This window comes from Pelotomaculum schinkii, assembly GCF_004369205.1.
GTDB classification, from domain to species: Bacteria; Bacillota; Desulfotomaculia; order Desulfotomaculales; family Pelotomaculaceae; genus Pelotomaculum_C; species Pelotomaculum_C schinkii.
Window position 1 is genome coordinate 2,306,858 of sequence record NZ_QFGA01000001.1, and the last position, 45,480, is coordinate 2,352,337.

The 45,480-nt window shown below is 46.7% G+C and carries 38 protein-coding genes, 5 tRNA genes, 3 rRNA genes and 1 other annotated feature; of the genes, 15 read left to right on the forward strand and 31 right to left on the reverse strand.

Translation table 11 applies throughout. The features are described from left to right. Window positions 1–27 precede the first annotated feature (27 nt). From Psch_RS10765 to Psch_RS10785, 5 genes are read right to left on the reverse strand one after another with little or no spacing between them, the layout of a single operon-like run. Window positions 28–426 (reverse strand): hypothetical protein, encoded by a 399-nt coding sequence (locus Psch_RS10765; protein WP_134217424.1) that lies wholly within the window; start codon window positions 424–426, stop codon window positions 28–30. Next, a complete protein-coding gene (locus Psch_RS10770) occupies window positions 410–2,380 on the reverse strand; it encodes an AAA family ATPase (RefSeq protein WP_134217425.1) in 1,971 nt (656 codons plus the stop codon). Before Psch_RS10770 ends, Psch_RS10765 begins: the two co-directional genes overlap by 17 nt. 5 nt (window positions 2,381–2,385) lie before the next feature. Further along, window positions 2,386–2,589: a hypothetical protein gene (locus Psch_RS10775; protein ID WP_134217426.1), complete on the reverse strand. Its 204-nt coding sequence runs from the start codon at window positions 2,587–2,589 to the stop codon at window positions 2,386–2,388. Further along, window positions 2,589–2,873: an excisionase family DNA-binding protein gene (locus Psch_RS10780; protein WP_134217427.1), complete on the reverse strand. Its 285-nt coding sequence runs from the start codon at window positions 2,871–2,873 to the stop codon at window positions 2,589–2,591. Before Psch_RS10780 ends, Psch_RS10775 begins: the two co-directional genes overlap by 1 nt. A gap of 2 nt (window positions 2,874–2,875) precedes the next feature. Continuing rightward, window positions 2,876–3,088 (reverse strand): helix-turn-helix domain-containing protein, encoded by a 213-nt coding sequence (locus Psch_RS10785; RefSeq protein ID WP_134217428.1) that lies wholly within the window; start codon window positions 3,086–3,088, stop codon window positions 2,876–2,878. Between the two features lie 102 nt (window positions 3,089–3,190). Here Psch_RS10785 and Psch_RS10790 point away from each other — a divergent pair, with 102 nt between their 5' ends. Continuing rightward, entirely contained in the window at window positions 3,191–4,009 is an 819-nt protein-coding gene (locus tag Psch_RS10790; protein ID WP_134217429.1) for a hypothetical protein, read from the forward strand. Between the two features lie 14 nt (window positions 4,010–4,023). Then, window positions 4,024–5,535, forward strand: a complete 1,512-nt coding sequence (locus tag Psch_RS10795; protein WP_134217430.1) for a tyrosine-type recombinase/integrase — start codon at window positions 4,024–4,026, stop codon at window positions 5,533–5,535. A gap of 380 nt (window positions 5,536–5,915) precedes the next feature. On the opposite strand, the gene Psch_RS10800 is transcribed toward Psch_RS10795, so the two are convergent. Beyond that, window positions 5,916–6,905, reverse strand: a complete 990-nt coding sequence (locus Psch_RS10800) for a hypothetical protein (protein ID WP_190240144.1) — start codon at window positions 6,903–6,905, stop codon at window positions 5,916–5,918. Between the two features lie 123 nt (window positions 6,906–7,028). On the opposite strand from Psch_RS10800, the gene Psch_RS10805 reads away from it, so the two are divergent. The 8 genes from Psch_RS10805 (at window position 7,029) to Psch_RS10840 (ending at window position 14,017) form a co-directional block, all read left to right on the forward strand. Beyond that, window positions 7,029–7,226, forward strand: a complete 198-nt coding sequence (locus Psch_RS10805) for a helix-turn-helix domain-containing protein (protein WP_190240145.1) — start codon at window positions 7,029–7,031, stop codon at window positions 7,224–7,226. 37 nt (window positions 7,227–7,263) lie between these two features. Then, window positions 7,264–9,129 carry a bifunctional DNA primase/polymerase gene (locus Psch_RS10810; protein ID WP_190240146.1) on the forward strand — a complete coding sequence of 622 codons (1,866 nt, stop codon included), beginning with the start codon at window positions 7,264–7,266 and terminating at the stop codon, window positions 9,127–9,129. 795 nt (window positions 9,130–9,924) lie between these two features. After that, on the forward strand, window positions 9,925–10,563 hold the full coding sequence (locus Psch_RS10815; RefSeq protein ID WP_190240147.1) for a hypothetical protein: 639 nt from the start codon (window positions 9,925–9,927) through the stop codon (window positions 10,561–10,563). A 79-nt stretch (window positions 10,564–10,642) separates the two neighbouring features. Then, complete coding sequence (locus tag Psch_RS10820) at window positions 10,643–10,939, forward strand: hypothetical protein (RefSeq protein ID WP_190240148.1); 297 nt, start codon at window positions 10,643–10,645, stop codon at window positions 10,937–10,939. Between the two features lie 14 nt (window positions 10,940–10,953). Beyond that, complete coding sequence (locus Psch_RS10825) at window positions 10,954–12,900, forward strand: phage tail tape measure protein (protein ID WP_190240149.1); 1,947 nt, start codon at window positions 10,954–10,956, stop codon at window positions 12,898–12,900. Window positions 12,901–13,037: 137 nt separating this feature from the next. Continuing rightward, window positions 13,038–13,433 (forward strand): helix-turn-helix domain-containing protein, encoded by a 396-nt coding sequence (locus Psch_RS10830; protein ID WP_190240150.1) that lies wholly within the window; start codon window positions 13,038–13,040, stop codon window positions 13,431–13,433. A gap of 37 nt (window positions 13,434–13,470) precedes the next feature. Continuing rightward, window positions 13,471–13,740 carry a hypothetical protein gene (locus Psch_RS10835; protein ID WP_190240151.1) on the forward strand — a complete coding sequence of 90 codons (270 nt, stop codon included), beginning with the start codon at window positions 13,471–13,473 and terminating at the stop codon, window positions 13,738–13,740. 37 nt (window positions 13,741–13,777) lie between these two features. Next, on the forward strand, window positions 13,778–14,017 hold the full coding sequence (locus Psch_RS10840; RefSeq protein ID WP_190240152.1) for a hypothetical protein: 240 nt from the start codon (window positions 13,778–13,780) through the stop codon (window positions 14,015–14,017). 704 nt (window positions 14,018–14,721) lie between these two features. Here the strand turns inward: Psch_RS10840 and Psch_RS10845 are convergent. Beyond that, window positions 14,722–14,892, reverse strand: coding sequence for a hypothetical protein (locus Psch_RS10845; protein ID WP_190240307.1), 171 nt, complete (start codon window positions 14,890–14,892; stop codon window positions 14,722–14,724). Window positions 14,893–14,905: 13 nt separating this feature from the next. Then, window positions 14,906–15,088, reverse strand: a complete 183-nt coding sequence (locus tag Psch_RS10850; RefSeq protein WP_190240153.1) for a helix-turn-helix domain-containing protein — start codon at window positions 15,086–15,088, stop codon at window positions 14,906–14,908. A 138-nt stretch (window positions 15,089–15,226) separates the two neighbouring features. On the opposite strand from Psch_RS10850, the gene Psch_RS10855 reads away from it, so the two are divergent. From Psch_RS10855 to Psch_RS10870, 4 genes are all read left to right on the forward strand, one after another. Next, the gene (locus Psch_RS10855; RefSeq protein WP_190240154.1) at window positions 15,227–15,394 is read left to right on the forward strand and encodes a hypothetical protein; all 168 of its coding nucleotides are present in this window, start codon (window positions 15,227–15,229) and stop codon (window positions 15,392–15,394) included. 65 nt (window positions 15,395–15,459) lie between these two features. Beyond that, window positions 15,460–15,786, forward strand: coding sequence for a hypothetical protein (locus tag Psch_RS10860; RefSeq protein WP_190240155.1), 327 nt, complete (start codon window positions 15,460–15,462; stop codon window positions 15,784–15,786). Window positions 15,787–16,243: 457 nt separating this feature from the next. After that, entirely contained in the window at window positions 16,244–16,453 is a 210-nt protein-coding gene (locus tag Psch_RS10865) for a hypothetical protein (RefSeq protein ID WP_190240156.1), read from the forward strand. Window positions 16,454–16,560: 107 nt separating this feature from the next. Beyond that, on the forward strand, window positions 16,561–17,814 hold the full coding sequence (locus Psch_RS10870) for a site-specific integrase (protein ID WP_190240157.1): 1,254 nt from the start codon (window positions 16,561–16,563) through the stop codon (window positions 17,812–17,814). A 125-nt stretch (window positions 17,815–17,939) separates the two neighbouring features. Here the strand turns inward: Psch_RS10870 and Psch_RS10875 are convergent. Then, window positions 17,940–18,016, reverse strand: a tRNA-Arg gene (locus Psch_RS10875). A gap of 223 nt (window positions 18,017–18,239) precedes the next feature. Between Psch_RS10875 and Psch_RS10880 the strand changes: the two genes are divergently transcribed. Continuing rightward, the gene (locus Psch_RS10880; RefSeq protein ID WP_190240158.1) at window positions 18,240–19,142 is read left to right on the forward strand and encodes a glycosyltransferase; all 903 of its coding nucleotides are present in this window, start codon (window positions 18,240–18,242) and stop codon (window positions 19,140–19,142) included. A 12-nt stretch (window positions 19,143–19,154) separates the two neighbouring features. On the opposite strand, the gene Psch_RS10885 is transcribed toward Psch_RS10880, so the two are convergent. From Psch_RS10885 to Psch_RS10990, 22 genes are all read right to left on the reverse strand, one after another. Beyond that, on the reverse strand, window positions 19,155–20,612 hold the full coding sequence (locus Psch_RS10885) for a hypothetical protein (RefSeq protein WP_190240159.1): 1,458 nt from the start codon (window positions 20,610–20,612) through the stop codon (window positions 19,155–19,157). Further along, window positions 20,605–21,996 (reverse strand): sensor histidine kinase, encoded by a 1,392-nt coding sequence (locus Psch_RS10890; RefSeq protein WP_190240160.1) that lies wholly within the window; start codon window positions 21,994–21,996, stop codon window positions 20,605–20,607. Before Psch_RS10890 ends, Psch_RS10885 begins: the two co-directional genes overlap by 8 nt. Beyond that, a complete protein-coding gene (locus tag Psch_RS10895) occupies window positions 21,996–22,706 on the reverse strand; it encodes a response regulator transcription factor (protein WP_190240161.1) in 711 nt (236 codons plus the stop codon). Before Psch_RS10895 ends, Psch_RS10890 begins: the two co-directional genes overlap by 1 nt. Window positions 22,707–22,863: 157 nt before the next feature. After that, on the reverse strand, window positions 22,864–24,747 hold the full coding sequence (locus Psch_RS10900; protein ID WP_243124012.1) for an acyltransferase family protein: 1,884 nt from the start codon (window positions 24,745–24,747) through the stop codon (window positions 22,864–22,866). A 490-nt stretch (window positions 24,748–25,237) separates the two neighbouring features. Then, window positions 25,238–25,897, reverse strand: a complete 660-nt coding sequence (locus Psch_RS10905; RefSeq protein ID WP_190240162.1) for a hypothetical protein — start codon at window positions 25,895–25,897, stop codon at window positions 25,238–25,240. Next, window positions 25,894–29,121 carry an N-6 DNA methylase gene (locus tag Psch_RS10910; RefSeq protein WP_190240163.1) on the reverse strand — a complete coding sequence of 1,076 codons (3,228 nt, stop codon included), beginning with the start codon at window positions 29,119–29,121 and terminating at the stop codon, window positions 25,894–25,896. Before Psch_RS10910 ends, Psch_RS10905 begins: the two co-directional genes overlap by 4 nt. A gap of 51 nt (window positions 29,122–29,172) precedes the next feature. Further along, complete coding sequence (locus tag Psch_RS10915) at window positions 29,173–29,619, reverse strand: MerR family transcriptional regulator (RefSeq protein WP_190240164.1); 447 nt, start codon at window positions 29,617–29,619, stop codon at window positions 29,173–29,175. 443 nt (window positions 29,620–30,062) lie between these two features. After that, window positions 30,063–30,156 (reverse strand) — tRNA-Ser (locus Psch_RS10920). 51 nt (window positions 30,157–30,207) lie between these two features. Further along, a tRNA-Ser gene (locus Psch_RS10925) sits at window positions 30,208–30,297 on the reverse strand. A gap of 389 nt (window positions 30,298–30,686) precedes the next feature. Then, the gene (locus Psch_RS10930; RefSeq protein ID WP_190238768.1) at window positions 30,687–32,186 is read right to left on the reverse strand and encodes an ISLre2 family transposase; all 1,500 of its coding nucleotides are present in this window, start codon (window positions 32,184–32,186) and stop codon (window positions 30,687–30,689) included. 159 nt (window positions 32,187–32,345) lie between these two features. Beyond that, window positions 32,346–33,614, reverse strand: a complete 1,269-nt coding sequence (gene serS, locus Psch_RS10935; protein ID WP_190240165.1) for a serine--tRNA ligase — start codon at window positions 33,612–33,614, stop codon at window positions 32,346–32,348. A 269-nt stretch (window positions 33,615–33,883) separates the two neighbouring features. Next, window positions 33,884–35,464 carry a phosphoglycerate dehydrogenase gene (gene serA / locus Psch_RS10940; RefSeq protein ID WP_190240166.1) on the reverse strand — a complete coding sequence of 527 codons (1,581 nt, stop codon included), beginning with the start codon at window positions 35,462–35,464 and terminating at the stop codon, window positions 33,884–33,886. Between the two features lie 2 nt (window positions 35,465–35,466). Further along, entirely contained in the window at window positions 35,467–36,615 is a 1,149-nt protein-coding gene (locus Psch_RS10945) for a pyridoxal-phosphate-dependent aminotransferase family protein (RefSeq protein WP_190240167.1), read from the reverse strand. 89 nt (window positions 36,616–36,704) lie between these two features. Next, window positions 36,705–36,928: a binding site (T-box leader), on the reverse strand. Window positions 36,929–37,054: 126 nt separating this feature from the next. Continuing rightward, window positions 37,055–37,621 (reverse strand): pyridoxal 5'-phosphate synthase glutaminase subunit PdxT, encoded by a 567-nt coding sequence (gene pdxT, locus Psch_RS10950; protein ID WP_134220411.1) that lies wholly within the window; start codon window positions 37,619–37,621, stop codon window positions 37,055–37,057. Between the two features lie 224 nt (window positions 37,622–37,845). Then, window positions 37,846–38,730 (reverse strand): pyridoxal 5'-phosphate synthase lyase subunit PdxS, encoded by an 885-nt coding sequence (gene pdxS, locus Psch_RS10955; protein WP_134220410.1) that lies wholly within the window; start codon window positions 38,728–38,730, stop codon window positions 37,846–37,848. A 183-nt stretch (window positions 38,731–38,913) separates the two neighbouring features. Continuing rightward, complete coding sequence (locus Psch_RS10960) at window positions 38,914–39,594, reverse strand: methyltransferase family protein (protein ID WP_190240168.1); 681 nt, start codon at window positions 39,592–39,594, stop codon at window positions 38,914–38,916. Window positions 39,595–39,669: 75 nt separating this feature from the next. Beyond that, on the reverse strand, window positions 39,670–40,485 hold the full coding sequence (locus Psch_RS10965) for a MerR family transcriptional regulator (RefSeq protein ID WP_190240169.1): 816 nt from the start codon (window positions 40,483–40,485) through the stop codon (window positions 39,670–39,672). Window positions 40,486–40,775: 290 nt separating this feature from the next. Beyond that, window positions 40,776–40,892 (reverse strand): 5S ribosomal RNA (gene rrf, locus Psch_RS10970). A gap of 124 nt (window positions 40,893–41,016) precedes the next feature. Beyond that, window positions 41,017–44,488: ribosomal RNA gene (locus Psch_RS10975) — 23S ribosomal RNA — on the reverse strand. Window positions 44,489–44,706: 218 nt separating this feature from the next. After that, window positions 44,707–44,782, reverse strand: a tRNA-Ala gene (locus tag Psch_RS10980). Window positions 44,783–44,896: 114 nt separating this feature from the next. Then, window positions 44,897–44,973: transfer RNA gene (locus Psch_RS10985), tRNA-Ile, on the reverse strand. A 278-nt stretch (window positions 44,974–45,251) separates the two neighbouring features. Further along, window positions 45,252–45,480, reverse strand: a 16S ribosomal RNA gene (locus tag Psch_RS10990); the annotation flags it as partial.

Genomic DNA, 45,480 nt, shown 5'->3' on the forward strand with positions numbered 1-45,480 from the left:
TTTTTGCAAACCAATTCATGTTGTTTATCAACACTCATTATTGTAGTCCTCTTGATATGTAGTAATTATTTGAGATAAAACCCCCTCAAAAAGAGCCGCTGCCTCTCGCACCTCGTTGATATCTCTTTTGTGGAACACTTCAGTATATCTATCGCCTATAGCGTTTAGTTTCTCAATTAAATCTGGCCTTTGTCTGTTACACCATGGGAGCGCGCCGGCAGGGTATACCACCCTCATCCTATCCAGCATTTCCTGCCAAATGTTTAAAGCTTGTCCACCATCCCAGGTATCCGCTTGAGAGAGTTTCAACTGCCGTAATAGCGGAATAGCTTGGGGGTTAATTTTCCCGGGGAAACATACCTTAGCGCCATTAACCGTAATGCCATAATCCGCTAACTGCTTAATTAGTTCAGAGCGGGAAGTCATTTAGATCCACCTCCTGGCCGGCAAATTCATTCAAAATACTTTCTAGATTATCTCTGCTCACACCGTTCACACTGTTCACACTTGCCAGTTTTCCGCGCCGTTGCTGGATTTCTGCGTTCACACTTCCGTTCACACTTGCATCACACTCGTTCACACTTCCTTCATTTTCGTTAGTGTGAACACTGTTACCAGTGTGATGGCTGTGAAGAGTGTGAACACTGTGAAGAGAAAACTCATTATTTTCTTTATTACTAAATCCTTGTTGAGATATGTAATACTTACCGTAACCAACTTTATTAATTAAACCTTCATCTAATAGAGCTTCAATAGTTTTTCTAACGTTAGGGCCTTTGCGCCCAACTACTTCAGCGATTTCTTTTGGCGACATGGCTTCCTTAGCTTTTCTTAAAACCTCTAATATATCTCTGCGCTCTTGGCTCAAACGGTATTCTGCCGCATCACCTAAAATGGCCCATGTACCTATTGTCTGGTCAAAATTCAAAGCTAACTCCTGTTCCTCAACATCACGACCCGTGATATAAAGGCTCGCCCCTGATGCTCCTCGTTCCCGCTTTAATATGAGGATGCCGTCAGCAGCGCCGCTTATGCCGGTACTGCCGCTAATAGTCTCAAGAGGATCATCGCTTCCCATCTTGCGAAGGTGGTGAACAAGTAACACACTAACCCCGTAACTATCTGCAAGACGCTTCAGGCCATCCAATGCACCATAGTCCTCCTGGTATATAGACCCGCTTGAACTAATTTTCCCTCGTATCTTGCCAAAGGTATCAATCACCACCAGCTTACAGTTAGGGTGTACTGTCAGCCATTTATCCAGCAGTTCCAGACCACCCTGATCAAGTTTCTTCCACTCGGTGAAAATATGGAATCCTACCGGTGCTTGTCCATTCTGCAGGATCTTCTCCAATCGCCCTTTAAGTCGCCTTGGTGTATCCTCCAAAGCAAGATATAATACCTCAGAACGTTCAACCTTTTTACAACCCAGTGCCCACCCTCCAGCTGCAACAGCGGAGGCAATGGCTAAGCATAACCATGATTTGCCCATTTTTGGCCGGCCGCATAGAAGGCTTAATCCTTCACAGAGTAGCCCAGGTATCAACCATCGTGGCTCTGGAAACTCCGTCTCCATGATCCCTTGAGCAGTATAGCCAATAGGAAGGTTGTCCTTCTCCTGCCCGGACTCTTGCAGTCTAAATTCCTGTGTCCGTTCTACCAATACCAGCAATTCTTCCTTAGTACCCCCGGAACCTAACCAATCTGAGACATCGCCTTTTTCCGGTAAATCGGGTAATTCAACGAGCTTCACATGGCAACCCCTGCCAACTAATTGAATAGCAACCTTATGGGCATGTTCCCGGCCCGGTTCATCGTTGTCCGGAAGGATCACCACTTCAGAGCCAGAGGGAAAATACTCACTATGAGCTTCATTCCACTTACCTGCGCCCCCATGGTTCGTGGTTGCGACCAATCCCTTGACTAACAGATTATCAACGTCTTTCTCGCCTTCAACGATAAAAACCGTTTCTCCCCGCTCCAAGGCCGCCAGTAGTTCCGGTAATCGATAAGGGAGCGGTTTCACACCTTGCATATTCCATAACCACCCGCCCCGACCTTTAGGCCGCCGTTGCCGGAAGCTTTTCGGGCTCAGCCGAACAACCTGGTAAGCCAAATTACCTTTAGTGTCTTTGTAGTTGTACTCTTCTACAATATCCATCGTTGATTTCCTCGCCGGCTCATCTAAAAACAGATCGCTAACTTTAAGCCCCAGAGCAGTAACAATATCTTCGACACTGCATCCAGCATGACAATGTAAAAGAATTTTTCCGTCTTTAACGCTATGCGAAAGACTACGCTGCTTATCATCATGAGCCGGGCAAAGTGCTGTTTTGCCGCGGACGCCTTGAAGTTTAGATAGAAAATCTTCGTAGGTCATTATTGCTACCTCGTTACTGAGAGAAAAAATTCCTGCAGCCCTTCATGTACACCCCTGTATAACGCCCGACCCTCCGTCCAACGAAATACAGCGGCCAATGCTGTGAAAGGGTCAGCTCCGCTTTCGAGCGTAACGGCAATTAGACGGATCGAGTCATCAAGGGATTCCTGGGGGATAAATGTAAGTGCTTCAAAAATAATGTCAATCACTATCGTAACTTCCTCAACGTACCATATCCCGCTTTATCATCATCATTACTAATACTTGCGGTTTCCTGCGAGGCCATCCATGCGTCAAGTGTCTCTCTTCTGCAAAGGATTCGATTTCCAACTTTCAGGTGTGGAATCCGTTTTGCCTTAACTCCCTCTAGAAATTTCCAGTAGGAGCAGCCAATATAGGCGGCGCTGTCCCTTGCATTCATCGTTGCACGCGGCAGAACTGGCCTAATAGCGTTTAGGGCATCTTCTTTAAGCTGTTCCCCTATTCTGGTCATCTTTACTGAGCCTCCTTGATCGGGTAATCCTGAGCTAGTTGGTCCAGGGGAGTATTTAACACTTTCGATAGCTTTTGTAGGACCATCAATGATGGTCTTGCCTTCCTATTTTCTAAACGGCTAAGTGTCGTTATAGCAATCCCTGTAGCGCTGGATACCTCATTCTGCCGTAATCCCGCTTTTATCCGTGCGAGTTTTAAAGCTGTTGGACGCATTTTCTAAACCTCCCATTGCAATTTCTTACTTATCATGGTAAACTTTTTATGTACCACTGATAAGTACATAAAAAAGGTCACATTAGGTTTGGAGGCTATATTATGCGGCCAGATTCGCCAAAAGAAGAAGAGTTCTTACCCCTTCAAACAACATCATGGTATCATTCAAAATACACGTTAAAAGAAAATAATGGCATTGTGTATTTGGTTGCTGAAGGAGGAACTAAACCGGAGCCCTATCAGCCCCTTGAAGCACAACCACCTAAAAAAAACAACCGAAATAGTCAGCCGTACTACCCTGAGGAATGGAATTGCTTACCGCACATCAACCTAGCAAGACTCGATTTAAACAACCAGAATGATATTCTTGATTTTGTTAATCGTTGGGGATTACTTGGGTTATGGGAGGTTAAAGATTACAGGTATTGGTCATTTTGGCCTTATGAGAGGTTTATAATGATTCACAAAGACAACCCAGTAGTAAAAACATTTTCTTACCATTATATAAACCCTGATTTTATGGATGGACGGAGTAGGTCCCATCACCAGCGCTACAGGGAACCGTTGGACGCTTTCATCAAGGCTGCCCAAGAGTACCAAAATTGTATAACTCTTCTCGAAGGGGATGCAGATGATAAAAGCGATGCTCAGGACCTACTTAACAAATATATTTCGGATTGTCATCCAACTGCATGGTATATAACAGAGCCAAAAGAACAGTGGACTAGCCACTGGCAAAGCCCTTCTTTGCTTCACACCTGCTACCTAATCCGTTGGATGGACCTAATATCCCTAAGGGATTATAAACGCTGTAAACATAAAACTTGCCGGAAAATCTTCATAGCAGAAAGACCAAACGAAAGATATTGTTCTTTTAGATGTAAAGAGAATTCAAAGAGATTAAGAAATTATCATAAATAAAGGAGGTATAACTCATGGCCGGCAAAGGCTCAATTGAAAAACGGGGAGCCAACACCTGGCGGCTTATTGCCAGCTGCGGAATGAAGGGCGATCAACAAATTAAGAAAACGAAAACCGTTACTGTAAAGGTTTCCTGTGAACAAAAATCATGTAAGAATTGCACCCGAATAGCACGCTGCCAGGCGCGGCGGGAAGCAGAAAAGTTGTTGGCTGAATTCGTGCTTGAGATCGAAAAAGGCCTGTTTCTTGAATCCAGCAAGCTTACCTTTTCTAATTTCGTGGATCGCTGGATAAAAGATTATGCTGAATCTAACTTAGCACCAAAAACATTATCAAGCTACCAAGATATGCTCAGGAAATTTATCCTCCCTGCTTTTGGCCATCTAAAACTTGAACAGATTAAGCCTGCACATTTAATAGAATTTTACGCAAACCTACAAGAGGATGGCATAAGGCTTGACGGCAAGCAAGGTGGTCTTTCTGAAAAAACCATATCTTACACACACCGGATTATTTCAAGTGTCCTTCAAGACGCCGTTCAATGGCAAGTTATCGCCTCAAATCCCGCCAGCAGGGTAAAGCCGCCAAAGGTCACAAAGAAACAGACCGCCTGCTATGATGAAGAACAAACAGCTGCTTTGATGGAAGCGATTGAAAATGAAGGATTAAAGTACAAGGTAATAATACTCCTGGCAGTATTTACCGGCCTGCGGCGTGGTGAATTAATGGGCTTGGAATGGCAAGATATAGATTTCAACAAGGGCACGCTACTAGTAAGGCAAGCCAGTCAATACCTTCCCGACAAGGGTACATTCACAAAAGCCCCTAAAAACGAAAGCTCAGTACGGTTAATGGCACTCCCTGCATCGATTATGACTCTACTAAAACAGTACAAGGTAAATCAGGCTGAAGAACGATTAAAGGTGGGAGATTTATGGCGTGGGACAGGAGTACTAAGTAATTTTACTGAATTGCTTGATTCTGTCACGTCTAAAGATGTGTCTGCAGCACAACTTCTCAAAATCCTACGTAGCCAGGACGGAATCATTGAAAAATGGGAAGATAATCTCCAGGCTATAGCTGTCCGGATAAATAACGAAGAGATTATTCAGGAGCTTTGCAAGTTTGGAGAGAAAGCTGCTCCTGAGATAGCCGCCCTAAACACCTTATCCGATATGCAGTTAAAAGAGTTCATATCTTTGTGGAAAAGCAAAAAATCAAGCGGGGGCAGGTTATTTGTAACCTGGGACGGACAACCCATGCACCCGGATACTATCAGTAAATGGTTCCCGAAATTTCTAAAAAGACACGAGCTCCCCCCGCTCCCTTTCCACGGCCTTCGTCATACGGCGGCCACAATGTTGATTAACCAGGGACTGCCAGCCAAAAGTATAAGCGGACGCATGGGTCACGCCGATATAGGAACAACCTATAATATTTATGGCCACTACTTAAAGAGCGCCGATAAGGAAGCAGCAGACCGGCTGGAGAAGGTCTACCAAAACATGAAGGGCAACGTAAATTAAGAAACAAAACAGGACAGGTTTTAGCGCCTGTCCTTAGTGTTTTATTGGTTACTTTTTGGTTACTTAGGATACCGTTTTTATAAGACTATCCCCAAATTATCCCCAAGAGTATAAAAAAGCTTCCGGAGGAAACCCCGGAAGCCTTGTTTTTACTGGCGCGCCTGGGAAGATTCGAACCCCCGACCTTCTGATCCGTAGTTTCAAGATGCACAATCCAGCTTATTTCAAACCGTCTTAAACTATACTATTTATGCGCCTTCCCAGGATTTTAGAGCTTTATTTTTCAGAGGTCTATCCCAGTCTATTTTATACTAACCCACCTTGTTCGCAGTATTTATTACAGTAATATAGTAACCCACCTAAAGGGGCAAATTACTGGGCTATACCTCTATTTGTATGCACCGCTGATAAAACTTCTCTGCTTCTTCTAGGCCCCTATTTTTTAAAACATAAAGTAAGTTTTGGTATTTATAATCATCAATCTTTTTTCTGGTCTTTGCCTGCCTTGCTTTATCCAAGAATCTCTTTTCTCCCGTCCGGATATTATGGTTTGTGAAGGCCTTCTTGCACTCTGGATCAGGGCATGTGCTCTGGCTGTAGTTGCCCTTTCCCTTTTTGCCGCCGAGAACAAAAGTCCTTCCACAAACAGCGCACAACCCAAGGCGCAGATTAAACATACGAGCAAACATAATTTCAACCCAGGCGGCGCTTATTATATCTTTAATTTGAGCAATTAAAACTAGTTTAGCATTATGTGGTCCTGCGTGGCGCAACGTTAAAACTTCCATATCATAATCATCTCCAGTAAAGGTCGGATAGAATTTCACTTCTGAAACTCTATCATAGCAAGCCTGATCCTTGATTAAAAATGAGCGATGCTGAATGAAAAGATCGTTAAAAAACGAATTACTTTTCCTTCGTCCGGGACCAAGGTTATATATTACTTCACCAGCCAGTGCTAGTAATTCTGACGTTAAAGGGTTAGTATGCGGCGGCGCACCCGGTTTCCGGGGCGGATCAAATTTTGTTGACCAGTAATCTCTTAGACTTTTATCGTTTTGGCGAAGTTCAGGATATGGTAAATTAATTTTTAACTTTTCTTGAGCGCTCACTATTAACCTAGGAATAATTGTTTCATCAGGATTGTTTTCGTCCTTCAAATTATCTAAATCGGGCCCCGAGATAGTTTTAAATAACTCAGTGGTTAGTGCCCTTACTATTGGTAAGGGTTTTATTTTTTCTATCTGACCACTTGAAAGCTTCATCATTTCTCCATCATTACTAAAAAAATTCTCGGTGTCTTCTAGAAATATGAGTCCATTTGTCACAACCTCAGATGTAGGTAAAAAAATCTTTTTATAATGCACCATAACCCATCCTCTAAAAGCATTTTATACTTTGTCACAAAATGAATAGTTTTGCTTATTATACCATAACAATCTAAAATTAAACAAGAAGATTGGAAACGAGAAAATATAAAGGAGGTTTGTACAATGCAAACAGAGTTGAATCCTGAACAGTTCCCGGCACTATTAAAAGTGCCTGAGGCTGCAAAACTGGCACGAACTGGTAAGCAAACTATTTATAACTATTGTCATGTTAAAGGTTTCCCTTGTGTGAAACTTGGAAGAAATATTCGAATTCCAAGGGAGGCTTTTATGAGGTGGCTCGATCAGCAGGCCGGAGCTTAAAATAAAAGCCCACATAGGGGAGCAATCGGGAGCAATCATGGACCAGAAAATCGTAGTATTGGAAGCAGCTTTAGCGCATGCCGGGCGCGGGTACCCGGTATTCCCTCTCTGGTGGCCGCTCTCAAATGGCCGGTGTGTTTGTGGGGATCCAAAGTGTGCCAGCGTAGGCAAGCACCCAATAGAAAAAGGCTGGCAGGAGTTGGCTACAACCAGCGAGGCGACAATTCTAAAATGGTGGCAGCGGTGGCCTAAGGCGAATATAGGCATACCCACCGGCGAGAGGTCAGGAATCCTTCTCCTGGATGTTGATCTTAAAGGAGACGGACCGGATCATCTGGCCGAGTTGGAGGCCATGAATGGAGCATTACCTGAGACAGTCGAGGCCATAACCGGCAGCGGTGGCAGGCATATCCTGTTTAGGTACCCAACAGGCCGGGCAATCCCGAACAAAGCTCGCTTCCATAGTGGGTTAGACACCAGGTCTGACGGTGGCTTGTTTGTTGCTCCCGGGAGCCTACATGTTAACGGCAGGCGCTACGAGTGGGAGACAGAACACCACCCGGACGATGTGCCACTTGCAGAGGCGCCGGAATGGCTCTTAAGGCTGATGGAGGTCAAGCCAAAAGGTAACGCTGCCCCGCCGGTAGACGAATACATAGCTGAGGGCTCAAGGAATGCCGTATTAACAAGCCTTGGCGGTACAATGCGGCGGCGGGGAATGTCGCAAGAGGCAATTGAGGCGGCACTGATGGCTGAGAATGAAAAACGGTGTTTACCTTCGCTTGGTACTGATGAGGTCCGTAAGATTGCCGAGAGCGTTTGTCGTTATAATGCTGAGGTTAAAGGGCAACCCACTTGTGAGTCTAGCGATAAAGCAAAGTCAATCAACCTGAACCTCCTGCTTACAAAGCCTGACCTAAATAAAAATGTTGAGATCCCTATGATTTTACCGGGTATATTCCCCAGGGGTTATGTGACTTTACTTGTTGGTGATCCAAAAAGCGGAAAAACATGGCTGGCGCTAAGGCTGGCGTGTGAATTGTCGAAGGGCGGTTCTATCCTTGCGGGTTTTTCAAGCGTCGTTCCCTGTAGGGTGCTTTATCTTATGGGTGATACCGGTCCGCAGCTTGTAAATTACCGTCTGCGAAAAACTAAATTTTGCTTTGACCCTAATAACTTGAGATTTACCTACGCTGAGGATGTTCGACAGCAGGGGGCAGACCTGGACCTGGGAACCAGTGAAGGCTTTACCCTGCTTGAAATGCTAATGGTCTCATGGGAGCCGCAGGTGGTATTTATAGACACCCTAACGTCATTTCATGCTGTTGACGAGTCGGACAACAAGGAAATGAAGCCTGTTGTTTCAAAAATGCGAGACCTGGCAATGCGGAGTAATGCGGCCATTGTCTTACTACACCATACGAGGAAAAAAAAGAGGTCTGAGCTGTCAATGTCAATGACACAGCATGACTCAGTAGGGGCCGGGGTCCTGGCCCGGTTAGTAGGTAATGTGGTAGGGGTTGAAAAAAAATTAGGTGAGGACGGGAGCCCATTTTACCTGGTTCGCAGTTTGGCAAGTTGGTTCAAGGAATTTAGCCCGTTCAGCTTCACCCTGGAGGATGAAACCGATGAATCCGGGCAGGAGTGGGTAAGGATGCCCATAGACTTAACGCCAGAGGTTGGCAAGGATGCTCGGGAGACTATTCAAAGGATAATTGATTTAACCTACTGGGATGGTAGCAGTTTTACACGGCAGGACATTTGTAATAAAACAGGTCTTTCGCATGGACCAGTTAGTCAAATACTAAATGAGCTGGTTAAAGAGGGGAGATTAATCCCCCGTGGCAGCACAAGAAACAAGTCTTTTGCTGTCCCGCTGGACATTGTTGACATGATTCCATGATTCGTCTACTGGAAATTTTAATTCGTCTAGTGTTTTAATTCGTCTAGTGGGGGTGTTGGTAGACGAATTACCCCTCAGCCCAGTAACGGCGCGAAATAATTCGTCTAGTAGGTGTAGACAAATAGTAGACAAATTAGTTGAGGAAAATTCAATTCGTCTAGTATTCGTCTAGTAGTAAAAGACGAATTAAACCCAGTAATACCAAGGGTTTAAAGCCAATTCGTCTAGTGATTCCCCCCACTTAAGGGAATTCGTCAAGTTGGAGGTAAAAACAATGGGAAAACCTACAAAAATTCCAGTGGTAAAAAGGAGCTCAAGCCTAGGTCTGAGAACCGCTGTATGGCATGTATCAGGTCATCCAAGGAGAACGGCTTAATTTTTGATTATCGAAAGTGCCAGGTCCCGAAATGAGCAAGCGCCAATTCATTGAAGTACAACTGACCAGTTGCAAGCTATTTTTGACGGAGCAAGAGTTTGTCGGGTTACTGGCAAAGGACGCTATTGCCAGAGGCAAGGCGATTATGCGAACTAGGGCAGCCAGAGAGCGGAACAGTAAGACCCCTCCAAGGTGTCGGGGACCTTCACCAATACCTTAGCCCCCTTGATTCCTTGTCAGGAGTCACTCTCTGAGCCCGCGCTGCTTAAGGGTTTAAAACAAACTACTGCAGATCAACTGCAATATTAAAGATAATAAAATCAAGGTAAAACTACACTCCTTACCTCGCTATACCAAGGGATGGTAATAAAAAGTAGCCGGCACTGGGCCGGTAATATAAAAAAAAGGAGACCAGGAAAATGCCAAAAAGAGCTATGGACGACATTATCAACGAAATCAGGGAGAACAAAAAGAAGGTGGATGCTGAGCTCAGTATCATTCGTGAAGAGCAGGACTTATCAGAGGCTGGCCGAGCTAAATGGGCAGCAAAAGCCTGGGGTAAGGCTATGGCCAAACACAGAAAGCTTGTGGCTGAGTTAAACGCTACCCGTGAGGAAACCAGGACAGCTTTACGCAAGGCAGCCTTCAGTCCGCGTATTGGTTACACTGCAACCGTTGGCGACAAAGCCGCTATAAGGCAGGCGTTCAATACGGCTATGTTCTCACTGCAGGAAGCCGATTCCAAGGGGCTTATGCGAGCACTGGAAAGAGCGCAGCGCACCGGTGACGACCTTTACGCCCTGGCCGTTGCAAACATAGCCGCTGAAAAAGGTGACAGCAAGGTATTGCAGCGTTATCGTGAATTAGCTGGTTCTGAACGGGCAGAGGACATGGACAAACTAGTGGAATTTGAGAAAACATTTGGCGACAGCAGAGACACCTCTACCAAATTCGCCGAAAAAATTATTATAAGTGCCCCGTCACAACCAAAGGAAATAAGCATGTACAGTGAGGCTTGGGAGATAGCTAATGCGGCTATGGATGGGGCCGAGGTATAACATACAGATGGCAGTAAAACGCTCAGCATGGGCGCTCCCCGCTCTAAATGCGGGGAGCGCTACGAAAAGGAGGATATCAATGGCAACATTCCAAGGGTATAAACTTAATGCTAGCATTGAAGCCTGGAAGCGTATCAATGAACAATTCGGCTCATTAAAAACTGCCATTAATGAGCTTAAGGTGGGAAACTATTGGGCAATAATTATCTTTCTCTGGTCTTTCATGGCCGACAATGAACCCACCATTACCCCGGAGAAAGTAGCACGTATGTTAAATACTTACAATGTGGTAACAACAGCAAATGCTATAGGACAAGCGATTGATAAAAGTCATAATAAAGAACTTAATAACCTGATTGGGTTTATTAAGCATTAAGGGAGGGATAATCAGTGAACGTTGGCGAGTTAATTGTATCAATGAGACTTGATCGTAGCGAATTAACCAACGGTATGAGGCAAGCTGTGGCAGGACTAAAAAGCATGTTGAATCCGGCCACTATTGCCGCCGGCGCGGTTGCTGCGATTGGAGCTGCAACTGTAGGGGTAGCGGCTAAAGGGATGACTATGGCGCTGCAGTTTGAAGACGCTAACCGCCGGATGGCAGCAGCAACCGGGTTACCTATCGAGGCTATGCAGGCTTTTGAGCTTCAGGCTGAAAAGATGTTTGCCGCCGGCCGTGGTAGTGTGGAAGAAATCTATGGCACAATGACACAGATTCAACAAGCGTTTCACGGGACGGCAGAGGAAACCGGAGCCCTGGCTGACAAAGCTCTGGTGCTGAAAAAGGTTTTTGGCTATGAAGTAAGCGAGTCAATCCGTGCCGTGGATGCTATGGTTAAAAACTTTGGTGTTGATGGCAGCGCAGCCTTTGACATTATCACGAAAACAGCGCAATTGGCCGGTGATAAAGCGGATGACCTATTGGACACCTTTAATGAGTACTCTGTCCAGTTTGCCTCTATGGGCTTTAGCGCCGAAGAATTTGCCGGGATTTTAGTAAAAGGCGCACAGGAAGGCGTGTTTAACCTTGATAAAGTCGGCGACGCCATGAAGGAGTTTAACATAAGGGCACAGGACGGCAGCAAGCTCACAGCGGAGGGTTTTGCTGCTATTGGCCTCAATGCTGAAGAGATGGGCTCAGCTATTGCCCAGGGTGGCGAATTGGCACAGATGGCCTTTGAAGCTACCATTGCCGGGTTAGCTGGTATGGAGGATCCTCTGAAACGGGATGCTGCCGGTGTGGCTTTGTTCGGCACAATGTGGGAGGATGTGCGGGCTAATGTTATTACAGCTATGAATGACGGCAAGAATGCATTGGGTGAATTTGCAGGGGCAACAGATGAAGCAGCCGGTAAAATGGGTAGTGGTTTAGGTCCTACTCTTGAGCGAATTCGGAATCAGCTTACCCTTGTTATGAAACATGTGGGAGAAAAACTGTTACCCACATTTATAAGCCTGGCCGATTGGGTAGAAGCAAATATGCCTGCAATAGAGAAAACCATTAACACAACCTTTACGATAGGCGCTAAGGTTATCGAAGGAATCACCTTACCTATCAGAAACCTGATTGCTCTGCTTAAAGGCGATTTCAGACAGGTATTGGAGAACACACTTAACTTCTTCGGTTTATCGCTTGAAAGTATGGAAAAGAAAGCGTCTGAAGTATGGAGTGAGATAAAACTTAACACTAAGGCCGTCTGGACGGATATCAAAACCTGGCTGTCTAACACCTGGAATAATATTCTGCAGCAAGCACAAAGGACCTGGAGCGATATAGGAAATTTTATCAACACTATTACCGAGAATATCACCAGCAGCTTCCAAAACCTTGTTGATAGGGCCTTAAACTGGGGCCGCAACCTGATAAGTAATTTCATTAATGGAATAAAAGCTGAGTGGGACGACCTCAAGGAAACTGTCGGTGATGTTGCTGGACTTTTTGCTGACTTCATCGGTTTCCACAGCCCGACAAAGGAAGGCCCAGGCCGTGACGCTGACAAGTGGATGCCAAACCTGGTAAAAATGTTGAGCAAAGGGGCAGAGGATGAAAGGCCACTTCTGCAGTTAGCCTCAGAACAGCTATTGGAAGCATTTAAGGCGCCCATAGTTGAGATAAATAATAAGTCACAAGAGAACAGGCCCCTGTTGCAGCCGTTTGATGGGCAATTAATAAGTGCTATCCGTACCCCGGTGGCGGATATGATGCCTTCTGCACCGGCAGTTGCCGCCGGTGGCGGTGGGGTATACATTGACACACTCAACCTTTATGGATCAACTGCAGGGGAGCTGTGGGAGCAGTTAGAGCGTAAATTACACCGTGTTGGTGTGAGATTGTAAGGATCGGGATTTACCCGGCCCCTATCCTAAAGGAGTTTAAATAGCAATCAAGAGCTGTACAGAAAGACCGCTTATAGCAAGGCTCATTAGACTGATACTGCAAATCTACTGTAAAAATGTTTAGGTGGTGATAACCAATGCTGACCTCAGGTGGAAAGCCTAAAATAACCCGCAAAATGGAAGCTGCTATAGCTGCCCTATTAACTGCGCCAACCATCGCAGAGGCAGCCGCCGCAGTCGGTGTTCATGAGCAAACCCTCTGGCGTTGGCTCCAGCAGGAAGAATTTCAAGGTCGGTACCGGGAGGCTAAGCGCCAGGCGGTAGCTCAAGCGGTTGCCCGCCTGCAGCAAGCTACGACAAAGGCAGTTGATACCTTAGAGGAGGTAATGGATGATGATCTTGCAACTCCCTCTTCCCGTGTTACAGCGGCAAAGACTGTCCTTGATGCAGCATTCAAAGGGATCGAACTTGACGACCTGGCTGCCAGAGTTGACGAGTTGGAGAGACTTGCTGGACAGGAAAGGGACAACTGATAGCAAGGGGCTTTATGCATTTGAAAGGAGAGTTGCTGTGCTAAAAAAGCGAATTGCTGCACTGGAACGGTTGTTCCGGGGTGAGCCTTATACAATAACTTTTGAAGATGGTAGCTCAATCACGATAGGTCTAAACGAGTGGGATCAGGCCTGGAAGGATGTCGCCGCAGGTCAACCCAATTGGATATATGACCGTCTTAAAACTGAGAGGGACCGGGGAAATATTGATGCGGGTGGGATCATTTACTTGATGGAAGCATTTAGTCCAAAAACCGTTAAAGAGGTGTGGGCAGATTTTGTGGAGTAAGATGAAAGGTTGAAATATGATCAAAGGGGTGAATTGTTTGTTAAAACAAAGAATTTTGAGACTTGAACAAGCAGTCTTAAACCGTAATACTTTTAAATTTTTTGTTGCCCATGAACAGGATAACTCTGTAAAGATAACAGGGCCGAACTTTGATTTCTATGGCCCTATTAGCGAAGGTGAAAAAAAGCTTGCGAGCTTAGATGAACTTGGCTATTTTGTCATTAAAATAAAACGCACTACCAAGACACACCTAAACTTACCGGCAGTTGGGCCGTAGCCTTACCTGGTTGCCCTTTGATATCTAATCAAGAGGCACTGTCTGAAGCCTTGCAGTAAAAGGTTCTCAAGTGCCATACTGCAAGGTTACTGCACTTATTCAAAAAGGTGGGGCTGTTATAACCCTCCCTTTCTCCGGGGACGTAACGTCCACCGAAGCCGATAAGTAATAAAGGGGCAAACCGTTATGATTCTCCCTTTATCGGCGCAAAATTGCGCCGATAATTTTAAGGGGTACATTATAACGAGTACCCCAACAGAAACTATCTGTAAAAAAGGGATGGATGTTTTGGTCACCCCCTCTTTTCTTAGTTCCTCTCTCAGCGGAAGTTTTTAACATCATACCATAACCAGAAAGATAAGAGACTTTTATCCCGACTTCGAGGAACTAGGAAACTTGGATGAGACATCCAAGCATACCGGAGGTAACCCCACTAGATTAAATAGGACGGCACAATATTGCGCTACCGAGAAGGTTTTTCGATTTTAAATCGTTAAACCCCCGACCCGTCACTGCTTTTGGCTCCTCAAAATTGGGGAGACCACGATCTCACTGAATCTAGAGTGGACTCAGTGAAGAATTTGGACGGCTGAAATTCCGACAGACCACCTGTTACCATAAACGTCAACATAGCCGTATAGAACAAGCCGCCCTATCCTTGTCCACATCCAATAAAATAACGATTCCGGAACACGAATACAATTTTACTTAAACAGCTTACCCAGCAGCCTGCCCGTGGCTTTGCCCGCTGCTCTCCTGGCTATACGTTTACCTACGGTCCCTTTCTGGACGGCTGAAACGTCCCCCAGGAGTTTAGCAAGGCCGTAGAGCAGGCCTCTGGTTTGGCTGATGGGGGCCTTCTTCCTACGGGCCAATGTGATACCTCCCTCATTTTTTTGTATCCTTGACCATTCGTTTCTCTATGAATTTTTCTAAATCACTTGGGCGAATGCGCCAATTATCACCAACCTTAGCGGCGGGCAATTCACCTGAACGCAAGTAGATATACACGGTCCTAAGATGAACTTTTAAAAGATTAGCTGCTTCTTGAGGTGTAAGTAACTCTTGCATATTTCAACCCCTCCCACACCATACAATATCATATAACACCATAAACATCAATAGGATCCCCTGTAAACCCCTTGACATTGTATGGAGTCATATGATATCCTATGGAGTGTAAGCAAAAAATTTTTTGGAGGGGTTCATATGGGTACCAAAACAAAATCACGGCTCTACCTAGTGGTTGACAACACCAAGAGGAAGCCGGAGCCGGGACCAAGAGATCCCGCTGTAGCTGCAGCAATCAAGCCCATTACATTTACCTGGGCAGTATCCCTGCAGGTGATAGAGGCCAAGCAGGTGATGGCGGCTTAAAGAGTTACTTGTATTATTACAACCACCCGGGGGTGGAAATTCAAAAACACAAGGGAGGTATTTTTATGCCCGCAATGCCTAAAGACGATTTTCAAGAAGCTTTTTATGGGTTTGTGTTTGAGCGTGCTTTTAAAGTTGCCTCTTATGCAGCGCAACAAGACCCCAGGTCAATTGAACTTCACAAAGAGACACACCAAGCATTTGACAAAATCAAAGAATTTCTCGGCGGTGATAATTCTCTCCTGCTTGATTTAGAATCAGCAATGAATGCGACTGCTTGTATCGTAACGGAGTACGCATACAGGCAGGGCTTAAAAGACGGGGTAGCTCTTAAGGCTGAATTAGGCATGGAACAACCCTTATGGGCTGGTGGGCTGAATGAAAGGTTCTAAAGCGGTAATCATTGTACTTAGCTTACCCCTAGGTTTAGAGCGTCTTGAGTTGAAAAACATGATTCTAATTACAATGGACTACGCGAAAAGATGCGCGGCAAGTTATTTAGAATTTAAAAGGGGTAGTGAGCACAAAGCGACCAGTTTAGCCAGAGAGGGGCTAGAGCAATGAAAGGGGTTGTTATCGTACCAGGCTTGCCAGTTGATTATATCGAACTGGAGTATGTTGTATTGGTGAATGCAGAGTATTATAACGACTTGCTGGACAGTTAGTTTTCAAAAATGGAGGGCAAGCAATGAAGGATTATATTATAATGCCCGGGCAGGTAGCAGACATGATTGAGTTGGAGGATGTGATTTTGATTAGCCTGGATTATGTGCTACAAATTATTTAAAGTTGTCCCTAAGGCCAACAGGCGGGCACTTGTTGACATGATTAATGTTTTAGGTGAGCTGAATGATCTTACAGCGTAAAATTAGAGATTTTATGGATGAATTTGAACAACTCGGAGAGGTCGGTTTTGAGAACAGACCTTTGCCAAGCGGTCAAAAGCAGAAGATTTATTTCCTGAACGAACCGCAAGCTACTTTCCTGTTAACTCTACTCAGAGACAGCCGGCAAGTAGTACGTCACCCTAAAACCAAGGTTTTGAGACTGGCTGGGTGAGTCAAGGCCAGAGTGAAATGCTCTAGCTGGTTATTGAAATTCCGGAGTCAGTCCCGCTACAGTGGGGCTGACTCTACTAGAAATAATTGGAGGTGTAAGTATAGACCATGGTTAAAAAGTCTGATCAACAAAAAGACAAAAAGAAGAAGGCCCATAAGCGCGGACACGGTGAGGGGACTATATACCAGCGCCCTGATGGCCGTTGGACTGCTCAAGCTACAATAGGGCGGGATTCGGAAGGCAAACCAAAGAGGGTTACATATTACGGCAAAACCCGTCCGGAGGTCCTTGAGAAGCTTGATAAAGCCAGGGCAGAGTTAAAGGCCGGCACCTTTGTAGCCAATACTAAGATGAGCGTCAGCCAATGGATTGCCACGTGGCTGGAAACCTACGCAAAACCAAGGGTAAGACTCTCCACCTTTGAAAGCTACCAGGCCCTATTAACTCAGCATGTTACACCCGTCATTGGTGGCATATACCTAAAAGACCTGCGGCCTGAACACCTGCAAAAATTAGTTAACCAAAAGCTTGAGTACGGCAGGATAAATAAAAAAGGCGGTCTTTCTGCCAGAACTGTACGTTATATACTTGCCTTGATAGGCCAGGTTTTGAAGCAGGCGTTAAAGGAGGGCCTGGTCAACCGAAATGTGGCCGATTCTGTCAGTAAACCAAAACGCAAGCAGCATGAAATTGTTCCCTTGACTATAGACCAGACAAACAGCTTCTTAAATGCTGCGAGAGATAGCAGGCACTTCCCCGCCTTTCTATTAGAGTGGGCAACAGGCCTGCGCAGGGGGGAACTCCTGGGGTTACGCTGGAAAGATGTGGACTTGAAAAAGGGAGCTATCAGCGTCAGGCAGTCACTGATCAGAACCAAGTCCCAGGGGTTAACCTTTACAGAGCCCAAAACCAAAAAGTCCAGACGTACAATCCCGATCCCACAGGAAGCCCTAACAGAACTAAAGGCTCACAAGGCCCGGCAGAACCAGGAGAAGTTACTCCTGGGTGGGGAAACTATAGATGGTGTTTATGTCCCCAATTACAAAGATAATGACTTAGTATTCTGTAGGGGTGATGGTCTACCGATGGACCCGCGGGGATTCACCAAAGCCTTTGATCTGATACTCAGCAAAGCAGGCTTGCCAAAGGTGGCCTTTCACGATATGAGACACGGCCACGCCACAATGCTCCTGCTGCTGGGGGAACATCCCAAGGTAGTACAGGAACGGCTAGGCCACAGCACTATAACGATGACCCTGGACACGTACAGCCACATACTGCCAGGACTTCAGGAAAAGGCTTCATCGAAGTTAAGCACGGTATTAGATATAAAAGAAAAACCTTCCCATCAGGAAGGCTAACGCAGAGATTTACAACCAAAACCGTCATCGTACCAGGATGGCGGTTTTAAAATTCTTATGCAGTAAGATTGCAGTAAATGAGTGTTTTCAGTAAGGCTCCGGTTACCCGGAGCCCTTGGTATCTATGGCGCGCCTGGGAAGATTCGAACCCCCGACCTTCTGATCCGTAGTCAGACGCTCTATCCAGCTGAGCTACAGGCGCATAATGGACCACCTCGTTTGCGGTGGCAAGTTATATTGTAACAAAATCGGGATTGCTCGTCAAGTCGTTGTTGGCCGGGCACATTATTCCCGGCATGTTCATTATAATCCAAAAGCTGTCAGAAGCCTGCGGGAAAAACTTACCAGATTAAAAATAATCCGGTGCAGCTCTTTTTTCCCGCCTTTTTAATAAACTGTTAAAAACTCTCCCGGCAGGTGTGCAAATGCAAACCCTGGCTCACTATTTTAAGCCCGATGCCTCAATCATTATCCCCTGTAAAAACGAGGGCGGCAACGTCAAAATGACTGTGGATTCGTTAATGGCTGCCCTGCCTTCCAGCGGAACCGAAATTATAGTTGTTGACGACTTGTCCCAGGACGATTGCTGCCGTTTTCTGCAAGCAGACTCCCGTTACGCCAACATCCAATATATCTCCTTGCCCGGCCTTGGCGCGGCGCAGGCCAGGAATTATGGCGCTGCTGCAGCAAAAGGGGAATACCTGGTCTTTTGCGACGCCCATATCACCGTTCAGGAAGGATGGCTGGCAAGCCTTCTAAGCACCTTTAACCGCCCGGGCGTAGACGCCGTTTCCCCGGCTATAGGCTCCATAGCCAACCCCCACGCAGTGGGCTATGGCCAGACCTGGAATGCCCGTCTGGAAACAGCCTGGCTTCCAGCCCCTGCCCGGATGGAGACAACCAGGGCGCCCCTCCTGCCCGGCGGGTGTCTGGCCGTGCATTCCAGTGTATTTCAACAAGTGGGCGGTTTTGACCGCGGCTTTATCGTTTGGGGCCACGAGGACGTCGAGCTGTCACTGAAACTGTGGCTTTTTGGTTACGGGCTTTACATCAACCCCGCAGTCAAAATCCTTCACCTCTTCCGCCAAAAACATCCTTACCGGGTAACTTTTGATTACGTTCACTACAACCTTTTACGCATGGCCTATTCCCACTTCAATAACAACCGTGTTGATAAGGTCATAGCATTGGTAAAACCGTACGGAAAATCTGAAAGAATCATCAGAAATGTTTTAAAAAGCGGTGTTTTAGACCAGCGCCAGGATTATTTTAAACGCCGCCAACGTGACGACGACTGGTTCATGTCCGAGTTTCAAATACCTTTTTGAAAAGAGAGCTCATCATGGTGCATTCTCCGCAACTTGGGCATCATTGACCAGAAAAGCCCTCTCCCAAATATCCACATAAGATCCTGTTGCCCACTCAGCCATAATAACGGTTTCGCCTTCCCTTATCTCAATTTCCCCCATGGGTAAACTGTCTAACTTTTCGTCGCTTATTCCGTAGATATACAGTTTGTTTTTCGTTTCAATAATGGCTATATCCTTATTCGGCGAAGTAAAGGCATCCAAAGCGTTCGGAACCCGGTCTTTAATATTCTGCCAGCTAAGATATAACGTATCGTAAAGAATCAAATTGGCGGGCGGAATGATGTTGATAGGAAACTCCCTCGTTTCGGCCATGCCGTTACTTTGATAATTTATCCTTCCCTGAAGATACCAGTGTCCGTTTTTTCGTGTCAGCCCAAAATTCTCCTCGTCCGCAACTTCATTGAGCAAAGTAACACCTTCATCACGCAATGACCGAAGCGCTTGTTCCCTGGCGCTGCGATAAGCTGTTAAGCCCTTGGCTCCCAACAGATCTGAAACCTTGATACCGATCTGAGACGACAATTTGTCAACCGGCAATACCTGCAGAATACTTATACCGGCGGTAATATTTTCTATGGCAATATAATCGTTTCCTATATAGTCAATGGCTATTGCTGTATTCCTTTTTTGCGCTTGCTTTAAAGAGGTCTCCCCCGACACTCTTTGAGTTGCCGAATCCTTCACCGCTGTATCGTGCGCGAATAATTCCGCAGTCCCATTATTCAGAGCGCTGCGTACCTGAAGCTCCCAGAAACCGCTATTACGCGGGAAAAAAATATTGTTCCTGGTCAGAACCGGACGGAGCTTTTTATCGTCCGAAGCAACCCAAAGGGTTTTATAGGTATAGCCATTATCCGATGGTATTTTCACTCCTATAAAAATCCCGGAGGTTCCTATATTGCTTTCATTGTTTGTATCACGAATATTCGTGTCCGCAACCGGCAGGGGGCTGTCCGCCTGATCAGATATTTTCCGAAGCAGCAGTACTTTGTTTTGTACAAAAGCTATAACCGTTGCATCATCGATTTTCATAAATTCGCCCAGGAAATTTAAATTTGCATATAGCGTAACGACGTCGACTTCCTTATTCATAGACACAAGATAGTTGTTAAGTGCAATATATCTGGTCATCAAATAATCGGTTGAATTTACCTTCTTTATTTTATAGGAGGGTTTGTTCCAGACATAACCCCCTAATACCGCAAGTTCCCTGGTAAACTGGGCAGTACCACCCTCTGCCGGAAGGTTTGCCTCGCCGGCGTATCCTTCGGGAGCCAAATTTTGCGTCACCGTCCATTTCCCTTCCAATGGACAAACATTATATACCGGCGGAACAATCTTTCCTGTTGCCGTCCACGAAGGATTTGCGCAGCCGCTCAGCAAGAGAAGAGAGAATAATGCCAGGAAAAGTTTATACGTATTAAGCATCCGGACGCTCCCCTTTGGGCAAGGTTATCACCACATCCGTTCCTTTATTAAGCTCGCTGCTGATTTCCAGCTTTCCGCCCATCAGGTTAACAATCTCCTCGCAAATCGAAAGCCCGATCCCGTTTTTGGAATGTGAGCTTTTCCCTTTATAAAACTTTTCTTTGACCATGGGCAGTTCATCTGCAGCTATCCCGCAGCCGTTATCGGATATGGTAAATTTAAAACCTTCTTCTTGGACTTCCGCTTTAAAATGGACATAACCTCCCGGATGATTAAAATTAAAGGCATTATCCAGAATATTAATAAACAACTGTTTAAGACGATTTGCATCCGAATAAATATTTGGCATGTTTTCAGGATAATCAACGGTAAAATCAATATTTTCCCGCACTGCCCGCGGGGTCAATTGTTTACGCAAATGTTCAAATAGATTCACCAGGTTCACGTCTTCAGCGTTGAGTTTGATGCGGCCGGAAACAAACTTGGAAAAATCCAGAAGTTCTTCGACCATCTGCGTAAGCCGTTCACTCTCTTTGGAAATAATATTCAGGCCATCTTTGAGCATCTCTTTCTGCTGAAAGCTTTCACTTTGTAAAGTAATCGCCCAGCCCTTAATGGATGTCAATGGCGTACGCAGTTCATGAGACACGGATGATATAAAGTCATTTTTGAGCTGTTCCTTTTTCACAATTTCATCAGCCAAGTAATTCAATGTATCAGAAAGCTTGCCGATTTCATCATCGCGCGTTTTCCTGCTCTTTATTTGAAAGTTGCCTGCCGCCATTCTTTGCGCCACAGCCGTAACTTCCTGCAAGGGTACAGTGATGGTATTGGCTAAAAAAATGCTGATCGAACCCACGATGAGGATTACAAACAGACCGATTAAGATAAAGACTTCCTCCGTTTTGACAATATCCTGGTCAACGGCACTCAAAGAGGCGATAAACCGTAAAGCGCCTACGATTTGATTGTCTGATTTGAGCGGATTGGCGACAGCCATGACTTTTTGCCCGTTCAAGTAGCCGACCCATACACCCGTTTTGCCGGTTAAAGCTTCCTCAATATCGTTACCCTTCATTTCCTGTGAAATGCTGCCCTGGGAATCCATTACAATGTTGCCGTTCTTGTCAACAATCTGCACTTCGGCATTACTCTGGTTCCAAAATGCATCAACATTATAAAGCACATTGTCTTGAAGAGATGTATCCGAAAAATACTTTGTATACATCTCCGTGCAAATTTTTATCTGATTGCTGAGACTGCCTTCAAGACTGCTGTAATAGTTCTGGCGAACGATGTAAATAAGAAGCATTTCCAGAATCGCAACGGTGAAAATAATAACTATCATAAAATTGGCGGTTAACCTTACTCTGATTCCTTTCATTAACTGCTCCTGTCAGGTTCCGCCTGCAATCGATACCCGGAGCCCCAAACCGTTTTTATATAGTCAGGCGCAGACGGATTATTTTCAAGCTTTTCCCTCAGCCTTCTGATATGTACATCCAAAGTTTTCGTATCCCCAAAATAGTCTTCTCCCCAGACGGCATTCAATATTTCATTTCGTTTAAGCGCCTTCCCCTGGTTTTCCATAAACATCTTCAGCAATGCAAATTCGGTTGGCGTTAATTCAATTTGCACACCCTTTTTTAAAAATTTATTGGCAATAACATCCAAACACAGATCCCCGCATTGAAGAACATTTTTACTAACCTTAAAGTATGTCCTGCGCCTTAGCATGGCCTTGATTCGCGCTATCAACTCAAAGGGGTTAAACGGTTTGACCAAATAATCGTCCGCACCCAATTCAAGACCAAGGATTTTATCTGTGTCCTGCCCCTTTGCCGTCAGCATGATCACCAATGTTTCGGGCATCATTTCACGAATCTGCTGACAGACTTCGAAGCCGCTGATCCCCGGCAGCATCAGATCCAGTACGGTAACGTCGGGCCTAAAGCTTCTCAGCATCGTGAGGGCTTTCTCCCCAGTCTCCGCTTCTCCCACTTCATATCCGACCGCGCTCAGGTTAAGGGTGATAAAACGCCTGATCGATTCCTCATCTTCAACAACTAGAATTTTTATTTTTGGATCATGCATCGGATTTCTCCATTCTATTTAACTGGGCAATTAAATATTTAAAATATTGCTAGAAAACATATAATTATTCTATGGAAAAAGTAGCTGCCATTAACTCCAGAAACTCAATATGGGATTCGTAAGCAGGTTGTCCGGCTTCGTAAATCTTATAAATCGCTTATGGCGCGAAAGCACCCGAAACAAGCGCCGCATAAGCTTGAATTCCTGCCTGTTTAAGGTGAACCCCATCCGGGTAAAAATAGCCGTTATGGCCGCTGCTTGCCGAATACCAATCCACCAGTGTTATTTCCGGATGGGCGGCCGCGGCCTGGGCTAAGATCTGATTGACCACACTTTCCCACGGTTTCGGAACACGGGTATTCACTATCACGATCCGCCTCTCCTGTCCAAGCAAATTCAGTATATCCATAAACTGGTCCTGTGTAAATGCTCCATTTGCCCCCAGCTCGATAACAACCGTCTTCCCCAAAAGACCCTGTTCTTTCAGGTTTTCTATTACCTTCGGCGCCTGATACATCTGCCGGCCGATTTCCGCATCCACGATAATGTCCGGGAAACGCTTCTTAAGTTCGCGTCCGATGTCAATCATGACCGAATCTCCAATAATAGTGACGCCTTTACCTGTAAACACATCTTTTTTATCTGCTCCCAAAGTTGCTTCCCCGGCGACGAATTTCTTCCCGGCTCCATTTTCCTCACTTTCTCCTGGTTCTGTTTCTGCGGGCTTTGTTTGTTCCGGTTCACGAATAATCTCCGATTTTATATCCGTTTGTTTCGCCTGGCTTATCATCGCACAGCCGCTTACCGCAAGAATGAATATACTAAAAAATACTACGATGCCTGCTAAAGCAGTCTTTCCAGAAACCCCCAATGGCTTTTGCCACCACTTTAAATGGTATAACAACCCCTGCAAAAACTCTTTCCATTTGCCGCGGCGAATCGGGTCCTCGATGAAGAACCAGGAGAACGCTGCCAGGGAAATGCTCAAGGCCGTCTGTCCAAGCGCAAGCTGAATATTCACTCCTCCCGTATTGACGGTCGGGCTTGTCAACACGATGACAGGGTAGTGCCACAGATAGATCCCATAGGAACAGACACCCAGCGACCGCAAGGGTTTCATGCCAAAAATCCTGCCGAGCCGGCTGGCCGGATGGGCCAATACTGCCACTATAACGGCCGTGGCGACAGAAAAAAGCAAGAGCCCGCCGTAATATAAGAATGTTTGATATTGATTGCTTTTCCAAATCATCCAAAACACAGCCAAGAGCGCTGCCCCTCCGACGGCATCGAGCCCAATACGCCCTCTGGGAGACAGATCGTCAGACAGCTTTCGGCTAGGCCATATGATTGCAAGTACAGCACCAATGAGCAAAGAAAAAGCGCGGGTATCGGTTCCATAGTAGACCCGGCTGGGATCCAAACCGGGCGTATAAACAATTGCCATCGCAGCAGCTGAAGTTAAAACCAGAGCTAGTATTAACCCAGCTAAGCGGCCTCGCTGTGGAATATAGTGTAACCCCAGCCCCAAGAGCAAAGGCCAAACCAGATAAAACTGTTCTTCTACAGCTAAAGACCACAGGTGTCCTAAAGGCGAAGGCAATCCAAAGCTGGCAAAGTAAGAAACCTTTTGAAAGGTTAGCAGCCAGTTGCTTGAATAGAACATTGCAGCCAGAACATCATCCCATAGGGATGACAGTCGGATCGGATCGAATAAAGAAATCCAGACCATAACCCCTGCCAGCGTTACAAACAGGGCGGGTAACAAGCGCCGTGCCCGGCCCAACCAGAAATCTTTCAGGTTTATGCCTGCTGAAGGCTTCCATTTGGCAACTAAAATGTCGGTGATAAGATAACCGGACAGCACAAAGAAGATGCATACGCCCAGGAACCCTCCCTGGGCCCAAGTCAGGTTCTGATGGTAAGCAATCACCGCCATTACGGACAAGGCCCGCAGCCCATCCAGTCCTGGCATATAACGTCTTGCGTGAAGTGGAGCCTGTTCATCATGCTCCGCAAACCCAAGTTTTCCATTCCGTTCCATTTACTGATTTCAGCTCCGTACCCCAGTAATTCAAAATCCTTCGACGCCTTTTAGATGATCAGGTATGCCCTTTTTCTTCACAATACCAATTTTTTCGAGTAATTACTTTACAAAATGCTTAAAATTTCTTACGAAAAAGTTATATTTGGTAAATAGCTTTCGAATGGCTGTTCATTGATTCATCATGAACTGTATTAAAATATGAAATATAATTAGGCTGGAGTACAGTAATCAGCGCCGTCAAAAAAACGGTGTTAAAAGAATAATAAAAAGTCAACGCCGGGCCAAATATCCTTGTTTGCCAGAAAAAAACGCCTGCCGACTGGACTCTGTCGGCAGGCTACGAGCCCAGTATTTGGGCTTTCTATGTGTTTTAATAGTATCAAAATATGAGTACAATTTGGCAAATTAGGTAAATATAGATGCCGGTTATTATGCGTGACCGCCGCATTTGATGTGGACGGTTTTTTTACATTAATAAGGAACCATATTAAACAATTGCTCGAAAGTCCGCCCACAAATGCTTCAAAAGGAATTGACTTGGCTCTATTTCCAATCTTTCCAGAAACTGTTCCAATTGAGAAACACCTCTCATATTCCAATTATCAATTAAAACCAAGGGAGGAAGCGGTATTAAACCGGAAGCGGTATTGACTTCCTTAAGAATGTCCTCAAGCTCCATATTTTGGATATATCCTACCATCGTTCCGGATGCACAACCTTTGGCATACCCATGGTTTTTGGAAACAAAACGTTTGATTCCATTCATGACATATTCGGAAGTAAATATCCTGCCCGCCATGGGCTTGCCCAGCCTTTTGCATTCGATAATATATTCGCGCTGACATTTAAGCGGATCTTGTTCCAGCGTATCTTTCCAGAGGATCTGAATGTCAGGCCTTTTTCTTTCCCGTTCTTTTTCTGTTACCTCCTCATCGCTCGGTTGATTGTTCGCCTCGCACATCACAACATAAGAAGGCCCTGCCGTCTGGCGTCTCAGTGCCCAATATAATTTTCTATTAATCTCCGGTTCGCTTTGATCATGCAAAGGAATAGGGGATAAAGAATTCAAGGCAGATATTAAAAGTGCTAAGATTCCCCTTTCCTTCCGTTCCCAGGTATTTAATTGCGATATCAATGGTTGGCTCATCGTGCCTTGCTCCTTACCATGTTTTGTAAATTCATGGCTTGGACAAGAGTCGCCTCTGCGTCTTCTCTCGCTGAACTGCGCGTCCAGAGCCTTGCCTCGCTGCGCTTGATCACAAATATTTCGGTATCGGTTACGGCGCGAACCATGCCGTCCACATATATTTTTTTACTATTATAGGGGTAAAGAATATTATTTCCCAGCTTTGTTAAGACTTCATGCCACAGGTTATCCTCCGTATTCTTGATAACCGGTATTGGCTGACTTTTATATTTGGTTGAAAAAATAACGCCGATCATCGGGGCATGTCCCGCTGAGTTGACGACTCTCCAGCTAAGCTCGCCATCAGGTTCTAATTCGCGGTTCCAAATCGATAAGAAGGCCAAAATATATCCTTCCAATCCTTCAGGCAAGCCATTACTTTTCGCTAAATCATCCAGCGTACCTTGTTTCCGGGAGGGCAAGCGAATAGGTTTTAAAGCGTCACTATGGATACTATTGTAGAAAAGATCAAGTCCATAGGTACAAAGGTCGGTAATTAAATCCCGTTCCGCTTCATTCAATTCATAAAGTTCGAAGATGGCGTCGTCTAATTCCTTTTCTAGTGACGCCAGAGCGTAATTGGGGCTGACTTGAAAAATATTTTCAGAACCGCTGAATTCTCTCAGCCGGTCAACCCTAGTAATAATTTTATTTTGAAGTTCGCTGTCATTCGGCAATCTGATTGGTAAATCAAGAATTTCCTCCAAATGGACGGAGTGATGCCAATTGCCCCATGACCCTGTGGTATGGAAAAGATAATAGCGTGTTAAAGAAGACCATAAAACACCGAGGATGATCTTCTTTTCCCATTCTTCCAGGCCATCCATGGCAATACCGAATATGGAATGGCGGAAACAAAAAGGAGCATCTTCCAGCCGGGCTTGGATTCTGCCGTTAGCCCCTTTTGCTTCCGTGACGCCGCGTTTAATTAAAATCCTGGAACCTTTATATATCTCCTTATTGCCGAACCGATAGACCTCTTCCGGAACTGTCTTTAGGAATGAAAAATCAATTCTGCCATAACTGCGGAATTTTCCTGTTGGGAACACCCGATATTGCTTTAGCCAGTCGCTTGGACTATTCTTCCCTTTACTTTTATCTTGAAATCCATAACCTTTGGCCAGATTTCTGGAATTCACCCAATCTCTTAACCTTGGTTCCATGGACAGGGTATTAATTAAGGCATGGTCTCTATGGCTGCCCCACCAGTATATTTTCCAGGTTCGATCGTCATATTGTAAATCCGACTGCTTCAGTATTCTCATATCCGTATTATTCAAAATGACGACTTGCAGACCATTCACAACGGATGTTTTTTTGGCCGACCAATACCTTACTAAATTCTCTTCTTCCAATTTTATTTTTTGGTACTCCAGATAGGCGAAAGGTGACTTGACACCATTGAAGAAAATATCCCTGACATGGGCAAAGTTCACAACTTGGCTAAGCGTTGTTTTCTCTAAAAGCTGTTTGCGAAATAATTTATTATTGGGTTGCTGTTTAAAAAACACCCCGCTAGTTACTAATAGACCGGCACAACCCCTATCCCTCAATAAGGAATAAGCAAGCCAAATAAAAGCCTGGGAAAACTCTTTATCGCCAACCGCAAGTTCTCTGTTCAGGCACCACTGAATAGCAGTATTATTGGCTGCACCCCATGGCGGATTGCCAACAACGATATCGGCACAGTTTTCGGTAAATCTCCGGAGCTGTAAAGGATTGGTGATTTTGGCGCCTACATTGAAGGCATCGGCTTCCAAAAGGATATTCAGATTTTGCTGATTGGTTTCCGTACCTTCGTTAAATGCCAACTTCGGTAAACGTCTGCCTAACTTCATTTGCTCTAAAATGTCTTTTGGTTCCTGATAATTTAAAAAAGCCAAACATAGACTGAACGCCGCTACGCGTACCGCCTCTGAATTCACTTCGATCCCAGCAATTTGCTCCTGCAAAATTTTCCTCAACCTATCGGGAGAAGGAATTTTTCGTTTCTTCTGAATATGGTAGCGCACTATCCTTTGGAAAGTTTCGACGAGAAAGATGCCGGACCCACAGGCCGGGTCGAGCACGCGCGGATTCTGTGCCAACTTTTCCGGCGTTAACAATTGAGCCAGGACAAATTCAACTAAAGTGCCGGGCGTATAATGCGTTCCTTTATCGTCAAGATCCTGTTCATTATGGTAAAACTCTTCATAAATACTGCTGATCAAATCGGTAGGGATAAGGTCAAACTTATAAGCCCATAAAAAAAGCTTCAGCTGGGGGTCGATATCGCCGATTAAAAATCGTCTCAATAAAGTTAAATGCTCTTGTTGCACAACCGCACTTTCCAAATTATCTTGTGGAAAAACGTCGCCGTTAAAATCAGCCTTAAGCTGTTGGAACAAGGCATAAGTAAAATCTTTATTTTGTAAAACTTTGAGATATATCTTATGATCGGTATCATCCAAAATTTGATTTTTTTCAATAGGTTGATTGAGTAAAGCCGTCCATTCTTTCTGACGTTCGGCAATCATTTTAAAATAATCTTCGGAAATAATCCCCCTGTCTTCCAAATATCTTATAAAAATAGACCTTCCGATCAAAGCATGCGCATATTTTAAATTTTTTCCGCCAAGCCCGCTTTTCATTAACGCTGAACGTACTATTTTCAAGTCTTTAATTAATTGCTGATCAGCACGTTCTTCAATTCTACCGAAACGCTCCGCTTCGAAGGTCTGTCCGCTCTCCAATTGTTCACGCCTATATATACTTAGCTTTTCCGATATTTCATTAATGTTTCGTACGATATCTATTGGCTCAGGGATCTTTACACCATATTGATCTCTTTCCGGGGATTTGTTCAGGCCATAGACACGCAATTCACCAGGTAACGCTAAAAAGAGAAAACTTGGCCTGGCCATATTCCAGGAACGTTGAAATAGCTCTTGAATTGTTTCTTGGTTATAATCCGCCTGACCAAAGATAATAACAGGATTATTTTCCACAAAAAAAACTTTTTCAATTTTGGCATCTTCCAATCCTTGAGCCACTTTATGGGCTAAAACAAGCCAATCGCCTTTGTTAAGCCAATGAGATAGAGAATCCATGTCTGGAAGCTCGGTAGCGGATAGCAAGTCTCCTTCTATAAAACTTAACTGTTGATAGACATTTTCCAGAAACTCACTTTTTTCCGGAATGGACATGGAATTACCTCCTCTCTCTGGAACTTAACGAAAACACAACCTGAGTGTTTTTCAGGATATTGCCTCGTTCTTATCAGATAACTTTTCCTCGCAACTTTTTTTTACTTCATCCGCTGCCTGTTGGATATCAATCAACCATACCACCTGACCTTTTTTCGCTAAATCAATAGCAAAAATAGGGTTATCGCTTAATAAAAATAATCCACGGCCATCCGAAATAAGAGAGACCCCGCTTAAAGCCTTTTCATGGAGATTGTTTTTTAAGAAAAGCAAACAATCCTTCAACAGTTTGGTGGATAATCCGGCATCAAGAAGTCTTTTGACAATTTTCAACTCCACCAAATCCAGATATGAGTAAAACCGTGCACTTCCTCTTCCCGCAGCCTGGGCTAAACTGGGTTTAAATAATCCATTCCGGTCCCAGTAGTCAATTTGTCGCTGCGTCAGCCCTGTAAGTACAGATACTTCTGAGGATCGAAAACCTTGTTTTAAAACCATTATTCTCCCCCATAGGCATGGAATACAACTATGTATTTATTTCTACATTGACATTCTTATTCCTTTTATCTTTTGTAATAATAACATAATAATATACTAGAACATATGTTCTGGTCACTGATAATAACTTTGATCCGGGCCATTAATATGGTGGGAACGAAACGATTAGTAGAAGCAATGAGAGAGTGATCCCCTTTTTTTTCCCGTGTTTTAGGCTTTTAACAATTCAAAAAAGAAATAATTTCCGCTTAAAAAACCCGCAAACCCGCATCAATAGCGGGTTTTTAGACAAATCGTGGTGGACGTGAAGGGATTTGAATGACAGCTATTGCAGAGCTACATTGCTGATTTTACATGGGGGCCATACCCCCCTGTGATGGTTCGAATTCTACTTCTTCACTACATAAAAATAAAACCCACCTAATGGTGGGTTTTATTTTCATTGGCGGAGAGTGAGGGATTCGAACCCTCGATACAGGTTATGCCCGTATACTCGCTTAGCAGGCGAGCGCCTTCAACCTACTCGGCCAACTCTCCATAAAAATACTATTCAGCTCTGGCGGCTTTAAACGGCAGGACTTAAGCGTCTGGCGGAGGGGGTGGGATTCGAACCCACGGGACCCGTGAAGATCCAACGGTTTTCAAGACCGCCTCCTTCAACCGCTCGGACACCCCTCCCCGGCAGCCCAACGGCCTCCGTTTTACGTATGATTTTAGGGCAAGATTAAGTTTAACATAGAACAAATGCTGTGTCAATAAACCCTGCCGGTCTCGATGCTGTCAAGTTAAAGTGGGTCGTATCCGATAATTTCCAATGCAACTCAACCAGGTTATAAATTTGACACGATATAGATTGCAAAAAATTTAAAACACGGTGGCGGCGGCCTTGACTGCCACCCCCACGCATGGTCTGATAAAACATGCCGACGGGGTGGCTCCGGGAACATGTCTACAAAGATAGCGAACCCGTCGTTTCTCCCATTATACCATGCGTGTGGCCCCCGGCAGTCAAGGCTACCCTGACGGCGCCGCCCAAAAAAAGCCTCAGGGATTCACCAAAAACATGTCTAAAAAATCCAATCTAAAGTGAGACGGCTAATTAGTAATGCCAGTTCCCGGCTTTTCTGATTGGGTCCATAAGCTGCCGGCAAGGATGCCCGTACCCAATCCCCAGGATCTTTTGCAGCCAGGCCATCTGTTTGTCTTCTGGCCCAATAGCCGTCCTGAACTCGTACCGGCTCACTCTCTGGAGTAGGCGGCCCTGGCAGGCGAAGAATATCTATAAGATTACCGTTTCTTTTTGCACAACGAACATGGGCGAGATTGTCAGATCCGTTTACCGACCAGGAAGCCCCCTGATGTTTAAACCGACGGGCAATGGTATGCCCCACATTGGGTTCGATAACTCCCAATCCCCGGGCCGGGGAAGGGCAGGGACGGTTTCTTTCCCGCCAGTCGGTAATCCCTTCCCAAACGCTATTGATTAGGCTTTGGAAAGCTCTTAGTTTTTCTTTTCTGGTTTCGTTTGGTTCTTCAATGATCAACGTCCTTAAAAACATATTGAAAGCGGCCCGGCTGTTCGTGTCGTTCGTATAGAGGATTTTCTCGAGTTTTTTTCTGTGCTGGGGGTTAAACAGGCTAATAAGATCCCTTTTTAAGTGGAACCGGCAGTATTGATATTCGGCCCCTAAAAGATCGGCTCCTTCCCGGATCCAGTCGGCTCCGTCCCCGGCAATAATTTTTCTTGGGCAGCCGTCAAGATCGTAGAGCCGGCTTAAACGCCGTTCTAAGGCGCCCCAAAATTCTTCTCCTTTTCCGTGGTAAATGAAGTAAGTGGGGTTGATCAGTTTTGCTCTGCCATTCGGACCTTCTTCCCACCCTTCATAAACTACCGCTGTTTTTAACTCAAAGCGTCTCTGCTCACTTCTTTTGTGCCGGCGCTGTTGTTTGATCATCGCTCCGTCTACTTCGACAACCAATAAAGGGACAACACGGATACCGGTACCGTCTAAGCCAGTTTCCCCATCCCATTTCTTGAGGTGTTCACCGGCTACTTGGACATCCCGATGGATGGTCTCGTGGCTGATGCTCACCCCCAAAGTGGTCTTTAAGGTTTCTTTTGCCTTCCTGTAGGTTTGTTCGGCGGCAAGCATTACGGCTATTTCGCTCAACCGGGCAGAGACATGCGCTCTTGCTGGTATACCCAGCAGTTCGTCCAGCAAAAAGGTGTAAGCGTAAGCTCCGCTTAAAGTGCGCTTTTTGTAGTAGCGTCTTGGGTAGCTGAGCACCCCCAGGGTGGTTTCGAGGCTTCGCTCCCTTATTTCAACTACTTCCCAACCCTCCCGTTCGGCCGAGTAAAGTATGAGCCGATCAAGGTGTTCTAAAAATGCAGTCAGCATCTGAATCAAGTAGTCTCTGGCAATGGTAAATAGTTCTTTTTCTAAAGTATTGAAATTTGTCTTTCCGGCAAGTACACTGTTAAGTAAAGTACTCACTCTTTTCTCTTGCAGCCAGGAACTTTCTTTCAGATAGTCTTGGGCTGCTTGGATTTGGGGTGATGTATTCACTAGAAGAAACCTCCTTTGTCGGTTTGGCTTACTTGCATTGGAGGTTTTCTTCTTTTCTCCGTGGAAAAACTCCTTGTCTTTTCGCCTGGAGATTACTGGTGATCACCCACAGTTATTTTACAGCTACGCCGGTCTCTAGTGCCGGTGAAATCTTCAAAGTCAGCCAATCCGGGCCATACCGCCCATATAGGGCCGTAGCGCCTCAGGGATGATAACCGTCCCGTCTGCCTCCTGGTAATTTTCCAAAATGGCTGCAACCGTACGGCCGACTGCCAGTCCGGAGCCGTTTAAAGTATGCGCCAGTTCAGCCTTGCCTTTGGCATTCCGGAAACGGATGCCGGCACGGCGGGCCTGGAAGTCCTCAAAATTACTGCAGGAGGAAATTTCCTTGTACGCCTGGTAGCTGGGCAGCCAGACCTCGATATCGTAGGTTTTCGCAGATGAGAAGCCCATATCTCCGGTGCATAACAATATAACCCGGTAAGGAAGGCCCAGGAGCTGTAAAACTTTCTCGGCGTTTTGAGTAAGTTTTTCCAGTTCGTTGTAGGAGTCTTCCGGCCTGCAGAACTTCACCAATTCAACCTTGTTGAACTGGTGCAGGCGGATCAATCCGCGGGTATCACGGCCGGCGGCCCCTGCCTCCGCCCGGAAACAAGCGCTGTAAGCGCAGTGCAAGATGGGCAGCTTCTCCCCGTCCAGGATCTCATTGCGGTACAGGTTGGTAACCGGCACCTCAGCGGTCGGTATGAGGTAGTAGTCGGAGCCTTCGATTTTGAACATATCCTCGGCAAACTTGGGCAGTTGTCCCGTTCCCACCATACTGTCACGGTTGACTATAAATGGCGGAAATATTTCTTCGTAATGGTGTTCGGTGGTATGCAGGTCCAGCATAAAGTTGAACACTGCCCGCTCCAGCCTGGCTCCCAATCCCTTATAAAAGACAAACCGGGCGCCGGTGACCTTGCTTCCCCGCTCAAAATCGATGATATCCAGAGCTTCACCCAAATCCCAGTGCGGTTTGGGCTGAAACCCAAAACTGCGGGGCTCGCCCCAGGTACGCATAACCGGGTTGTCAGCCTCACTGACCCCGGTGGGAACCGACTCATGAGGTATATTGGGAATATCCAAAAGGATGTTTTGCAGCCTTCCTTCCAAGGCTTTAACCTCTTCATCCTTCTCCTTAATCTCTCTGGAAAGCTCCCGCATTTCCAGGACCATATCCGGCGCGTTTTGGCCCGCTTTTTTTAGCTTCCCAATTTCCTCTGAGACGGTGTTGCGCCGGTTTTTCATTTGCTCAACCATAAAAAGCTTCTCGCGGCGTTGCTCATCAAGTTTCAAAAACTCATCAAGGGTTACCGCGGAGCCACGCCTGACCAGTGCCTCCTGCACAATTTGCGGGTTATTGCGGACAAATCTCATGTCAAGCATTAGGATTACCCCCATTGAAAGTTAACAAAATATGCCTATTCAATATCACCATATTATACTATAACGGTTGTCTTTTGTAAAACCAACGGGTCTTGGCTTTGAAGGAGGCGCCGGTATCGTAATTCTGGCAATCATCCTCGACCGTCTCACCCGTGCCCTTGTCAAGGGCAGGGATCAAATCAACAGCGGTACCCTCTCCCGGTAAACCCTTAACTTAATAATTTGAGGCGCCCTCTTTGGGGGCGCCTCAAATTATTACTGCCGGAATTTTAGATGCTAACGTTTCTAACACTCAGCACTCCATCGATTTTGGCGATTTCAGGCATTGTTTCTTCAGGAACCGGCGCATCCACATTCAGAAGCATCACTGCTTTACCGCCGATTATTTTCCGGCCAACCTGCATTCCGGAAATATTGATATCGTGAGCGCCAATCAGGTTGCACACCGGACCGATAATCCTCGGCTTGTCGATGTGGGGAACATAGAGCATGTGGCCTTCCGGTATGGCATCGACATGATAACCGTCTATTGAGACAATACGGGGGTCGACCTTGCCGAAATTGGTCCCCGCCACTGAAATTTCTTCCCTGTCGGAAACAGCTTTAACCGTAATCAGGTTGGCGTAGTCGCCTTCCCCCGAGGCTTGCTGCTGGACAACGTTAATACCCCGGTTCCTGGCCAGGGTGGGAGCATTGACAAAGTTCACCTTCACCTGGAGAATCGTGTCCAGGAAGCCCTTTATTAAAGTAGTCGTTATAGGGGCCACTTCCTGGTTGGCCAAGTCACCGCTGTAGGTCACCTCAACCTTGTTGACGCGCCCGTCAATCAACTGGGCGCAAAACCTCCCCATTTTCTCGGCCAGGTTGAGATAGGGTTTGACCGTAGCCATCACCTTGGGGCTCATGGACGGGATATTTACAGCATTTTTAACAAACTCTCCGTGCAACGCCGCAATGAGCTCTAGAGATACATCACAGGCCACGCATAGTTGGGCCTCCGAAGTGGAAGCGCCCAGGTGCGGCGTGGCAATGAAGTTGTTGAACGCAAAAAGCGGGCTATCGGTATTTGGTTCCTTCTCAAACACATCAAGCGCGGCGCCAGCCACTTTCCCTGTTTGCATGGCTTCATAAAGCGCCTCCTCATCAACTACGCCGCCCCTGGCACAGTTGATAACACGCACACCCGGCTTCATCAGGCTAAAGGCCTTTTCCCCTAAAATGTATTTAGAATCTTTGGTTAAGGGAATGTGGCAGGTTATGAAATCTGCCATCTTTAGGATTTCGTCCAGTGGCAGCAGCTGGGCGCCGAGCATTTGAGCCTTTTCTTCAGTAAGATATGGATCATAGGCTACAACTTTCATTTCCAGACCCTGGGCCCGCTTGGCCACAGCTGCCCCGATCCGGCCCAGGCCGATTATGCCCAGCACCTTATCCCGCAGTTCAACTCCCATGAAAGATTTTTTATCCCACTTGCCGGAACGAAGGGTATTGCTGGCCTGGGGAATGTTGCGCGCCAGAGACATCATCATCGCTATGGTATGCTCCGCCGCGGCAATGGTGTTGCCGTCAGGGGCGTTGACCACCAATACACCCTTGTCGGTGGCTGCCGCCACATCAATATTGTCCACTCCTACACCGGCCCGGCCGACCACCTTAAGTTTAGAAGCTTGCTCCAAAACCCGGGCAGTCACCTTGGTGGCGCTCCTGACAATCATCCCGTCATAATCTGCGATGATATCGACCAGTTCGTCCTCGGTGAGCTTGCTGCGGACATCCACTTCAATATCGGATTCCGCTCTCAGCGCGGCTAAACCTTCTTCTTCAACCCCGTCAAGCACCAGTACCTTCATTGCTATACCCTCCCTAAAAATACTTCCTGCGCAGCCGCTATCCCCGCTCCAAGCTGTACGGGATAACCAGCCTCGGCCAGCGCCATTTCCAGTGCGCTTACGGCAATTATCACGTCCATTTTATCTGCAAAGCCCATGTGGGCGATGCGTATGATTTTCCCTTTTACCTCGCCCTGTCCGCCGGCAAAAATTACCCCATATTTATTTTTAATAATTTTTCTGAGGTCGTCGGCGGCAATTCCCTCCGGCCCCCATACCGCGGTCAAGGCATTGGAGGCGTAGCGTTCTTCCGCCAGGAGCCGTAAGCCCAGGGCCTTGACGGCGGCGCGAGTGGCACGGGCCAGCAGGGCATGGCGCGTATAGACATTGTCCAGCCCTTCCGCTTCCATCATTTCCAGTGCCGCTTCCAGCCCATAGAACAGGGTCACATTGGGGGTGTAAGCGGTATTCCACTTATCCAGGACTTTTTTGAAGGCCGGGATACTGAAGTAAAACCTGGGAGCTTTATTGTTGTTAACCACACCCCAGGCCTTGTCGCTGACGCTGACCATGGCCAGTCCCGGCGGCAGCATGAATGCCTTTTGAGATGCCGTGCAAAGCATGTCAATGCCCCACTCGTCCACCTTGATCTCGATTGCTCCAACCCCGCTGACTCCGTCCACCAGGAGTAATGCAGGTGTCCTGGCTACCAGGGCGCCGATGCCGGCGATATCGTTGCATACACCAGTGGAGGTCTCGTTCTGGGTCGCCAGCACCACTTTAACATCAGGATTCTGACGCAGCTTTTCTTCGACCACCGAGAGGTCCACATCTTTGCCGTAACCAAAATTAACCTCTATAAGCTCGGCGCCATAAGCCCTGGCAATATTGGCAAAGCGTTCCCCGAAATTACCGGTGATCAAGGCCAGGACCTTGTCTCTGGCGCTTACTGTATTGGCGATGGCTGTTTCCAGCGCGCCTGTCCCGGAATTGGTTATTACAAAGATATCATTTTGGGTCTGAAAAACCCTTTTCAGCTTTTCAACAATCCGCTTGTGCATCCGGGCAAATTCATCGGTACGGTGCCCGCCTACCGGCCTGGACATGGCGGCATACACGGACGGGGGAACAGGCGTAGGACCCGGCATCATCAGGTATTGTTTGTCTTGCACTTGTAAAAAACTCTCCCTTCTTAACCAAAACAAAATTTTACAGTATGCATTGCGCTCATAAAATAATGAACCTCTCGTCCCCTTAAATTAATAGGGACGAGAGGTTTCTCCCGCGGTGCCACCCTTTTTGACCGGAATCCTCCGGTCCTCTTGAGCATGTTCTAACGGGAACTACCGTGCCTGCCTACTTCTGCTTTCAGCAAGCCCCCTCCAGGGAGCCAATTTCATCTGCGCCGCTCCTGCCGGTTTACAGCCACCACCGGCTCTCTGAGAGGATTTACGACGGATTACTCTACCCTTTCACCGGGTTTATAGTGGGAACAATCCCCTATAATTAAATAAACTTGTTTAAAATATTACTACACATGACAGCAATATGCAATAGGGATACAAAATAACAATATATTCTCAATATTTACATACATGATAATACCTTATGCTAAATGCAATTTTCCAGAAAATAACGGTGCACCCGCAAGTCGCCGGTCAATTCCGGGTGAAAAGCAGCGGCCAGGAACCTTCCCTGGCGGGCAAAAATAATTTTCCCCCCGAAGCTGGTTAGCGCTTCAACGCTTTTTTCGACGCTCAGAATATAAGGGGCCCGGATAAAGACCGCCCGGAAAGGTTCCTCTCCTAAAACCGGGATGTCAAGCTCTGCTTCAAAGCTGTCCACCTGCCGGCCGAAAGCGTTGCGCTCCACGGTAATATCCATCAGACCCAGGCGGGGCTGGGTTGAGCCTGCTATCCCTTTAGCCAGAAGGATCATTCCGGCGCAGGTGCCGAATACCGGCATCCCCTGCTCCCCTAATTCTTTGATCGGTTCAAGAAGGTTAAATTCTATCAGCAGCTTGCCCATGGTGGTACTCTCCCCACCGGGGATTACCAGAGCCGAGATTTTGGCAAGCTGTTCCGGCTTCTTGATCTGCTCCGTTTCTACACCACACGCGGCAAGCGCCTTCTGGTGCTCCCTGAAGGCCCCCTGGAGGGCCAGAACCCCTACCCTCATTTTACAACTTCCTTTCCAGAATAAAGGCCCTTTATCTCACCTTAAATATTCTTATATACTAACGACAGAGTGTCTCAGAAGCGCCTCCATATTTATATCATTATTTCCATTTAGAAAATCATGCCCCATCACATACGACATTTCTTGGGTATAGCTTTGTATGCGGGACTCTCATATTCAAAGACTCCAATCTGACCTCTGGCAGCCGACGACTGACGACCGAATTACCAGCCGCGGTCCTGCATCCGTTCAGCAGGGGCAATATTTGCGATCTCCAGCCCGGGCATGGCCTCACCGAGGTCCCTGGAAACCTCCGCCAGGATCTGCGGGTCGTTGTAATGGGTGGTAGCAGCCACAATCGCTTTAGCCCGCGCGGCAGGATCTTTGGATTTAAAGATGCCCGAACCGACAAAAATACCGTCGCAGCCAAGCTGCATCATCAGCGCGGCGTCCGCCGGAGTAGCAATACCACCGGCTGCAAAGTTCACCACCGGCAAGCGGCCGGCTTTTGCCACCTGCGCCAGCAAGTCGTAAGGCGCCCCAAGGTCCTTGGCGGCGGTCATTAACTCTTCTTTAGGCAAATTCTGCACCCTGCGAATTTCTCCCATGACCATCCTCATATGCCGGACGGCTTCAACCACGTTGCCCGTGCCAGGTTCACCTTTGGTCCGGATCATAGCTGCGCCTTCGCCGATGCGCCGTAGCGCCTCACCGAGGTTCCTGGCGCCACATACAAATGGTACCTTAAAGGCATTCTTGTCAATGTGGAAGTTATCGTCCGCGGGTGTGAGCACTTCACTCTCATCAATATAATCAACCCCAAGCGACTCGAGGATTTGCGCCTCCACGAAGTGTCCAATGCGGGCCTTCGCCATTACTGGAATAGTCACCGCATCCATAATACGCAGGATTATTGTTGGATCAGCCATACGCGCCACGCCTCCGGCCGCCCTGATATCGGCCGGTACCCTCTCCAGAGCCATTACAGCGCAGGCGCCCGCCTCTTCCGCAATTTTGGCCTGCTCGGGTGTTGTCACATCCATTATTACCCCACCCTTGAGCATCTCAGCCAAACCTTTCTTCACTGTCCAGGTTCCTTTTTCCGCCATCAAAACTGCCTCCAATCGAGCACCTTATTAACTATCAAACTATTTTACATTAATACTAAATCAAATACAAGATCGCTGTCTGAGCAACCCAAAAGCAAAATAAAAAAATCCGCCAGGGGCTGTTCTTTATCCCGGCGATTCTGATCCTGCCCCGGTATTCGGGATTGAGGGTCACGCTAATTTTTACCAAACCGAAGGAATCAAGCGATAACGTGTTTTAGTAAAATAATCCGTGTACCCCGGTAGGTCTCGTAATAGCACTTCTTCTTCTTTTCTTATCCTGAAGATAATCGTTGGTATGAAAAGGAACGAGAATATTAATGCCCAATAAGAACTAAGGGCTAGAGGAGTAAACAACTGCATTATTAACAACCCCGTATACATCGGATGACGAACAATAGCGTAGGGGCCGGTTGTAATAACCTGTTGCTCTTTCTCCACCTGTATGATAGTCGAAGCATAACTATTTTCCTTAAAAACTAAGAAAATGAATACATATCCCAAAAAGACCAAAGCATTGGCAGCAATTATAATCCAAACCGGCACTGCCGACCAGTGATAACGGTAATCAAAGCCGGGAATTAAGTAGGCGAACAGAGATAAGAATGATAAGATGCGTATGATACCTGGTTGTTGCTCTTTTTCTCTTACTTTCATTCGTCTTGACAAAATCCCTGGATCCTTTTTTAAAAAATAGGTGGTAATAAAAAGTGTCAGTGCAGAAATTATCGACCACCAAATCCATGCTTCCCAAAACTTTAAGGAGCCTGCGGGGAGAAATAACACAAGCCCCATCACAATCATAATTATTAAAGGTACTAGATAAGCTTTAAACGTGGATAAATTATTAATATTGTCTTTCATAAGTATTATCTCCTGACCTCGATCGTCTTTAGGAATGGAATCTTTTATCTTATTTAGAATATCCACAACTATTAATTAGTCTTCAGATGAGAGAAATTTTTCAACAAGTTGTTGGTACTTTAATTGGGCTGGTGAAAGCACATCGGCGACTATCTCCTGATATAAGCTTTCTAGCGGCTTTTTCATTCCTGGATGTTTGCATATTAGCTCTTTTACCGGAGGCATGCTGTTGATAAGAGCGACAGATTCGCGTGCCAAAGCTTCAATCTGGGGATCGTCTACGCTAAGGTGGGAAAGCTTGGCCCAATGCGCTCCTGAATCCAAAGCCAGTTGATAGTGTTCGGGATGCGTTTTGAAATACTCGGCCAGGGCGCGAAAGCTCTCCCGGTAATCTTCACCCCACTGGAAATCATCCAGGATGCCATACAATTTGCGGTGCTGATCATATATTTCCGGACAGGTACGAGCATATTTTTCAATTTGATCCGCCCCCAGTATCTCAGTAATCATTTGAAAAGAAGGAGAATCTAAACTGTCTTCATTCAAAAGAAGCGCATTTTCACTCAGAAGAGTATCAATTTTCGCCATTCGTTCTTCCAGGGTTTTCTTTTGATTGAGCAATTCAAGACGCAGGGATTGTAAGACTTCTCGCCATGTTTTGGGATTCTGCAAATCTCCCATTATTTCCTTAATGTGCTTGAGACCTAACCCCAGGGATTTTAAGCGTTTGATCAAACGCATGCGGTTCAACTCCGTCGGCCCATATAAACGGTATCCCCTAGCAGAGCGCTCCGGTACAGGCAGCAAACCGATTTTGTGGTAATAATTTATGGTTTTTAATGTGCTTCCGGTCAGTTTAACGAAATCGCCGATCTTTATGCGGTTTTCCACTGGCATCCCACCTTTTAAGGTCAGTTAACAACATCTTATCTACCATAATTATTTTTTACCCATCAAGAGAATATGACCTGCTTGATGGCATTAATCATTTGATAATCACCGTTCCCTGTTTCAATACTTCTTTAATTTTAGCCTCATAGTTGTTTAACCACGAGGCTTTAAAATTAATCTGGCGACGATCTACTCTCCCAGGAACCGACGAATTCAGTCGTCAGTCATCGGTTGTCGGACGTCAGAAAATAATTAACCTCATGGTTGTTTGACCATGAGGCTTAAAATTAATCTGGCGACGACCTACTCTCCCAGGGACCGACGTCCCAAGTACCATTGGCTCAGGAGGGCTTAACTGCCGTGTTCGGGATGGGAACGGGTGTACCCCCTCCGACATTGTCACCAGAAATATTTATCGTTTTAGTTGAGATGTTCTCTCAAAACTGTACAGCATACTTGAACAAGTTGTCGTCTTTCGCCTTTTGTCTTCGTCTTTTACCGACTACTGACTACTGACTACCGACTACTGATTAGGTCAAGCCCTCGACCTATTAGTACCGGTCAGCTGAACTGGTTACCCAGCTTACACACCCGGCCTATCTACCTGGTAGTCTTCCAGGGGTCTTACTAGCTTGTGCTATGGGAAACCTCATCTCGAGGGGGGCTTCGCGCTTAGATGCTTTCAGCGCTTATCCCGGCCAGACATAATTACCCAGCGCTACTCCTGGCGGAATAACTGGTACACCAGTGGTCTGTCCATCCCGGTCCTCTCGTACTAGGGACAGCTCCTCTCAAGTTTCCTGCGCCTGCGACGGATAGGGACCGAACTGTCTCACGACGTTCTGAACCCAGCTCACGTACCGCTTTAATGGGCGAACAGCCCAACCCTTGGGACCTACTACAGCCCCAGGATGCGATGAGCCGACATCGAGGTGCCAAACCTCCCCGTCGATGTGGACTCTTGGGGGAGATAAGCCTGTTATCCCCGGGGTAGCTTTTATCCGTTGAGCGACGGCTCTTCCACTCGATACCGCCGGATCACTAAGCCCGACTTTCGTCCCAGCTCGACCTGTTCGTCTCGCTGTCAAGCTCCCTTCTGCCTTTACACTCTGTGCGCGCGATTTCCAACCGCGCTGAGGGAACCTTTGGGCGCCTCCGTTACTCTTTGGGAGGCGACCGCCCCAGTCAAACTGCCCGCCTGATACTGTCCACGTCCCGGTTTCACGGAACTGTGTTAGAACTTCAATACTCAAAGGGTGGTATCCCAACGTTGGCTCCGCCAATACTAGCGTACTGACTTCCCCGCCTCCCACCTATCCTGTACATCCAATACCAAAACCCAATGTCAGGTTGCAGTAAAGCTCCACGGGGTCTTTCTGTCCTGTCGCAGGTAGCCGGCATCTTCACCGGCATTACAATTTCACCGAGTCCCTCGTTGAGACAGCGCCCAAATCGTTACGCCTTTCGTGCGGGTCGGAACTTACCCGACAAGGAATTTCGCTACCTTAGGACCGTTATAGTTACGGCCGCCGTTTACTGGGGCTTCGGTTCAAAGCTTCGACTTTAAGTCTGACCTCTCCCCTTAACCTTCCAGCACCGGGCAGGCGTCAGCCCCTATACTTCATCTCGCGATTTTGCAGGGACCTGTGTTTTTGGTAAACAGTCGCTTGGGCCTTTTCTCTGCGACCCCCTCACGCTCCAAACGTTTGTTCTTCACGCTAACGGGGTACCCCTTCTCCCGAAGTTACGGGGTCATTTTGCCGAGTTCCTTAACGAGGGTTTTCTCGCGCGCCTTAGGATTCTCACCCCACCTACCTGTGTCGGTTTGCGGTACGGGCACTTAAATGCCTCGTTAGAGGTTTTTCTTGACAGTTTGGGCGCCGGCTGCTTCGCTACTAAATTTCGCTCCCCATCAGTTCTCGGGCTTTTTTAAGAGACGGTTTTTCCTGTCTCTTACCCTACCTCCTTGGACGCACTTTTCCAATCGTGCGCTCAGCTTACCCTCCTGTGTCACCCCATCCTTCAAACGGCATTAAGTGGCATCGGATTCTCAACCGATTTTCCATCGCCTACGCTATTTAGCCTCGGCTTAGGCCCCGGCTTACTCTGGGCGGACGAGCCTTCCCCAGAAAACCTTAGGCTTTCGGCGGGCAGGATTCTCACCTGCCTTTTCGTTTACTTATACCGGCATTCTCACTTCTCACCCGTCCACAGCTCCTTTCGGTACTGCTTCAACCAGATGAGAACGCTCCCCTACCATTTCGGTAGTCAGTAGTCGGTTGTCAGTTGTCGGTTTTGCTTCTAGTCCATGCTTCTCTGAGCCGGTAGATTTGTTTCCCAACTACCTCATATTCTTGGCTCAACTCCGAGTAGGTTTTGTTGTCTATATATCCCAAGTCTTTTACCAACTCAACCAATACTCTCGTTTCATTGCATGAACCTAATGCAGTCCTTAGAAAGTGCATGAATTCCTTGTCAGATTTTACTCTACCATATCCTTCTGCAATGTTTAGTGCTATTGATACGGCAGAACGCCTTATCTGACTTCCTATTTCACGCCTTTCCTGTGTCGGAAATTCCTGGGTTAACTTGTGTACTTTTAAAGCCAGTTGATATGACTTGTTGTATACTTCAAGCTTTCTATATCCCATTTTTTCCTCCAACTACTGACTACTCACTACTGACTACCGAAATCCGCGGCTTCGGTGACAGGCTTAGCCCCGTTACATTTTCGGCGCAGAGCCACTTGACCAGTGAGCTATTACGCACTCTTTAAATGGTGGCTGCTTCTAAGCCAACATCCTGGTTGTCCGGGCAACTCCACATCCTTTTCCACTTAGCCTGTCTTTGGGACCTTAGCCGGCGGTCTGGGCTGTTTCCCTCTTGACTACGAACCTTAGCACCCGCAGTCTGACTCCTAGGGTCAAAATATCCGGCATTCGGAGTTTGATTGGGTTCGGTAATCGGTGAAGACCCCTAGCCCAGTCAGTGCTCTACCTCCGGTATTCATCCCTAAGGCTAGCCCTAAAGCTATTTCGGGGAGAACCAGCTATTTCCGGGTTCGATTGGCATTTCACCCCTACCCACACCTCATCCGCCGCCTTTTCAACGACGGTCGGTTCGAGCCTCCACTTTATTTTACTAAAGCTTCACTCTGGACATGGGTAGATCACCCGGTTTCGGGTCTACTCCAACGGACTTCCTTCGCCCTATTAAGACTTGCTTTCGCTGCGGCTCCGCGTCTCTTTCGCTTAACCTTGCCCGCTGGACGTAACTCGCCGGTCCGTTCTACAAAAAGTACGCCATCACACTTCGGTAGTCAGTAGTCGGTAGTCTGTTGTCGGATTGCTTGTTGGAATTCGCCTTTAGGCGAATTCCTTCCTAATCTGACTACTGACTACTCACTACCGACTACCGAATAGTGCTCTGACTGTTTGTAAGCATACGGTTTCAGGTGCTGTTTCACTCCCCTCCCGGGGTGCTTTTCACCTTTCCCTCACGGTACTTGTTCACTATCGGTCGCACCGGGTATTTAGCCTTGGGAGGTGGTCCTCCCGGATTCCCACAGGGTTCCCCGTGTCCCGTGGTACTTGGGATACTCTCGTAGTACCTCGACTTTTCGCCTACAGGGGTTTTACCTCCTATGCCGGGCCTTTCCAGGCCGCTTCGGCTAAATCTACTACACTATCTGATGAGAGTCCCGCAACCCCAGTCGTGCATGCACTACTGGTTTAGGCTCGCCCCGCTTCGCTCGCCGCTACTAGGGGGTTCGATCTTTCTTTCTTTTCCTCCGGCTACTAAGATGTTTCAGTTCGCCGGGTGCCCTCCGTTAACCTATGGATTCAGCTAACGGTGACGGGGGTTTGCCCCCGCCGGGTTGCCCCATTCGGATATCTACGGATCTATGCCTGTTTGCGGCTCCCCGTAGCTTTTCGCAGCTTGCCACGTCCTTCTTCGGCCCTGTGCGCCTAGGCATCCACCGTATGCCCTTTGCAGCTTGACCTAATTTCGCGCGCTACTTAGAACATCTTCTATGCTCTAGTTACTCTTGTTCTCCTATGCTGTGCAGTTTTCAAAGAACGATTGGGTGGTTGGTGGTTAGTGGTTTGTCGTTGGACTCCTTCTAACTACCTACCTTCCCTATTGAGAGAATTTAATATTAATGGCTTCGGCTTCGGTTGGCCTACCCAACCGCTAACCACCCGCCACTAACTACTAAATTGGTGGAGATGAGCGGATTCGAACCGCTGACCCCCTGCTTGCAAGGCAGGTGCTCTCCCAGCTGAGCTACACCCCCAATGTCGGTAGTCTGTTGTCTGTTGTCGGTAGTCGGTTTATTCGTTGGAATTTGCCGCAGGCAAATTCCTTCTTAAAATCTAACTACTGACTACCTACTACCCACTACTGAAATTGGTGGGACTAGGTGGACTCGAACCACCGACCTCACGCTTATCAGGCGTGCGCTCTAGCCGGCTGAGCTATAGTCCCACGGTCTCTCAAAACTAAACAGTGCATTCGGTAGTCTGTTGTCTGTTGTCGGTTGTCGGATTGTCCGTTGGAATTTGCCGCAGGCAAATTCCTTCTCATCTCCCACTACTGACTACTCACTACGAACTACTGAATTGATGGATGGTCGACCTGGAGTATTATTCAGTTGTAGGTTGTCTGTTATCAGTTGTCGGATTATTCGTCGGAATTTGCTTTCGCAAATTCTTAAAATCTAACTACTGACTACTCACTACCCGCTACTGATATCTTCTCCTTAGAAAGGAGGTGATCCAGCCGCACCTTCCGATACGGCTACCTTGTTACGACTTCACCCCAATCACCAACCCCACCTTCGACGGCTGCCTCCTGTTAAGGTTAGCTCACCGGCTTCGGGTGTTGTCAGCTTTCGTGGTGTGACGGGCGGTGTGTACAAGGCCCGGGAACGTATTCACCGCAGTATGCTGACCTGCGATTACTAGCGATTCCGACTTCATGCAGGCGAATTGC

Bases quoted from the DNA above. Each gene is read 5' to 3' on its own strand.
- Psch_RS10865 (WP_190240156.1), top strand. From the start codon at position 16,244: ATGATCTTACAGCGTAAAATTAGAGATTTTATGGATGAATTTGAACAA.
- Psch_RS10890 (WP_190240160.1), bottom strand. From the start codon at position 21,996: ATGAAAGGAATCAGAGTAAGGTTAACCGCCAATTTTATGATAGTTATT.
- Psch_RS10885 (WP_190240159.1), bottom strand. From the start codon at position 20,612: ATGCTTAATACGTATAAACTTTTCCTGGCATTATTCTCTCTTCTCTTG.
- Psch_RS10855 (WP_190240154.1), top strand. From the start codon at position 15,227: ATGGGTACCAAAACAAAATCACGGCTCTACCTAGTGGTTGACAACACC.
- Psch_RS10770 (WP_134217425.1), bottom strand. From the start codon at position 2,380: ATGACCTACGAAGATTTTCTATCTAAACTTCAAGGCGTCCGCGGCAAA.
- serA (WP_190240166.1), bottom strand. From the start codon at position 35,464: ATGAAGGTACTGGTGCTTGACGGGGTTGAAGAAGAAGGTTTAGCCGCG.
- Psch_RS10805 (WP_190240145.1), top strand. From the start codon at position 7,029: ATGCAAACAGAGTTGAATCCTGAACAGTTCCCGGCACTATTAAAAGTG.
- Psch_RS10905 (WP_190240162.1), bottom strand. From the start codon at position 25,897: ATGAGCCAACCATTGATATCGCAATTAAATACCTGGGAACGGAAGGAA.
- Psch_RS10795 (WP_134217430.1), top strand. From the start codon at position 4,024: ATGGCCGGCAAAGGCTCAATTGAAAAACGGGGAGCCAACACCTGGCGG.
- Psch_RS10790 (WP_134217429.1), top strand. From the start codon at position 3,191: ATGCGGCCAGATTCGCCAAAAGAAGAAGAGTTCTTACCCCTTCAAACA.
- serS (WP_190240165.1), bottom strand. From the start codon at position 33,614: ATGCTTGACATGAGATTTGTCCGCAATAACCCGCAAATTGTGCAGGAG.
- Psch_RS10910 (WP_190240163.1), bottom strand. From the start codon at position 29,121: ATGTCCATTCCGGAAAAAAGTGAGTTTCTGGAAAATGTCTATCAACAG.
- Psch_RS10800 (WP_190240144.1), bottom strand. From the start codon at position 6,905: ATGGTGCATTATAAAAAGATTTTTTTACCTACATCTGAGGTTGTGACA.
- Psch_RS10820 (WP_190240148.1), top strand. From the start codon at position 10,643: ATGGCAACATTCCAAGGGTATAAACTTAATGCTAGCATTGAAGCCTGG.
- Psch_RS10895 (WP_190240161.1), bottom strand. From the start codon at position 22,706: ATGCATGATCCAAAAATAAAAATTCTAGTTGTTGAAGATGAGGAATCG.
- Psch_RS10850 (WP_190240153.1), bottom strand. From the start codon at position 15,088: ATGCAAGAGTTACTTACACCTCAAGAAGCAGCTAATCTTTTAAAAGTT.
- Psch_RS10870 (WP_190240157.1), top strand. From the start codon at position 16,561: ATGGTTAAAAAGTCTGATCAACAAAAAGACAAAAAGAAGAAGGCCCAT.
- Psch_RS10810 (WP_190240146.1), top strand. From the start codon at position 7,264: ATGGACCAGAAAATCGTAGTATTGGAAGCAGCTTTAGCGCATGCCGGG.
- Psch_RS10815 (WP_190240147.1), top strand. From the start codon at position 9,925: ATGCCAAAAAGAGCTATGGACGACATTATCAACGAAATCAGGGAGAAC.
- Psch_RS10960 (WP_190240168.1), bottom strand. From the start codon at position 39,594: ATGAAAGACAATATTAATAATTTATCCACGTTTAAAGCTTATCTAGTA.
- pdxS (WP_134220410.1), bottom strand. From the start codon at position 38,730: ATGGCGGAAAAAGGAACCTGGACAGTGAAGAAAGGTTTGGCTGAGATG.
- Psch_RS10830 (WP_190240150.1), top strand. From the start codon at position 13,038: ATGCTGACCTCAGGTGGAAAGCCTAAAATAACCCGCAAAATGGAAGCT.
- pdxT (WP_134220411.1), bottom strand. From the start codon at position 37,621: ATGAGGGTAGGGGTTCTGGCCCTCCAGGGGGCCTTCAGGGAGCACCAG.
- Psch_RS10780 (WP_134217427.1), bottom strand. From the start codon at position 2,873: ATGACCAGAATAGGGGAACAGCTTAAAGAAGATGCCCTAAACGCTATT.
- Psch_RS10860 (WP_190240155.1), top strand. From the start codon at position 15,460: ATGCCCGCAATGCCTAAAGACGATTTTCAAGAAGCTTTTTATGGGTTT.
- Psch_RS10880 (WP_190240158.1), top strand. From the start codon at position 18,240: ATGCAAACCCTGGCTCACTATTTTAAGCCCGATGCCTCAATCATTATC.
- Psch_RS10765 (WP_134217424.1), bottom strand. From the start codon at position 426: ATGACTTCCCGCTCTGAACTAATTAAGCAGTTAGCGGATTATGGCATT.
- Psch_RS10915 (WP_190240164.1), bottom strand. From the start codon at position 29,619: ATGGTTTTAAAACAAGGTTTTCGATCCTCAGAAGTATCTGTACTTACA.
- Psch_RS10900 (WP_243124012.1), bottom strand. From the start codon at position 24,747: ATGGAACGGAATGGAAAACTTGGGTTTGCGGAGCATGATGAACAGGCT.
- Psch_RS10785 (WP_134217428.1), bottom strand. From the start codon at position 3,088: ATGCGTCCAACAGCTTTAAAACTCGCACGGATAAAAGCGGGATTACGG.